The following is a 55,460-nucleotide window of genomic DNA, read 5'->3' on the forward strand; positions in this document are numbered from 1 at the left end:
CCGCTGCCGAGCTGAATATTGCCCAGCTGCAACTGCAGCAGATGGAGCAACAGCTGCAAACACTGAGTCAGTATCAGCGTCAGTATGTGCAGACGTTTCAGCAACGGGGGCAGAGCGGGCTGGAAGCACACCAGTTTGGCCACTTTCGCGGCTTTATCGACAAATTGGAAGTGGCCCAGCAGCAACAGCAGCAAGGCCTGCAACAGGCCCGGGAGCAATTAACCCAAAGTCGCGATGCCTGGCTGGCGGTGCGTGCCCGTAAGCAAGCCATTGCCAAACTGATGGAGCGCGAAGCCGGGCGCAAAAAGCAGGAAGCCGCCCGCCAGGAGCAGAAAATGCTCGATAACCTCGCCATCTACCGTTACCACCGCAAACCCATGTAATTCCCCTTTGGCTCATATATTGCATATTACCCGTATCAGCGGGTGCGCCCGGTGGCCACACTTTTAATCAGGTGACTCTGTATGACCACAATTATTCCTGCCTTTGCCAGCACTGTGAGTTCTGCCGGCTCCCTGTTGCAGCCCAAAGCCGATGGTGAAGGGGTTAACTTTGCCGAACTGCTGGAAAGCGCCGAAACCGGTGCAGGCCAGCAAGCACAGGCTGGCAATGAATCTGCAGACAAACAGGAAGTGGCCGGTTCAGAGCAGGGCGAGACGACGCCAAAAGAGGCTGATATCAAGGTGAAAGCCGAACCTGAAGAGGAAGCAGACAAGCCGGCCGGTGCGACGGCAGAGCAGAAGCATGACAAGCCCGAGGAAGAGCTGAGGGCCGATACGCTGCAGAGCGGCAATTTGGTGCCGGCAGCGGCAATACCGGTGGCGGTGCAGCAGCAAGCGTCAGCGTCATTACAGAGCAAGAGCGAGCCGGACGCTCAAGCAAGCAGTACGCGCTCGGAAAATACCAACATACAGAACGTAAAAGGTGAAGCTCCAGCCGCATCGGCAGAAAGCGATAACCAGCCGGCTGCAAAGAGTGAGTCGGCGGTTAAAGATGCACCCGTCAAAGCAGCTGTGGTGAACCAGGCTGACACCAAACCAGCCCGGGATAGCGTACCGGCAGCTGATAACATGCAAATAAAAAATGACGATATAAAATTGAGCGATGCCAAAGAGGCCGCCATTGAAGTGCACAAACTGAACTCTCAAGCCGCTGCCATCCAAACGGATGCCGCCGAACAAGCAAAAGCAGAACCCAAAGCACAAAAACAACTCAAAACACAACCAATAGCGACGGCTGTGCCTCAGGGTTCAGCACCCGCTGGGGAGCCGGCAGAGCCTGAAGCCCAGACGGCTCAGCGGCTGCCAGCGTCTCAGGCTTCAACCGCTCAATCTCAGCCGGCACAGCAACCTGCGTCACAAGTACAGGCCGTTCCGCCACAAGCCGCGCAACAGCAGCCGGCTGCCACACAATCGCTGTCAGTATCAGCAGCCGAGCCGGAGCTAAATGCGCCGCCGCAGCACGAACAGGAGCCGGACAGCGCTAATCAAACCGCGCCCCGGCAGGAAACTACTCAGGCACCGAAGGAGCCGGCGGGCACACCCAACTGGCTGGCACAAATTGAGCATGGCCGGCGCTGGTCGCAGCAGGGCAGCACCGAGAGCAAGGCCGACACCACAGTGGCAGAACAAAACACTGAGAGTCTGAGTTCACCAATCACCGAAAAAGCATCAGCCGATGCCGGAACTGATGGTGAAAGCCGCGATGAAGATGCCAGCCGTGGCGAGAAACTGGCTGACGCGCTGGCAGGGGCGGTGCAGTCAGGCGCTCACCAGGCCGAAAAAAACGAGATCCAGCCACTGCAGCAAACCGCTGCCATTACCGCCACCCGTGAAGCCGCGGCCCCCGAGCGCGCAGCTCAGCCTCAGCTGGAGCGGGCGCTCAATCTGCATCAGGCCGCGCCGGAGCAAAATGCCCGCCAGCTGAGCCAGCAGGTGCAGGTAATGGTGAATCAGGAGCTGCAGGAGGCAGATATTCGTCTTAACCCGTCCGAACTTGGCGGCATCCGCATTCAGCTCAAATTCGAGCAGGGCGAAGTGAGCATGCAGATCCAGGCTCAGCATGCGCAGGCCCGGGATATGCTGGAGCAGGCCATGCCGCGCCTGCGTGATATGCTTCAGCAACAAGGTATTCAGCTGGGACAGGGGCAGGTGGGCAGCTTTGCCGGTCAGCAACAGAATACAGCGCAAAATGGTAACCAGGGGCAGGGTGCAACCGGCCGGGAAAATGGGCATAATTCATCCTCGTTTGAGCAGGGCCCGAACGATGATGAAGCAGGCTTCACTCAATATTCAGCGGGCAGAACATTGCATGAAGGTGGTATCGACTTTTTTGCATAAGGACACTTAATGGCAGAGAACCTCACCATTCCCAAGGTGGCATGGTATAAACGCAAGCTGGTCTGGATTTTGCTTTTGCTCGTGCTGGCGGGAGCAGGCGGAGCGACCGCCTGGTTGCTGATATCGGGTGCAGAAGAAGCGCCGGTAGCAGAGCAGGATAATAATAGTGATCAGGCCATGTATGTCAGCCTGTCACAGCCCTTTACCTTCAGCGTGCCCGGTGGCCGGCGAGATCGGCTGGTGCAGATTGAAGCTCAATTAATGGTGCGTGGAGAAGCCAATGCCGAGCTGGCCCGACAGCATCTGCCACTGCTGGAAAGCACTCTGCTGGATGTATTCAGCCGTCAAACCGCCGACAATTATCTGACGGCCGCCAATAAAAAGGCACTGCGTGAAGAGGCGCTTAATGAGCTGAATTACGCCACTGCCGAAGTACTGGAAAAGCGGTTATTTGAAAAAGTGTTATTTACCAGCATAGTGATGCAATAGGTGAGCTGTGAGCGATCTGTTATCCCAGGATGAAATCGATGCTCTGTTACACGGAGCCGACGATGTCAAAGAAGAAGAAGTGAAAGAAGAAGGAGGCGTCGCCTCCTTTGACTTCTCTTCACAGGATCGCATTGTCCGGGGCCGAATGCCGACCCTGGAAATGGTGAATGAGCGTTTTGCCCGCCATATGCGCATCAGCCTGTTTAATATGATGCGCCGCACCGCTGAGGTCTCCATTAATGGCGTGCAGGTAATTAAATACGGCGAATATGTACATTCCTTGTTTCTGCCCACCAGCCTGAACATGGTGCGCTTTCGCCCGCTCAAGGGCATAGGTCTGGTCACCATGGAAGCCAGATTGGTGTTTATTCTGGTGGATAACTTTTTTGGTGGTGACGGTCGTCATGCCAAAATTGAAGGCCGGGAATTTACTCCCACCGAGCGCCGGGTCATTCAGCTGCTGCTCAAGCTGGTATTTGAAGACTACAAAGAGGCCTGGGCACCGGTGATGGACGTGGAGTTTGAATACCTCGACTCAGAGGTGAACCCCACCATGGCCAACATTGTCAGCCCCACCGAAGTGGTGGTGGTCAGCTCCTTTCATATCGACCTTGACGGCGGCGGCGGTGACTTTCACGTTACCCTGCCTTACGGCATGCTGGAGCCCATTCGTGAGTTGCTGGATGCCGGCGTGCAGAGCGACAAGGGCGAAAATGACCTGCGCTGGGGCAAAGCCCTGCGGGATGAAATTCTCGATGTGGAAGTGGAAATGTCCACCCGTCTGTTGGAGAAGGAAGTCACCCTGCGCAATATCATGGACTGGCAGGCGGGCGATATTATTCCCATTGAAATGCCCGAGCACTTGCTGGTGTCAGTGGAAGAGCTGCCCACCTTCAGAGCGCAGCTGGGCCGGTCGCAGGAAAAAATGGCCATTCGCATTACCGAAAAAATCAAACGGCCCGAAACCGTTAAAACTGAATTGCAAGAAGTCACCCGCCGCGGCGTGCGCATTGATGGCGAAGCCGAGCTGGAAGAACTGGAAAGAACCATTGAGGACGCATAATGAGCGAGCAGAACGATCAAGGTGACCAACTCGATCAAAGCGAGCTGGATGATATCTGGGGCGACGCCATAGCGGAGCAGGAGCAAAGTGAGGTTAAAAAAGCCGAGCTGGATGACTTCAGCAACGATGGCAAAGATCCCATCACTCAGGAAGAACGGCGCAAGCTCGACACCATTCTGGATATTCCGGTCACCATTTCCATGGAAGTGGGCCGCAGCCAGATCAGCATTCGTAACCTGCTGCAGCTTAACCAGGGATCTGTGGTAGAGCTGGACCGGCTGGCCGGTGAGCCGCTGGATGTGATGGTGAACGGCACCCTGATTGCTCACGGCGAAGTAGTGGTGGTGAACGACAAGTTCGGTATTCGCCTTACCGATGTGATCAGCCAGACCGAGCGGATTAAAAAGCTGAAATGAGAATTCTGCTGTTGTTATTGATGGCGGCACCGGCTTATGCCCAGGGCGGCCCTGAAATTGACTGGAGTTCCTGGGCGCTGTCATCGGCGCTGGTCATTGGCCTGCTGCTGGCGCTGGGGCAGTTGCTGCGCCGGCTCAAGCTGCCGGCGCTGGGCGGTAACCGCCAGCTGAAAGTGGTGTCCAGCCTGGCCCTGGGCCACAAGGAAAAACTGGTGGTAGTGCAGGTAGGCAAGGAGCAGGTGCTGCTGGGTATTACGCCGCAGAATATCAGCCACCTGGGCAAGCTGGAGCAGCCACTGGAAGTACCTGAAAAACAGGGCGTAGGGAATACCCCGTAGGAATAGGGAGCAGGGAATAGGGTTGTTGGGAATCGTCGGAGCAAATAAATGAATAAGGAACGCCTGTGAGCCGCATTCGCTATTTTTTGCCATTGTTACTGCTGCTGGCCACGCCGGCACTGGCTCAGCAGGGCATGTCAGCGGTGACGGTCACCACCAATGCCGACGGCAGTCAGGAATACAGCTTAACTCTGCAGGTGCTGGCATTAATGACGGCACTGTCGTTTTTGCCTGCCATCGTTATTATGATGACCTCCTTCACCCGTATTATTGTGGTGCTGTCCATTCTGCGGCAGGCCCTGGGCCTGCAGCAAAGCCCGTCCAATCAGGTGCTGATTGGCATCAGTCTGTTTCTGTCCTTTTTTATTATGTCGCCGGTGCTCGACCGGGTAAACGCCGAGGCGCTGCAGCCCTACCTGGCGGAAGAAATCGGCTCAAAGGAAGCGCTCACCCGCGCCGAGCAGCCCATTCGTGATTTTATGCTGACCCAGACCCGGGTAAAGGATCTCGACACCTTTTTGAATATTGCCAATGTGCAGGTAAACAACGAAGCAGAAGTGCCACTCAGAGTACTGATTCCGGCCTTTGTCACCAGCGAGCTGAAAACCGCCTTTCAAATCGGCTTTATGCTGTTTTTGCCCTTTCTGGTGATTGATCTGGTGGTGGCCAGTATTCTGATGGCCATGGGGATGATGATGCTGTCGCCCATGCTGATATCGCTGCCCTTTAAGCTGATGCTGTTTGTGCTGGTGGACGGCTGGAACCTGATTATGGGCACCCTGGCTACCAGCTTTGGACTGGGAGCAAACTGATGAGCCCGGAAACCTTCGTTGACCTGTTTCGCAGCGCCCTCTGGCTGGTGACCGTGCTGGTGTCGGCGGTGATCTTTCCCAGTCTGGCGATAGGGTTAATGGTTTCCATTTTTCAGGCGGCCACCTCCATTAATGAACAAACCTTAAGCTTTCTGCCCCGCCTGCTGGTCACTCTGGGGGCGCTGGCGGTAGGAGCGCACTGGGGCTTTGGCATGCTGATTGACTACTTTCATGAACTCACAGAGCTGATACCACAGGTCATCGGTTAACTTCAGCCATAAGCTTTAAGCCGTAAGCTGTAAGACAATCCCGATTGTTTGCGGGAACTGAGTTTTGCTCACAAATTGAGTTTATAACTGAAGGCTTACCAACGACTCGGGCTGCTTAAAGCTGACAGCTTACGGCTTATAGCTTTCTTTTCAGGAGTTTGTTTGAACTACACCACTGCCGAGCTGATGCAATGGCTGTCGTCCTACCTCTGGCCGCTGTTTCGCATTGCCGGGTTGATGATGACCATGGTGATGTTTGGTGCCAACCTCACGCCTGTGTATGTGCGCCTGCTGCTGGCGGTGGCCATCACCATTGCCGTGGCCCCTGTGCTGCCGGCCATGCCGGCGGTGGAGCTGTTTTCGGTGGAAGGGTTTCTGGTGAGCATACAGCAGGTACTGATTGGTGCCGTGATTGGTTTGTTATCGCAGTTTTTGCTGCAGACCTTTGTGACCGCCGGTCAGATCATCGCCATGCAAACCAGTCTGGGCTTTGCCTCCATGGTGGATCCACTCAATGGCCAGTCTGCGCCCGTGGTGGGCCAGCTTTATTTGATGCTGGGCACCTTGCTGTTTCTGGCGCTGGACGGTCATCTGGTGATGATAGAAGCCATCGTACTCAGTTTTACTTCTGTGCCGGTATCGGCAAGTGGCTTTAGCGTGGGTGACTGGCAAAACCTGGCGAGCCTGCTTACCCTGCTGTTTCAGGCAGCGGTGGCCATGGCTCTGTCGGCCATTGTGGCCATGCTGCTGATTAACTTCAGCTTTGGGGTCATGACCCGGGCGGCACCCCAGCTGAATATTTTCAGCGTGGGTTTTGCCATCAGCATGGTGTGCGGCTTGTTTATTATGTGGCTGACCCTGGGCGGCTTTATGGATCATTTCGAGAATCAGTGGTTACGCCTGCAACTGGTGATGTGCGACACCCTGAGACTGACCTGCGAAGGAGGCTGATATGGCAGAGTCGGACGGTCAGGAAAGAACAGAACAGCCCACGGAGCAACGGCTTCGGCAAGCCCGTGAAAAAGGCCAGATCCCCCGTTCCAAGGAGCTGGGCACGGCCGCGGTGCTGCTTAGTGCCGCGGCCGCACTGTTCATGCTGGGAGACGCACTGGGTACCGCCATGTCGGCGGTGTTTGCCGCCAGCTTTGAACTGGAGCGGGCCGCCATTTTCGATCCCGAAACCATGATGCCGGCGCTGGCCTCGGCCATTGGCGGCATCATGTGGCCGTTGCTGGGCATGTTTGCGGTAGTGCTGGTGGCCGCCCTGGTGGGTAACAGCCTGCTGGGGGGCTTTAACTTTAGTACCCAGGCCATGATGCCAAAATGGAACCGGCTCAGTCCCATGAGTGGTATCAAACGCATGTTTGGCGTGCAGGCACTGGTGGAGTTGTTAAAATCCATCGCCAAGGTGGTGTTCATTGCCACCATTGCCATCTGGTTGCTGTGGGGGCAATTCGACAATATTCTGCGTTTAAGCAGTGAAACCCTGAACCTGGCCATGAAAGACGCACTGGAGCTTTTGCTGTGGATGGGGCTGGGTTTGTGTCTGGCGCTGCTGCCCATTGTTGCCATTGATGTGCCGTTTCAGGTGTGGAACCACACCCGCCAGCTGAAAATGACCCTGCAGGAAATAAAAGATGAATACAAAAATACCGAGGGCAAGCCCGAGGTAAAAAGCCGTATTCGCCGTCTGCAGCAGGAAATGGCCAACCGCCGCATGATGGCGGAAGTGCCCACCGCCGATGTGGTGGTGGTCAACCCCACCCATTTCTCAGTGGCCCTGCGCTACGACAAGGATAAACCCGGCTCGGCTCCGGTAGTGGTGGCCAAGGGGCTGGATGAAGTGGCCCTTAAAATCCGGGAAATAGCCCGGGAATATAAGGTGCCGGTTATTTCTTCTCCGGCGCTGGCCCGGGCCGTGTACTTTTCCACCAAGCTGGATCGGGAAATTCCCGACGGTCTCTTTGTGGCGGTGGCCCAGATCCTGGCCTATGTGTTCCAGCTGAACGCCTGGCGCAAAGGGCAGGGCAATAAACCAGTGCCGCTGAAAGACGACTTGCCCATTCCCGATGAATACCGGGTGTGATTGACTTAAAGGGATTAGGGATTAGGGATTAGGGATTAGGGATTAGAATCGGCCCCAGTCCCTGTAAATTTATGGCGCACTTCTTGCATTCTCACCGCCACTATCAATAAACCGCAGCGAGTGTCATGGAGTTAAGGGCAAGGCTTTCTCAGGCTAAACAGTGGACCCGTTGGTTACATTCGGGCATGGGTACGCCTTTGCTGGTGCTGGCGGCACTGGCCATGGTGGTGCTGCCCATTCCGGCATTAATGCTGGATGTGCTGTTTTCGTTCAATATTGCTCTGGCACTGGTGGTTTTGCTGGTGGCGGTATATACCCAGCGCCCTCTCGACTTTGCCGCCTTTCCCACCGTTTTGCTGGTAGCCACTCTGCTGCGGCTGGCGCTGAACGTGGCCTCTACCCGGGTAGTACTGCTGGAAGGGCATCAGGGAGGCAACGCTGCCGGTAACGTGATTGAGGCCTTTGGCTCTGTGGTTATTGGCGGCAACTATGCCGTGGGCCTTATCGTCTTTCTGATTTTGATGATCATCAACTTTGTGGTGGTGACCAAGGGTGCCGGCCGTATTTCGGAAGTGAGCGCCCGCTTTACCCTGGATGCCATGCCCGGTAAACAGATGGCCATCGACGCCGACCTTAATGCCGGCATTATCAATCAGGATGAAGCCCGCACCCGGCGGGAAGAGGTCACACAGGAAGCCGACTTCTACGGTTCCATGGACGGTGCTTCCAAATTTGTAAAAGGCGATGCCATTGCCGGCATTATGATCCTGTTCATCAATATTATCGGCGGCTTTATTATCGGCATGGCTCAGCACGAGCTGAGCTTTGGTGAAGCAGGGCGTGTCTACACTCTGCTGACCATAGGTGACGGTCTGGTGGCGCAGATTCCGTCCTTGTTGCTGTCCATTGCCGCCGCCATAATTGTGACGCGGCAAAATACCCGGGAAGACATGGGGCAGGCCATGCTGGGTCAGCTTTTTGACAATCCGCGCTCCCTGTCCATTGCTGCCGGCATTCTTATTGCCATGGGACTGGTGCCGGGCATGCCCCATTTTGCCTTTTTGCTGCTGGGTGGCCTGGCGGCTGGCGGTGCCTGGTGGATGCACAAACGTCGCAAGGAGCAGGCCGAGCAGCAGCAGGAAAGCAATGCTCAGGCACCGGCGATAGCAGCCAACGAAAACCGCGAACTCAGCTGGGACGATGTAAACCAGGTAGACACCATAGGGCTGGAAGTGGGTTACCGGCTGATCAGTCTGGTGGATGTGTCTCAGGGCGGCGAGCTGCTCAGCCGCATCAAGGGCGTGCGCAAAAAGCTGTCTCAGGAGCTGGGCTTTCTTATTCCTGCCGTGCACATACGTGACAATCTGGAGTTAAGCCCCAATGAATATCAGATAACCCTGATGGGGGTCAGCTCCGGGGTGGCCGATATCTACCCAGAGCGGGAGCTGGCCATCAACCCCGGTCAGGTGTTCGGCCCGGTGCAGGGCATAGACACCCGGGATCCCGCCTTTGGGCTGGAAGCCACCTGGATTGGCCGGGATCAGATAGAAAACGCCCAAAGCCTGGGTTACACAGTGGTGGATGCCGCCACCGTGGTGGCCACTCACCTCAGCCAGCTGCTGACCAACAATGCCTCTCAGCTGCTGGGTCATGAAGAAGTACAGAACCTGATTGATCAGGTGGGCCGCACTCAGCCCAAGCTGGTGGAAGGGCTGGTACCCAATACGCTCAGTCTGGCGCTGGTCACCAAGGTGCTGCAGAGCCTGCTGAACGAAGGGGTGTCCATTCGGGACATGCGTACCATTTTGCAGACCCTCACCGAATACGCGCCCAAGAGTCAGGATCCGGAAGTACTGACCGCCGCCTGCCGTATTTCTCTGCGCCGCTTTCTGGTGCAGGAAATTGCCGGCACCGAGCGGGAGCTGCCGGTTATTACGCTGGCACCTGAGCTGGAACAGATCTTGCAGAACTCTTTGCAGGCGGGTGGTGCTCAGGGCAGTGGCATAGAGCCGGGGCTGGCAGAGCGCATGCAGCAGTCGCTGTCGCAGGCTGCTGCCAACCAGGAGCTGGAAGGCCAGCCGGCCATATTACTGACGTCAGGCATGCTGCGTACCACGCTGGCGCGCTTTGTAAAACATACCATTCCCAGTCTGCGGGTGCTGTCTTATCAGGAAGTGCCGGATGATCGCCAAATCCGCATCGTGGCTTCAGTTGGGCAGCAGTAGCGGGAGAGCCATAAATGAAGATTAAACGGTTTTTTGCCAAAGATATGCGTGCCGCCCTGGCCGAAGTAAAAGAAGAGCTGGGGGCCGATGCGGTGATCATGTCTAATAAAAAAGTGTCCGGGGGCATAGAAATTGTGGCCGCCGTGGACGATGACGACAATACACCGGTCGATAAGGGGCAGCGTCCGTTAACGGACGACAATGTCAGAATTTCGTCGCAGGCCCGTCAATTTATTCCGCCACTCAGCCAGCAGCAGCAGGCTGACTCCTTGCAGGCGCTGTTAAATCGTGGCAACACAGCACCGTCTCCCAAAACCCTGGCCGAGCAGGTGGACTGGGGCCAGCCGGAAGCGCGCCGGGAGCCGGTGATGCCATCGCCTGCACCGCTGTTTGCCGGTGGTGAAAAAAGCCGCAGCCGCCAGAAAGACAGCACCAAAGACAAAGAGCTGAACGCCATGCGTCAGGAAATTGCCAGTATTCGCCGGCTGCTGGAACATCAGGTATCCGGTCTGATGTGGCAGGAAGTAGAGCGCCGGGAGCCGGTGCGCGCCATGGTGATTAAACAACTGAACCAGCTTGGTTTCAGTGATGGTTTTGCCGATATGCTGGCCATGCGGGTACATGAGCGTGCAGCCCCTCATGAAGCCTGGGCCCAGATTGAAAACGCCCTGACCGAGCTGGTGCTGACCGGGGAAGATGAAATTATGCGCCAGGGCGGCGCTGTAGCGCTGCTCGGCCCCACCGGAGTGGGTAAAACCACCACCATTGCCAAACTGGCGGCCCGCTTTGCTGCCCGCCACGGTGCCGATCAGCTGGCGCTGATCACCACGGATCATTATCGCATCGGTGCCCATGAGCAGCTGCAGACCTACGGCCGCATTATGGGCGTGGCGGTCAAGCAGGCACGCACCTATGAAGAGCTGGCGCAGGCACTTTATCAGTTACGTCATCGCCGTCTGGTATTAATTGACACCGCCGGCATGGGCCAGCGTGATATGCGCCTGAACGAGCAGCTCGATACCCTGGTCGGTGATCGCCAGATCCGCATTCGTAATTATCTGGTATTGCCGGCTACCGCCCAGCGCAGAGTGCTGCAGGAGGCAGTAGAGCACTTTCGGCGCATTCCACTGGCCGGCTGCATCCTTACCAAGCTGGATGAAAGCCTGTCGCTGGGGGATGTGCTTGATATCAGTATTCAGAACAGTTTGCCCATCAGCTATGTCACCGATGGCCAGCGAGTACCGGAAGATCTGCGCCTGGCCAAGGCCGGTGAGCTGGTCAAGCAGGCAATGGGCGCGGTAGAGCAGCGTGAAGATCCCTATTATTGGGAAGCCGCCGACGATGAGGATGCGCGTTTCTATGACTAATTGGTTTCATGACCAGGCAAGCGGACTGCGGCTTATGCAAAAAATGAACAGAGTGCAGGTAATTGCCGTCACTGGCGGCAAAGGGGGCGTGGGCAAAACCAATATTACCCTGAACATGGCCTCGGCCATGGCAGCGCAGGGCAAGCGGGTATTGGTACTCGATGCCGATCTGGGGCTGGCCAACGTGGATGTGCTGCTGGGCATTCGGGTCCGGCGCAATCTGTCTCATGTATTGAGAGGCGAATGTACCCTGGATGAGGTAATGGTCGAAGGCCCGCAGGGCATTCGCATTATTCCGGCCACATCGGGCAATCAGTCCATGACCGAGCTGTCGCCGCTGGAGCATGTCAGTCTTATTCGTGCGTTCAGTGAAATGCAGACGCCCATTGATGTGTTGCTGGTAGATACCGCCGCCGGCATCTCCGACATGGTGCTAAGCTTTTCCCGGGCGTCTCAGGAAGTGCTGGTGGTGGTATGTGATGAGCCTACTTCTATTACCGATGCCTATGCCTTGATTAAGCTGCTGTCCCGGGAGCATGGCGTATTTCGTTTTAAAATTGTGGCCAACATGGTGCGTACCCAGCGTGAAGGTATGGAGCTGTTTGCCAAACTGACCCGGGTCACCGACAAGTTTCTGGATGCCTCCCTTGAGCTGGTTGCCTGCATTCCCTTTGACGGTAACTTGCGTCTGGCGGTGCGCCGTCAGGCGCTGGTAGTGAACCAGTATCCCAAGTCGCCTTCTGCCATCGCCATACGGGCGCTGGCCGCCAAAGCGCTGAACTGGCCCACTCCGCACCGGGCCGAAGGGCACCTGCAGTTCTTTGTGGAGCGCCTGCTGCGTAATCCCGCCATGAACCAGCAAGGAGTACGGAGTGAGTAGAGCACAGGCATACGCACAGCATCAAAGTCAAAGTCTGGTAGAGCGTCATGCCGGCCTGGTGCGGCGTATTGCTCAGCATCTGCTGGCCCGTCTGCCCGATAGTGTGTTGCTTGATGATCTTATTCAGTCCGGCATGGTCGGACTGCTGGAGGCGTCGAAAAACTTCGATGCCTCCAAAGGAGCCAGTTTTGAGACCTTTGCCGGTATTCGCATTCGCGGTGCCATGCTGGATGAAATCCGCCGGGGCGACTGGGTTCCCCGTTCGGTGCATCGCAACGGCCGGCACATTGCCGAGGCCATGCATACTATTCAGCGACGGGAAGGGCGACCGGCTCAGGATCGGGAAATTGCCGATGAACTGGGTGTCTCACTGACTCAGTATCACGCCATGCTGGCAGACGTCAATCATGGCAAATTGCTTGAAATGGATGAGTTTGAGCAAGGCGTCGAGCAACAGGCCGAGTTGCACAGTCATACCGGCAGCCCCTTTGACGGCATGGCCAAGGAACGCTTTCAGCGAGCGCTGGCAGAAGGCATTCGCAGACTGCCCGAGCGTGAGGCGCTGGTGTTGTCACTTTATTACGACGAAGAGCTGAATCTGAAAGAGATCGGCGGCATACTGTCGGTGTCGGAGTCTCGTGTGAGCCAGATCCACAGTCAGGCCATGCTGCGCCTTAAATCTCGTCTTAAAGAATGGCAGGCTTGATACAGAACAAGCAGTCAATGTGAAAAAATGTCATATTCCCGTTCAGAAACGGGAGCGATGGCCGACTTGTATTTGAGTAGGTATTTTACACCATGTTCAGTGGCTGCCGAGGCAGCAGAACAGGAGGAATGGGTTGGACAAGAACATGAAAATCCTGATTGTGGATGACTTTTCCACAATGCGCAGGATCATCAAAAATCTGCTCAGAGATCTGGGCTTCAACAACACGCACGAAGCCGACGACGGTCTCACTGCATTGCCGATGCTGAAAAACGGCGACTTCGACTTTGTGGTCACCGACTGGAATATGCCGGGCATGCAGGGCATTGATCTGCTCAAAGCCATTCGGGCTGATGACAAGCTCAAGCATCTGCCGGTATTAATGGTTACCGCAGAGGCCAAGCGCGAGCAGATCATTACAGCGGCTCAGGCGGGTGTAAACGGCTATGTGGTAAAACCCTTTACCGCCGGCACTCTCAAAGAAAAACTCGAAAAGGTATTCGAGCGCATCGGATAAAGGTCTTTCCATGACACAAGCACAAGGGTTGATCAACCTGGAACAGGCCCGTCAGCTGGTGGCACTGCTGGAGCAGGGTGACCAGGCCGGTGCCGATCGTTTTATGACTGACGTTTGCATGCCTCATGCCGACGCACTGCTGGAGCAGGTAGGTCAGCTTACCCGTCAGTTGCATGATTCGCTGCAAGAGTTTCGTAACGATCCCCGCCTGCCGGTGCTGGCCGAAACCGATATTCCCGACGCCCGCGAGCGGCTTAATCATGTCATTGACATGACCGACAAGGCCGCCAACCGCACTATGGACGCAGTGGAAGCCAGTCTGCCCATCGCAGACCGGCTCAGCGATCGTATACAGCAGGTAAAACCGGGCTGGCAGGGGCTGATGCAGCGCCAGCTTGAGCTGGGACAGTTCAAGGAGCTGTGTTATCAGCTCGACAACTTTCTGCAAAATTCCGAGCAGGATGCCGAGCAGCTGCGTCAGCTGCTGACCGAAATTCTGATGGCTCAGGACTACCAGGATCTTACCGGCCAGGTGATTCGCCGGGTGATCAAGCTGGTGCAGGAAGTGGAAGCCAAGCTGGTTGAAATTTTGTCGGTGTTTGGCCGCCTTACAGACGAAGCGCCCCGCCCGGAGCAGCAAGAGTCTAACGCTGAAAAGGCACAGAAGGCCATTGAAGCGGAAGGGCCCATCATCAACAAGGAACAACGTGATGACGTGGTCTCGGATCAGGATGAAGTGGACGATCTGCTGTCCAGTCTGGGATTTTAAGGAGCAAGCATGGGCTTTGAGGTAGACGAAGATATTCTGCAGGATTTTCTGGTGGAAGCATCGGAAATTCTGGAACAGCTGTCGGAGCAACTGGTCACCCTGGAGCGTCAGCCCGACGACAAGGACCTGTTAAATGCTATTTTTCGCGGCTTTCACACCGTAAAAGGCGGTGCCGGCTTTTTGTCGCTTACGGCACTGGTAGAGACCTGCCACAAGGCGGAAAATGTCTTTGATATTCTGCGCACCGGTCAGCGTCGTGTTACTTCAGAGCTGATGGACGTGATCTTGCGGGCGCTGGATACCGTAAACGCCATGTTTGCTGAAATTCAGAGCCGTCAGGAGCCCACACCTGCCGATCCGACCTTGCTGGAAGAGCTCAGTTTTTACTGTCAGCCGGAGCAGGAAAATGAAACAGCACCGTCAGCCGAGGCAGCGGCTCCTGCCGGCAACAGCATCGAGTCTCTGAACGAGCAGGAATATCAGCAAATGCTGGGTGAGCTGGCAGCTGAACCTGAGCAGGAACAAGCGGCCTCGGGCAGCGACAGCGACGATATTACCGACGACGAATTTGAAGCCCTGCTGGATCAGCTGCATGGTGCCGGCAAGCACGGTGGTGTGCCCGCAGAAACGCCGGCAGCCGACACCGCAGCCGACAAAAATACTGCCGGTGGTGACGACGAGCTGATTGACGATGGCGAATTTGAAGCCCTGCTGGATCAACTCCATGGTGCCGGCAAGGGGCCTACTGCCACGTCAGTACCGGAAAAATCCGTGCCGGCCAGCAGCCAGCCAGCCAAAGCCGCTCCTGATGCCAAACCAGCCGCACCTGCCAAGGCCGCTCCGCCGCCGGCCGACACCACGGTTCGGGTCGACACCAAAACCCTCGACAGCATCATGAACATGGTGGGCGAGCTGGTGCTGGTGCGTAACCGCCTGCTCAGCCTGCAGTCCGGCCACGAAAATGAAGAGATCACCAAAGCGGTGACCAACCTGGATGCGGTCACGGGTGATCTGCAGGGCGCTGTGATGAAAACCCGCATGCAGCCCATCAAAAAGGTATTTGGCCGTTTTCCTCGCGTGGTGCGTGATATTGCCCGCAACATGAAAAAGGAAATTGAGCTTGAGATGGTGGGAGAAGACACGGATCTCGACAAAAACCTGGTAGAAGCCCTGGCCGATCCGCTGGTGCACCTGGTGCGCAACTCCTGTGATCACGGCATTGAGCTGCCGGAAGAGCGCGAAGCCGCCGGCAAGCCCCGCAAGGGCGTGATCCGTCTTACCGCGTCCCAGGAAGGGGATCATATTTTGCTGGGCATCGAAGACGACGGTGCCGGCATGGATCCGGAAAAACTCAAGAACCTGGCCATCAAGCGAGGTATTCTCGACGCCGACGGTGCCGCCCGCATGAGCGACAACGAAGCCTATAACCTGATCTTTGCCCCGGGCTTTTCTACCAAGGTAGAAATCACCGACGTCTCCGGCAGGGGCGTGGGCATGGATGTGGTGAAAACCGGCATCAGCTCGGTAAATGGCTCCATTTTTATCGATTCGGAAAAAGGCAGAGGCACCAAACTGCAGATTAAGGTGCCGCTCACCCTGGCCATTTTGCCTACCCTGATGGTGGTAGTGGGAGAGCAGACCTTTGCTCTGCCGCTGACTAACGTGAACGAAATTTTCCATCTGGATCTCACCAAAACCAGCATGGTGGACGGTCAGCTCACCGTAGTGGTGCGTAACCGGGCCATACCGCTGTTCTATCTGCAGGACTGGTTGCTGCGTGGCGGCAAGCGGGATCGCAAGGCCCATGGTCATGTGGTGATTGTAATGATAGGCAATCAGCAGGTCGGCTTTGTGGTTGACGGCCTTATCGGCCAGGAAGAAGTGGTTATCAAACCGCTCGATCAGCTGTTGCATGGCACGCCGGGCATGGCGGGAGCCACCATTACCAGTGACGGCGGCATTGCCCTTATTCTTGATATTGCAGGCCTGATCAAGGCCTATGCGCGGCGTTACGCCTGACGCACCAACAGGGAGCACGATAACAATAATGACTATTCGGGTTCTGGTAGTTGATGACTCCAGTTTCTTTCGTCGCCGGCTGAGCGAGATCCTGCAACAGGATCCGCTGCTTGAGGTGATAGACACTGCCGCCAATGGTAAAGAGGCCATCGACAAGGCAAAAAGCCTGCGGCCGGATGTGATCACCATGGACATTGAAATGCCGGTGATGGACGGCATTACCGCCGTGCGTGAAATCATGAAAACCACGCCCACGCCGGTGCTGATGTTTTCATCGCTCACTCACGATGGTGCCCGGGCCACCCTGGAAGCCCTTGATGCCGGTGCCATGGATTTTCTGCCAAAACGCTTTGAAGACATAGCCCGCAGCAAGGAAGAAGCTATTTCCCAGCTGCAGCAGCGTGTGCGTGCCATTGCCCGCCGTCGTCCCAGGGCGGCCGTCAGCCGCACCACACCGGTTGCATCTTCCGTTGCACCGCGCACGCCCGTCTCATCCCGTTTCAGTCGTGAACCGGTTGCCGCTCCTGCTGCGTCCGCTCCCCCCGAGCGGCGCAGTCTGCCCCGGCGCAGTGGCAAAAGTTATCAGCTGCTGGCCATCGGCACCTCCACCGGCGGCCCGGTAGCCCTGCAGGCGGTGCTGACCAAGCTGCCCGCCAATTTTCCGCATCCTGTTGTGCTGGTGCAGCATATGCCAGGTACCTTTACCACTGCCTTTGCTGCCCGGCTTGACGGCCTGTGCCAGATTCGGGTGAAAGAGGCCGAAGACGGTGACATGCTGCGTCCGGGCCATGCCTATCTGGCACCCGGTGGCCGGCAAATGATGCTTGAAGGCCGGCCCGGTGCTGCCCGGTTGCGCATTCTCGACGGCAACGACAAGGTTAACTACAAGCCCTGTGTGGATATTACCTTTGCTTCCGCCGCTAATATTTACGGTGGCAAGGTGCTGGCCGTGGTGCTGACCGGTATGGGTGCCGATGGCCGTGACGGCTCGCGTCTGCTGAAAGAGCAGGGGGCCAGCATCTGGGCACAGGATGAAGAAACCTGTGTGGTCTATGGCATGCCTCAGGCGGTAGCCAAAGCGGGCATTGCGACTGAGTCATTGCCGCTGCCGCTGATTGGCGAGGCCATCGTTAACGAAATGGTGGGCTGATATGGCACTGGCCGGTCTGCTGCTTGCGCTGGTCTGCATCGTGCTGGCTCAGTGGTGGCACGGCGGCAGCCTGTCTGTGCTGCTTGATGGTCCGGCATTACTGATTGTGCTGGGCGGCAGCCTGGGTGCCGTCTGGCTGCAAACTCCCTGGTTTCAGTTTTGCGCCGCCTTACATGCCCTGCGCACTGTGCTGGTCCCTCCGCGGTGGCCTTTTCACGATCAATGCGCGCGCCTGCTGCGCTGGTCTCATGAGGCCCGTCAGTCCGGGTTTCTGGCGCTGGAAGGCCGGCTGCATTCCGATACCATCGATGGCTTTACCCGTCAGGGGCTGCAATGGCTGGTAGACGGTACCGAGCCGGCCATGATGGAGCAGCTGCTGGATAACGAGCTGGCCCGCATTGAAGAGCAAAAAGAGCTGGAAGCCGGCGTATTTGAAGCCATGGGCGGTTACAGCCCCACCATTGGCATTATCGGGGCCGTGCTGGGATTGATTCAGGCCATGTCTCATCTGGACGATCCCGCCAGACTGGGCAGCGGTATCGCCGTGGCCTTTGTGGCCACGCTTTATGGCGTGGGGCTGGCCAACCTGCTGCTGTTGCCTCTGGCCAACCGGCTGCGGGCGCTTTACCGGCTGGAGCTGCGCTACCGTGAACTCACCGCCATTGGCCTGCTGGCCATTGCCCGGGGCGAGGGCAGTCTGTCGGTAAGCCGGCAGCTCAATCAGTTTCAGGGAGGCCGGCATTGATGAAGCGCCGCTCTCTGGTATCAAAGCCGCGGGATCAGCACACGGAGCGCTGGCTGGTGTCCTATGCCGATTACATGACCCTGGCCTTTGCCCTGTTTGTGGTGCTCTATGCCGTGCATGCATCCCGCACCGAGCTCCGCCAGCCAGTCATGGAGGGGGTACAGCAGGCGCTGGGGCAACTGGGCTCCCGGCCCGAGCAAACCGGTGCCATGGAGCGTGAGGGCCAGCCGGCCCTGCCGGTGAGTGAACTGCCGGTGGCCAGCAGCAGCGCCAACAGTCTGCATCAGCTGAAACTGGAGCTGGGTAACACGCTTGCTCCGCTGACCGAGCGGCAGCTGGCCGGCATAGAGCAGGGGACGCATGAACTGGTGCTGACCCTGGATGGCAGCCTGCTGTTTGCCCAGGGCAGTGCGCTGCTCAGGGGCAACAGTGACGCGGTATTTTCCGCCCTGATGCCGGTGCTGGGTCAAGATACTCATTTTATTCATGTGCGTGGTTTTACCGACAGCATTGCTGTCAGCAACGAGCTTTATGACTCCAACTGGCAATTGTCCGCAGAGCGGGCCAGAGCCGTGCTGGAGCAGCTGCAGCAAAAGGGCATTGCACCTCAGCGGCTGCGTCTGGAGGCCTATGGCCAATACCGGCCGGCAGAGACTGCACAGCGCCGTGAGGCGGGCAGGGCACCCCAGCGACGGGTAGAAATTGCTATTGCTGCCGAACGCTGGCAGCCACCTTCGCCGCCACCGGCACGGCCGCCGGAGCCGGACCAAAAAGAAGGTATTCAGGTTTATGAGCTGCCGGGAGGCGGCATTCGCATTACCAACGACAGGATAACGCCGTGATAGTCTGGACCGTAGCAAACCAAAAAGGCGGTGTTGGCAAAACCACTTCAGTGGTGGCGCTGGCAGGCCTGCTGGCACAGCATAACAAGCGGGTGCTGCTGATCGACACGGATCCTCATGGCTCGCTTACCGCCTATCTGGATTACAACTCCGATGAACTGCCGGGCACTCTGTTTGATTTGTTTCAGGCCGGTGCCGGCCGGGCTGAATTTGATCGGGTGGCACTGAATACCCGTTTTGATGGCATCACACTGCTGCCGGCTTCCATTTCGCTGGCCACCCTGGAGCGAACCTCCAGCAGCCGGGAAGGTATGGGACTGGTGCTCAAACGGCTGCTGGCTGAAGTAAAAAATGACTTTGATGTGGCCATTATCGACTGTCCGCCGGTGCTGGGCGTGATGATGGTCAATGCCCTGGCCGCCTGTGACCGTATTCTGGTACCGGTGCAAACCGAATTTCTGGCGCTTAAGGGGCTTGAGCGCATGGTCAGCACCTTTAAACTGATGCACAAGGCCCGCAAAGACGGATTTAATTACACAGTGGTGCCAACCATGTATGATCAGCGCACCCGGGCGTCGGTGCAGAGCCTTGACAGTCTGAAAGCGCAATACGGTGACAGAGTCTGGCCGGCTGTGATACCGGTAGACACCAAGTTTCGCGATGCCAGCCTGCGCCATGAGCCACCGTCTTACTTTGCCAAGGGCAGCCGGGGTGTCTATGCCTATCAGACCCTGCTGCGCTTTTTGTGGCGTCTCGACGGAGGAGACCAGCCGTTATGAACCAACGCCAGTTTTCAGCTCTGGATGATTATTTTGATGCGCTGCTGGATGAGCGGGTAGTAAGTCCGCAGGTTTCTGCAGAAGCAGCAAACGCTGCTGCCAGACCGGTGGTTTATGTTGATCCAAAAGAAGAAGAGCGCCGCCGTGCACTGGAATCACTGCTGGCGACGGTTGCCGAGCTGAAAGAAGAAGAAGCCGCCAGCGCCGATCCGCAGTCGCGCCAGGCAGAACCGGTTATTGATGTGCCATCGCCTGCAGAGATAGAGATGCCGGTGGTCGCGCCCGAGGTACAGCCGGAGCCGGCCCCCTGGCGCAATATGGACACGGAAGCACAGTTTCAGGCCTTGTTCTTTGAGGTGGCAGGCATGACCTTTGCTGTGCCGCTTACTCATCTGGGTGGCATTTATCAGCTTGACAGGCTTACCAGTCTGTTTGGCAAGCCGGCCTGGTTTGCTGGCATTATGACGGAGCGGGAGCGTCAGCTCAGTGTGGTGGATACGGCGCGCTGGGCCATGCCAGGCCACACTCAGGATGAGCAATATCAATATGTGGTGACCCTGGGCGAAAGTAACTGGGGGCTGTCCTGCCATCAGCTCAAGGGAACGGCTCTGCTCAGCCGTGAGCAGGTAAAGTGGCGCACTACGCCCGGCACGCGGCCCTGGCTGGCAGGTATGGTAAAAGAAAAAATGTGTGCCTTGCTTCATGTTGATGCCTTGATTGCATTACTGGAGCAGGGCAAAAATATAGACGGACAACGGGTCTGAGAGAGATAAGGGTGAGTGTATGAGCAATCATCGTAATGTGGCGGAAAATCTGGCTGAAGGCGAAGTGTTGCAGTGGGTGACCTTTCGGCTTGATAACGAAACCTATGGCATTAACGTTATGCAGGTACAGGAAGTATTGCGCTACAGCGACATTGCTCCGGTACCGGGCGCGCCAGATTATGTGCTGGGTATTATCAACCTGCGCGGCAACGTGGTTACTGTGCTTGATACCCGGCTGCGTTTTGGCCTGCCCAGTGCGGAAGTAACCGACAATACTCGCATTGTGATCATTGAAGCGGAAAAGCAGGTCATTGGTATTCTGGTCGACAGTGTGGCTGAGGTGGTCTATCTCAAGTCGTCGGAAATTGAAACGGCGCCCAATGTGGGTACCAGCGAGAGTGCGCGCTTTATTCAGGGCGTATGTAACCGCGAGAGCGAGCTGCTTATTCTGGTGGATCTCGACAAATTGCTGTCCGATGACGAGTGGGAAGAGCTGAGTCAGCTTTAATGATCAGTGAACTGGCGCTTATTCTGGCGGTACTGGGGCTGGTGATGGCACTGGCCGCCATTGGCCTGGCCTGGATGATGTGGCGGCGCAGCCAGCGCAAGCTGGATGCCATGAGCACCCTGATGCGTGAGCTGGCCCGCAGCCGGGACAGCTACCGCAAACAGCTGGAAGAGCTGCAGACCGCCAATATTGGCATGGGCAAAAAGCTGAACGAGCTGGGGCGCTATATAGCGGCGCTGCGCGAGCAGCAGCAGGAGCTGGCATTAAAAGATCCCCAAAGCAAGCTCTACAGCCGCGCCGCGCGAATGGTGCAGCTGGGAGCCGGTATTGAAGAAATCATGGCCGAATGCGAAATGCCCAGAGCCGAAGCTGAACTGCTGCTGTCTTTGCACCGGCAAAAGTAGGCTGGCGATGATAGTCGCTTATCCCTGCAGGCCGTGCTTTACGCGCGGCAAACCATTTCGCATTTGGCAAACCATCTTATTAACCACAGAATATTAACTTATGCTTGAAGCCCACGCCCTGACCTGCGTTCGTGAAGAACGTACCCTGTTCAGTGATCTTTCCCTTGCGGTGGCTCCCGGTGAGCTGGTGCAGATTGCCGGCCCCAACGGTGCCGGCAAAACCAGCCTGCTGCGGTTGCTGGCAGGCTTGTCCCGGCCTTATGAGGGAGAAGTCAGCTGGCAAGGGCACAACATAGAGCAGTGCCGCGACAGCTTTCATCAGGATCTTTTCTACCTGGGCCATCAGGCCGGCATCAAGCACGAGCTGTCTGCCTACGAAAACCTGGCCTTTTTTCGCCGCATGCATCATAAGGGCAGCACGGCCAACCTGTGGGACGTGTTGGCACAGGTTGGGCTGGCGGGGCTGGAAGAGCAATATGCCGGCCAGCTATCTGCCGGGCAAAAGCGCAGGGTAGCACTGGCCCGGCTGTGGCTGGGCGGGCCCAAACTATGGATCCTCGACGAGCCCTTTACTGCCATCGACAAACACGGGGTAAAAGTGCTGGAAAGGCTGTTTCTGGAGCACACCGATGCTGGAGGCATGGTGCTGATCACCACCCACCAGGATCTTAATCTTTGCGCCGACCGCGCCCGCATTCTTCACCTTTCACCATCCCGTGAGGACGCCCAATGATGCACTCCTTTACCGGCGTGGTGCGCCGGGAGCTGGTCAGCGCCCTGCGCCGGCGAGCCGACATTCTTAACCCGCTGTGGTTTTTTGTAATTGTGATCACTCTGTTCCCCCTGGGCGTAGGTCCGGAGCCGGCGCTGCTGGCGCGCATTGCTCCCGGCATTGTCTGGGTAGCGGCGCTGCTGGCATCGTTGCTGGCACTGGAGCGACTGTTCCGGGACGATTATATCGACGGCACCCTGGAACAAATGATGCTGATGCCCTGTCCTTTAGGGGTGGTGGTGCTGGCCAAGGTGCTGGCGCACTGGTTGTTAACCGGCTTGCCGCTGCTGCTGCTGTCGCCGCTGGTGGCAGTGCTGCTGAGCATGGACATGAACGGCTTTCTCGGCATGTTCTGGACCCTGCTGCTGGGCACGCCCATTCTCAGCTTGCTGGGTGCCATAGGTGTGGCATTAACCGTGGGCATAGGCAAGGGCGGTGTGCTGCTCAGCCTGCTGACGCTGCCGCTGTATATTCCGGTGCTGATCTTTGCCACCTCGGCCATAGAAACCGCCGGTCTGGGGCTGCCTTACAGTGGTCAGCTGGCCATTCTGGGGGCCATGCTGGCGGGCAGTGTTACCCTGGCCCCGTTTGCCATTGCTGCGGCACTGCGGGTCAGTGTCAATTAGCTCCATTTCAACTGGATTTGGCGGTCAAAGGTTTCTAAACAGAGGGAATTTGGGGTATCTTAAGCGCGCCAAAATAACGCATTAGTACAAAAAAGGTCTGTGAGCAAAATGTGGAAATGGTTACACCCCTATGCCAAGTCGGAAACGGCTTATCGTATTGCCGGACTATGGCTGCCCTGGTTCGCCGTGTTCAGTGTGGTTTCCTTTGCCGTTGGTCTGGCCTGGGGCCTGGCCTTTGCGCCCGCCGATTATCAGCAGGGTGACGCCTTTCGTATTATCTATATTCATGTGCCGGCGGCCATCATGTCGATGGGTGCCTACTCCTCCATGGCCGTTGCCGCCTTTATTGGTCTGGTATGGCAAATCAAGGTCGCCAATATGGCGGTCTCGGCCATTGCGCCGGTGGGGGCCGTGTTCACCTTTATTGCGCTGTTTACCGGTGCCGCCTGGGGCAAACCCATGTGGGGCACCTGGTGGGTATGGGATGCCCGCCTGACCTCCGAGCTGATTCTGCTGTTTCTTTATCTGGGTGTCATTGCGCTCTATAACGCCATTTCCGACAAGGTACTGGCCGGTCGTGCCGCCGGCATTCTGGCCCTGGTAGGGGTCATCAACCTGCCCATCATTCACTACTCGGTGGAATGGTGGAACACCCTGCATCAGGGGGCCACCATCACCAAGTTTGCCAAGCCCTCCATTTCCAATGACATGCTCTGGCCGCTGCTTATCATGATTTTTGCCTTTATCTGCTTTTTGGGCGCCGTCACGCTCATGCGCCTGCGCAACGAGTTGATCCGGCGTGAGTCTCATCGTCCCTGGGTACTGAAAATGGCGGAGAAACACCATGAAATTTGATAGCTGGTCTGCCTTTCTGGCCATGGGCGGTTACGGCTTTTATGTCTGGCTGTCGTTTGCCGTTACCCTGCTGGCCCTGCTGGGGCTGGTGGTGGCCACCATTAACACCAAAAAACGTCTGCTGCGCGAAGTCAGCCAAAAACAGGCCCGGGCCGCCCGCCGTGAGGCCGCCCGCAAGTTGGAGAACACCCTATGAACCCTAGACGTAAAAAACGAATGACACTGCTGCTGGCGGTGATAGCCGGATTGTCGCTCATGGTGGGCCTGATGCTCTATGCGCTGCAGCAGAACATAGACCTTTTCTATACCCCCACCGAGCTGGTGGAAGGCAAAGGCAAAGACCATATCAAGCCGGAAGTGGGCCAGCGCCTGCGCATTGGTGGCCTGGTGGTGCCGGGCACGGTAGAGCGGGACCAACAAAGCCTGAACGTCAGTTTTGCCCTGGTGGATGCCGGCGGTGAGCAGGTCACGGTGCGCTTTGACGGCATTTTGCCGGATCTGTTCCGGGAAGGGCAGGGCATAGTGGCTCAGGGCACCCTGGCAGACGCCCGCACCATCGATGCTTTTGAAGTGCTGGCCAAGCACGACGAAGAATACATGCCACCTGAGGTGGCGGAAGCGCTCAAGGGAATGGAGCACTTTAAACCCGAATACACGGAGGCACAGCTGAAGGGCAGCAACCTATGATCCCCGAGCTTGGACAATTCACCCTGGTGCTGGCGCTGGCCAGTGCCCTGGTGCTGAGTATTTACCCGTTATTGGGCGCATCCCGCGGCAACACCTCCATGATGCTGCTGGCCCGGCCACTGGCCTATGCCCAGTTTGGCTTTCTGTTTATTTCCTTTCTGTGCTTAACCTGGGCCTTTGTGGAGCACGACTTTACCGTGCTCTATGTGGCCTCCAACTCCAACAGCCTGCTGCCGCTGGCTTACCGCATTTCGGCGGTATGGGGCGCGCACGAAGGCTCACTGCTGCTGTGGGTACTGATCTTGGCAGGCTGGACCGCCGCCGTGGCCCGCTTCAGCCGGGCGCTGCCGCTGGATGCGGTGGCCCGGGTGCTGAGCGTGATGGGCATGATCGCCATTGGCTTTCTGCTGTTTGTGCTGTTTACCTCCAACCCCTTTGAGCGCACCCTGCCGTTCTTTCCGGTAGATGGACGCGACCTGAACCCGCTGCTGCAGGATCCCGGGCTGATTTTTCACCCACCCATGCTTTATATGGGCTATGTGGGCTTCTCGGTGGCCTTTGCCTTTGCCATTGCATCTTTAATGACCGGCAAACTGGATGCGGCCTGGGCGCGCTGGTCCCGACCATGGACCATGGCCGCCTGGATTTTCCTGACGCTGGGCATTGCCCTTGGCTCCTGGTGGGCCTATTACGAGCTGGGCTGGGGCGGCTGGTGGTTCTGGGATCCGGTAGAAAACGCCTCCTTTATGCCCTGGCTGGCCGGCACCGCCCTTATTCACTCGCTGGCAGTCACCGAAAAGCGCGCCAGCTTCAAGGCCTGGACGGTACTGCTGGCCATTATGGCATTTTCCCTCAGCCTGCTGGGCACCTTCCTGGTGCGCTCCGGGGTGCTGGTGTCGGTGCATGCCTTTGCCTCCGATCCCACCCGCGGCCTGTTTATTCTGATCTTCCTGCTGCTGGTGGTGGGCTCGTCGCTGTTGCTGTATGCCGTTAAAGGTGCAGAAGTGCGCAGCCATGGCAAGCACGAGCTGGCCAGCCGCGAAAGTCTGCTGCTGGGCAACAACATTATTCTGATGGCCGGTCTGGTGGTGGTGCTGATCGGCACCTTGCTGCCGCTGGTGCATAAAGAGCTGGGCATGGGCAGCATCTCCATTGGTGCCCCCTTCTTCGACAGCCTCTATGCCTGGCTGATCATTCCCTTTGCCCTGTTGCTGGGAGCGGGGCCCTTGTTCCGCTGGCGTCGCCAGAAAATGCAGGAAATCAACGGCAAACTTCTGCTGGCGCTGGTGCTCAGTATTGTCACCGGGGTGGCGCTGCCGCTGCTGTTTTCCGCCAGCTTTGAACCCTGGGCTGCCGTGGGGATTGGCCTGGGTGCCTTTATTACCATTACCAGCCTGCAGGAAACCTGGGTGCGGGCCACGCACCGACACTCGTTCTTTACCGGTGTGCGCAAGCTGGGCAACAGCCACTGGGCCATGATCCTGGGTCACATTGGTCTGGCGGTGACCATTGTTGGCATCAGCTGTACCCAGCTTTACAGCATAGAGCGCGATGTGCGCATGGTGCCCGGTGATACCGTCACCTTTGCCGATTACACCTTTACCTTTGACGGCATTCGTGATGCTGACGGCCCTAACTACGAAGGCTTCAAAGGGGTGATCAGTGTGTCCAAAAACGGCAAACCGCTGACCGAGCTGAAAGCCGAAAAACGCATGTATGTGGTGCAGCGCATGTCCATGACCGAAGCGGCCATTGATGCCGGCATTACCCGCGATCTGTACGCGGCGCTGGGTGAAGAGCTGGATGACGGTGCCTGGGCGGTGCGGCTTTACTACAAGCCCTTTATACGCTGGATCTGGTTTGGAGCACTGTTGATGTCTATTGGCGGTGTGATTGCCATTATCGACAAGCGCTACCGTTTTGGCCGCAAACAACAAGCCGCGGAGGCCTGATGAACCGTCGTATTCTTATTCTGTCCATTCCGCTGCTGATGTTTCTCGGTGCCAGTGTATTTCTGTACAAGGGGTTGTTTTCCGACCCCACCAAACTGGAATCGGTACTGATTGATCAGCCTATTCCTGAGTTTACCCTGCAGGACTTGCATAACCCCGACAAACAGCATGACAAGTCCATTTTTACCGGCCAGCCCATGCTGCTCAATGTGTGGGCCACCTGGTGCCCCACCTGTTATGCCGAGCACGAATATCTCAACCAGCTCAAGGCCAATGAAGGCGTGCATATTATTGGCATGAACTACAAGGATGAGCGTGAAAAGGCGCTGCGCTGGCTCAGTAATCTGGGTAACCCCTATGCCATCGATCTGTATGATCCCCGCGGCATGCTGGGTCTGGATCTGGGCGTATACGGCGCGCCTGAAACCTTCCTTATCGACAGTAACGGCGTTATTCGCTACCGCCATGTGGGTGATGTGAACGATCAGGTATGGAAGCAGACCCTCAAGCCTATCTTTGAGCAAATGGAGTAATGTCCATGTTGATGCGAATACTTATGCTGGCGGCCATGCTCTGGCTGCCGGCAGCTCATGCTGCCATCGATGTATACAACTTTGACGACCCGAAAAAAGAAGAGTCCTTTCGTGAGTTGTTAAAAGAGCTGCGTTGCCCCAAATGTCAGAACCAGGACATTGCCGACTCCAACGCCGAGCTGGCCAAGGATCTGCGGGAAAAAACCTACCAAATGTTGCAGGACGGCAGCAGCAAAGACGAAGTAGTGGACTACATGGTGGCCCGCTACGGCAACTTTATTCTCTATAAGCCTCCTTTTATGGCGTCCACCCTTATTCTCTGGGCCGGCCCTGTGCTGGTGCTGTTAATTGGCCTGGTGGTGGTGCTGGTGCGCACGCGCAAAAAGCCGGCGGTGGCTGCCGACGAAACCCTGAGCGAAGAAGAAAAACAGCGCCTCAAGCGCCTGCTGAACAAGAACAAAGAGAGCTGACATGACCTTATTCTGGATCCTTTGTGCCGGCCTGACTCTGCTGTTGGCACTGATCATTATTTTTCCTCTTACCCGTGGGCGGGCTGAGTCCAGCCACAGTCGTAACGAGCTCAATACTCAGCTTTACCGCCAGCGGATAAAAGAGCTGGAGCAAGACAGTGAACTGGGCCTGCTGGAAGATGACGAGGCCCTGCAGCAGGAGCTGCAGAAAAGTCTGCTGGATGATGTGGTCACCAATGAAACCAAGGCCCGGGACGGCCGCAGCCCGCTCACCATTATCTCGGCGCTGGTGCTGATGATAGCGGTCAGTGCCGGGGTTTACTGGCAGGTGGGAGCACATGAGGAAGTGGCCGAGTGGCAGCGGGTATCCGGCAATCTTCAGGAGCTGTCGCGCAAGGTACTGATAGAGCCGGATGAAAGCGTGACCGAGCAGGACGTGCGCGAGCTTATTCTGGCGCTGCGTACCCGTCTGCATCAGGATGGCGACGACTATCGTGGCTGGCTGCTGCTGGGCCGGTTGTCACTGGAAATGCGTGACGGCGAAACCGCCCGGGAAGCACTGGAAAAAGCCATTAACCTCACCGACGAGCCCGACGCCGTATACGTGCCCTACGCCGAGGCCCTGGCCATGACCGGAGAAAGCCTGCGCGCCGAGCAAATAATTCGCAATGTGCTGGCCAGCCAGCCCGGCAACCTGGAAGCCTGGTCGGTGTTTGCCTTTATGGCAGTACAGCAAAACGACTTTGAACAGGCCAGAGCCCGCTGGCAGCAAATGCTGGAAATCATGTCTCCCGAGCATCCGCGCTATGCCATGATCCAGCGGTCCATTGCGTTTGCCGAGCAGCAAATGAGCAGCAATCAGCAGGCGCCGGTTACCGGCCCCCGCTATCAGGTAGAAATAAATACCGGCACCAGTGTGCCTTATCACCCCGGCGCTGTTTTGTTTGTGTTTGCGGTGGATGCCAATGGTGGCGAAATGCCGCTGGTGGCCCGGCGGATAGAGCAGCCGGCGTTTCCGCTCAGCGTCACCCTGTCCAATGCCGATGCCATGGTGCCTGACAATAACATGAGCAGTCGCGATGAGATTATTATTAAGGCGCGTATTGCTCCCAGCGGTAACGTTACCGATGTCACCAACGCCTGGGAAGGGCGCAGTGGTGTGCTCAGCACCAGTGAAGACAAGCAGCTGAGCGTGATTATCGACACGCCGTTATAATATGGCTTTCAGCCGGTGGTGATGACTGGCCGTGTTGGTCAGTCATGAGTAGACTTACTCTTTTATAACAACAAAAATGAGCGACCTAACCATGTGGTACAGAGCACTTATTCTCATGGCCGGCACTGTGCTTACCGGCTGTGCGGCGCACCAGGGGGTGCAGCAGGAGCGGGTGAATGATCCTTTCTCACCGGCTGTGCCGGCAGACTATGCCAAATCTACCGCGGATGATCCTCGTGATCCCTTTGAGCCGGTAAACCGGGCCAGCTGGGTCATTAACTATGATGTAGCCGAGCCCTATATTGTACGTCCTGCTGCCCACGCTTATGCCGACTATGTACCCCGTTCGGTGCGTACGGGCATTCAGAATGTAGTGCTGAACCTCGAAGAGCCTGCCAGCTTCGTCAACCATCTGGTTACCGGCGACTTATCCGGTGCCGGCACTAACCTGGTGCGTTTTGGCGTTAACAGTACTGTGGGCGTGCTGGGTTACTTTGATGTGGCCCAGAAGCTCTCATTTGAACCTAAAGCCAAAGATTTCAGTCAGGTTCTGGGACAAATGGGAGTTGGTAATGGCCCTTATATGATGATCCCGCTCTATGGTCCGGCCACTCTGCGTCAGTTGACCGGCGATGTGGTGGATACGCTGTACTTTCCTTATGACGTTATGTCTCTTGCCATGCGCACCGGCAAATGGGCGCTGGACGGGCTTTATCAGCGCAGTGAGCTGATAGAGCGCGAGGCCATTATTGATAACTCGCTTGATCCCTACGGTCTGACCAAGGATTTCTATCTGCAGTTTCAGGATGCCAAAGTCGGCAAACAGCGTGAAATGCCTGACGACGAAAACCTTGACGCCTTTATGGATGAGATTGACGGGTAAAATAAAGCTGGAAGTCGCGTTGGTGGATGAGGTCGGGGTTTATACCCGGCAAACGGGGCTGCTTCGTCGCATCATGCACGGGTTGCCCCAATAAATTGGGGCCTACCACTTTATCGCGTTGATAATCCGTCTGTACCAGGGCGGGGAAAACTGGCGGCTGTGCTCGGCGGCAAACAGGGCTTTTTGCAGCGTCATGGGGCTGGGGCGGTAACCGTAATGCTGCTCCCAGCTTGCTGCCACTTCATCCAGAATAAGCCGGCACTGATGGTCATAAACCGTATCATAATCATAAGACTCGGGGCTTTGCCGGTAGTCTACACCGTAGTGATCCAGAATGCGCCGCAGGGCCAGTACCAGCTCCTGCTGCTCGCGATTGCTTAATTGCATACAGGCTCCTCATTTTTTTCAATTATAAACAAAATAAACCGCATTTGATGCTCTCCCGGGCTTTGCAACCCCGGCCAGCCTTGATAAGGTTGAAGCCGGTTGCGTAGAAAAGAAGTTTCTATATGTCAAACGAGACTAACCTTTTCTTTCTCTTTGGTTGTATAAAAAAGTTTACAGTGAGGATGTCATCATGCAGAAAGACACATTAAACAATATCCATATTCAATCCGAGCAGGTGATGATCACTCCGGCCGAGCTGAAAGCCAAGCTGCCCATTTCTCAAAAAGCGCTCGATTACATCGGCCAGGCCCGGCAAACCATTTCTGATATTGTGCACCGCAAGGATCACCGCTTGCTGGTTATTTGTGGTCCTTGCTCCATTCACGATGTAGACGCAGCCAAAGAGTACGCAACCCGCCTCAAAAAACTGCATGATGAATATCGCGACAGCCTTTATATTGTAATGCGCGTCTATTTTGAAAAGCCGCGCACCACAGTAGGCTGGAAAGGCTTTATTAACGATCCTCACCTTGATGGCACCTTTGATATTGAGCTGGGCCTGCACAAAGCCCGGGAGCTGCTGTGCTGGCTGGCGGAGCTGGAGCTGCCTCTGGCGACAGAAGCACTGGACCCGATCAGTCCGCAATATCTTGCAGAGCTGTTCTCCTGGTCTGCCATTGGTGCCCGCACCACCGAATCCCAGACTCACAGAGAAATGGCCTCGGGCCTGTCCATGCCGGTGGGCTTTAAAAACGGCACTGACGGTAACCTGGGCACTGCCATCAACGCCATGAAGGCGGCTGCCGAATCCCACGCTTTTATGGGCATTAATCAGGAAGGTCAGGTAGCGCTGCTGGTGACTCAGGGCAACCCCGACGGCCATGTTATCCTGCGTGGCGGCAAGCAGCCCAACTACGACTCGGTCAATATTGCCCTGGCCGAAAAAGCCATGATCAGTGCCGGCCTGACGCCGCGGCTGGTAGTGGACTGCAGTCACGGCAACTCCAACAAGGATTACAGCCTGCAGCCGCTGGTGACCGACAATGTGGTGCGCCAGATCCAGGAAGGCAATGAGTCTATTCTCGGTATTATGCTGGAATCACATCTGTTTGAGGGCAACCAGCCCAGCGAGCAGCCGGTGAGTGAGATGCAGTACGGTGTGTCCATTACCGATGCCTGCATCGGCTGGGACACCACCGCCGAACTGCTGGCACGTTGCCATCAGCAGCTGTCTGCCTCACTCAAGGCACGCGTTGCCTGACATTGTCAGCTCAAGCAATAAACAGGCATAATGCAACGCCGGACTCAGGTCCGGCGTGTTAATTCCGGGATGGATAAAATGGTAGATGAACTCAAGGTCCTGCGGGATCAAATCGACGAAGTGGATCAGCAGCTGGTCAAGCTGTTTGCGCAGCGGCTTAAGCTGGTAGCGGGGGTAGGGGAAGTAAAAAGCCGGCATGGCCTGCCTATTTATGCGCCCGACCGGGAAGCCGCCATGCTCGCCAGCCGCCGGGCCGAAGCCGAAGCACAGGGTGTGCCGCCCGACCTGATAGAAGACGTGCTGCGCCGCTTTATGCGCGAATCTTATGCCAGTGAAAAAGACACCGGCTTCAAATGTGTGAATCCGGATTTGGGCAAGGCGGTGGTGATTGGCGGTGGCGGCCAGCTGGGTGGTCTGTTTGCCCACCTGCTGAGCCTGTCTGGTTACCACACCGAGATCCTTGAAAAGGACGACTGGCACAAGGCCGATACGCTGCTGGCCGATGCGGGTCTGGTAATAATTGCCGTGCCCATCGATCAAACCGTGGCGGTAATAGAGCGTCTGCCCAAGCTGCCCGAGCACTGCCTGCTGGTAGATCTGACCAGCGTCAAGAGCGAGCCGGTGGCCGCCATGCTGAACGCGCATTCAGGCCCTGTGCTGGGGCTGCACCCCATGTTCGGACCGGATATTCCCAGCCTGGCCAAGCAGGTGATTATTCACTGCCATGGCCGCGGCGAAGCAGACTATGAATGGCTGCTGGCGCAAATGCGTATCTGGGGGGCCCGCCTGCAGGAGGTGCCGGCGGCCGAGCACGACGAGGCCATGAGCCTGGTACAGGCGCTGCGTCACTTTACCAGCTTTGCCTATGGTGCTCATTTGTGTGCTGAAGGAGCAGATTTGTCTCGTCTGCTGCGGTTAAGCTCGCCCATCTACCGGCTGGAGCTGGCCATGGTAGGCCGTTTGTTTGCCCAGGATCCGGCGCTGTATGCCGACATTATTCTGTCGTCACCCCGCAATCTGGCGATGATACGACGTTATCACGGGCGCTTTGGCGAGTTACTGGAAGAGCTGGAGAATGGACAGCGCGACGCCTTTGTAAAGCAGTTCAGCGCTGTCAGTGATTATTTCGGCGACTATGCCGACACTTTCCTTAAAGAAAGCCGCATGTTGCTGGCCCAGGCCAACGACAGCCGCCATCATTCGGATTAATCCCCTTCGGGGGCTGTAAGCCGTAAGCTGCCAGCTGTAAGTAGAGCAGCGGGGTCACTCCGGTACTGAATCAAGTTCAGCATGACGGACCCAGAGACTATTGTATAAAGCACGGCTGTTCGAATACAGACTCAGTCGCCTGCAGAATGGATTCCGGCTCAAAGGCCGGAATGACTTTTAAACCGGTGCTATCTGTAAGCACCGGTTGTTTTTCTTAAAGCTTAAGGCTGATCGCTTATAGCTCTCCCGAAGGGAGTTAGCCAATCAACGCCTGAATCTTGGCAATCACATCATCGATGGCCACTTCCTGCTTGTCGCCGCCGCGGCGGTGCTTGTATTCCACCACGCCGTTGTCCAGGCCGCGCTCACCAATAATAATGCTGTGAGGCACACCCAGCAGCTCCATATCGGCAAACATCACGCCCGGGCGCTCCTTGCGATCGTCAAACAGCACTTCAATGCCGGCGGCGGTCAGCTCGGCATAAAGTTTCTCGGCCACTTCCTGAACGCGATGAGACTTGTGCATGTTCATGGGAATAATGGCTACCTGGAAGGGGGCCAGGGCATCGGGCCAGATAATGCCGCGGTCGTCGTGGTTCTGCTCAATGGCCGCGGCCACAATGCGTGACACGCCAATGCCGTAGCAGCCCATTTCCAGCACTGTGGCCTTGCCGCCTTCGTTCAGCACGGTGGCGTTCATCTTCTCGGAGTAGTTATTACCCAGCTGGAAGATATGGCCCACTTCAATGCCGCGTTTGATTTGCAGCACGCCCTTGCCACAGGGGCTGGGGTCGCCTTCACGCACATTGCGCAGGTCGGCCACCTCGGGCAGGGGCAGATCACGGCCCCAGTTCATGCCGAAATAGTGCTTGTCGTCGATGTTGGCACCGGCACCAAAGTCACTCATGACCGCCACGGCTCTGTCTACAATTACCGGCACCGGCATGTTCAGCGGCCCCAGCGAGCCCGGGCCGGCACCCACGGCGGCACGCACTTCTTCTTCGGTGGCAAAGGTCAGGGGGCTTGCCACCTGGGGCAGCTTTTCGGCTTTTACCTCGTTCAGCTCGTGATCGCCGCGCACCAGCAGCGCCACCAGCGGGGCATCCATATCGTCGGCGGCTTTTACCAGCAGGGTTTTCACGGTCTGCTCAATGTTCAGGCCGAATTTTTCTACCAGATCCGCAATGGTCTTGGTATCGGGCGTGTCGGTCAGCACCATCTCCTGGGTAGGAGCATCGGCGGCTGCTTTCGGGGCCAGTGCTTCGGCCATTTCAATGTTGGCGGCGTAATCGGACTCGGTGGAGAAAGCGATATCGTCTTCACCGCTTTGAGCCAGCACATGAAACTCGTGCGAAGCACTGCCGCCAATGGCACCGGTGTCGGCCAGCACAGCGCGGAAGTCCAGACCCATGCGTTCAAAAATGCGGCTGTAGGCGGCATACATGTCGTCGTAGGTCTGCTGCAGGCTGTCCTGAGTGGTGTGGAAAGAATAAGCATCTTTCATTACAAATTCGCGGGAGCGCATCACGCCAAAACGCGGGCGTACCTCGTCACGGAATTTGGTCTGGATCTGATACAGATTCAGAGGCAGCTGCTTGTAAGAGGCGACCTCGTTGCGCACCATGGCGGTGATCACTTCTTCATGGGTGGGGCCCAGCACAAAGGGACGATCGTGGCGGTCTTTAATGCGCAGCAGCTCGGGGCCGAACTTGTCCCAGCGGCCGGTTTCCTGCCACAAATCGGCGGGCTGCACTACCGGCATCAGCATTTCAATGGCACCGGCGCGGTTCATTTCTTCCCGCACTATGGCCGCCACCTTGTTCAGCACCCGCAAACCGCTGGGCAGCCAGGTATACAGGCCCGAGGCCAGCTTGCGGATCATGCCCGCCCGCAGCATCAGCTGGTGGCTGATCACTTCGGCATCGCTCGGAGTTTCTTTAAGAGTGGAAAGCAGGTATTGACTGGTACGCATGAACGGGAACCTTGTAAGCTTAAAATCCGTGAAAGCCTGAATTGTAGCAGGGGGGCGGAGCGGGAAGAAGTGCCTTGCTCTGGCTAAATGTTGTTCAGCTGAGCCCCCGCCTGGCCATTCTGTGTCGCTGCTGTGCTACCCTAGAGTGGTTCAAGCAAGCCAACCCCTTAAAAAAGGAAGCATCTTCATGGCAGAAAAAGATAACCATGATGTTATCGCCCCCGAGGGCAAAGTGACGCCCATTGATACCGATTATCAGATAGGGCAAGACAATATCGCCCTGCAAATTGGTCCGTTCGGGCTCGACATTCATAACCGTGTATTCATGATCTCCGGTCTGGCTATTGTGGCCTTTGTGTTTCTCACCCTGGCGTTTCAGAACCAGGTAGGGCCCATGTTCAGCGATCTGCGCGGCTGGCTCACGTCCACCCTTGACTGGTTCTTTCTTTCCGCCGGTAACATTTTTGTGCTGGTGTGTCTGGGGCTGATTATTTCCCCCCTGGGCAAAGTCCGCATCGGCGGCACCGAAGCCAGCCCGGATTTCACCTATATCGGCTGGTTCTCCATGCTGTTTGCCGCCGGCATGGGCATAGGTCTGATGTTTTTCGGTGTGTCCGAGCCGCTGACTCACTTCGGTACCTCGTTTGCCGGCACCACGGTAGAAAACGGCGTGCGCACTGACTGGGCTCCGCTGGGCGGAGCTGCCGGAAATGCCGCCGAGGCCAGCCGTCTTGGCATGGCCGCCACCCTGTATCACTGGGCACTGCACCCCTGGGCCATTTATGCGGTGCTGGCACTGGGTCTGGCCATTTTCTCCTTTAACAAGGGGCTGCCGCTGACCATGCGCTCTGTGCTCTATCCGCTGCTGGGTGAGCGGGTATGGGGCTGGCCTGGTCATATTATTGATATTCTGGCGGTGGTCGCCACTCTGTTTGGTCTGGCTACGTCGCTGGGTTACGGTGCCTCTCAGGCCTCGGCCGGCCTTAACTTTCTGTTTGATATTCCGGATACGGTCACCACTCAGGTAGTGCTGGTGATCCTCATTACTCTGGTGGCACTGGTGTCGGTGCTGGCCGGGCTGGATGCGGGGGTAAAACGCCTGTCTGAAATCAACATGGGGCTGGCGGCACTGCTGCTGGGCTTTGTGCTGATAGTGGGGCCGACCCTGCTTATCTTTACCGGTCTGTTCAACAATATTGTTGCGTACTTTGAGTATTTCCCGGCGCTGTCCATGCCCTTTGGCCGGGAAGATGCCAATTACTCCCAGGGCTGGACTGCCTTCTACTGGGCCTGGTGGATTTCCTGGTCACCCTTTGTAGGCATGTTTATTGCCCGGGTATCCCGTGGCCGTTCGGTGCGTGAGTTCCTGATTGCCGTACTGGTGGTGCCAACTTCTGCCTGTATGCTGTGGTTCAGCGCCTTTGGCGGTACCGCCATCGATCTGGTGGTGAGTGACGGCATCAAGGCTGTCAGTGAAGCCGCACTGCCGCTGCAGCTGTTTGTGATGCTGGAGCAGCTGCCGCTCACCGCCATTACTTCCTTTATCGGTATTGTGCTGGTAGTGGTGTTCTTTGTTACCTCGTCCGACTCCGGCTCGCTGGTCATCGACACCATTGCCGCCGGCGGCAAGGTCAACGCGCCCAAGCCGCAGCGGGTGTTCTGGTGTACCTTTGAGGGTCTGGTGGCCATTGCCCTGATGCTGGGCGGCGGTCTGGCCGGTTTGCAGGCCATGGCGGTATCTACCGGCTTTCCCTTTACCATAGTGCTGCTTATTTCCTGTGTAGCGCTGATCAAAGGGCTGATGTCGGAGCCAAGAGGCTAAGCGCCTGCGGCACCGTTAATCAATTTAAAGGCAGCCGGGTGCTGCCTTTTTCACGTTTTGCAGGAGTGAACCATGGAAGCAGAGCAGCTGGAGGTACTCGCTTTTATACGCCAGTGCTACCCCTTCAAGGCGCTGCCCGACCAGGAGCTGGAGCACATAGCCACTCAGGTGGAGGTCAGCTACTTTCGGGCCGGTACCGTTATTTTTAAATATGGCGATGCGGTGCACCATCTCTATCTTATTCGCAGCGGGGCGGTAGAAATACACCGCCGTAACGGTGAGCTGTATAACCGCCTGAGTGAAGGCAGCCTGTTTGGTCAGATGGGGCTGCTGATGAATAATAAAAACCGCTTGCCTGCCACTACGCTGGAAGACACCCTGGTCTATTGCCTGCCCGAAGCCGTGTTTCATGATTTGTATGAACGCTTTGAAGTCTTTGCCGATTTTGTGGAAGTGGGAGACAGTGCCCGGCTGCGCCATGCGGTGTCCCGTCATCAGGAGGCCAACGAACTGATGACGTCCAGCATTCGTGAACTGATTTCCCGCGAGCCGGTATCTATCGGCCGCGCTGCCAGCGTATTTGATGCCGCCCGTAAAATGACCGAAGAGGCCGTTTCCTCCATTCTGGTGCTGAACGAAGAAGGGGAAGAGGTAGAAGTGGCCGGCATTATTACCGACCGGGATCTGCGTACCCGGGTGCTGGCCGAAGAGCTGCCTTCCAGTACGCCGGTAGCCGAGATCATGTCGGTGGATCTGGTGGCGGCAGAAAGTGATCAATATGTGTTTGAAGCCATGCTGACCATGCTGCGCTATAACCTGCACCATTTGCCGGTACTGCACAGAGGCAAGCCCATCGGTGTGGTGGCGCTGTCGGATGTTATGCGTCATGAATCCCGCAACAGCCTGTTTGTGGTGCGGCATATTTTTCGCGCCCAGGATGCCGGCGAGCTGGCCACCATTGCCGACGATGCCAGAGCCTGCTTTGTGCGCATGGTTAACGAAGACGCCAACTCTCACATGATTGGCTCCGCCATGGCGGTGATTGGCCGCAGCTTCAAGCAGCGGCTGCTGGAGCTGGCCGAAGAAAAACTGGGGCCGCCGCCGGTGCCGTACTGCTTTCTGGCGCTGGGCTCCATGGCCCGGGACGAACAACTGGTGGTGACCGACCAGGATAACGCCATTATTCTCGATAACAGCTATGATGCCGAACGGCACAATGACTATTTTGCTGAGCTGGCCAACTTTGTGTGTGATGGCCTGGCCGCCTGTGGCTACAGCTACTGCACCGGCAACATTATGGCCACCAACCCGGAATGGCGCAAAACCCGCACAGAGTGGGAGCAGTGCTTTATTGACTGGATAGACAACCCCAGCGCCCGTTCTTTGCTGAACAGTAATATCTTCTTTGATCTTGACGGCGTATACGGCCACCTGGAATGGGCCGAACAGCTTAATCGCTTAATTGTGCGCCGCGCCCGCCGCAGTCCGCGTTTTCTGGCCAGCATGGCCCGCAATGCGCTGCTGCGCACGCCACCGCTCGGGTTCTTTAAAGAGTTTGTCATGGAGCAGGACGGCAAACATAACAACTCCATTAACCTTAAGCGCCGCGGCACGGCACCGCTGGCAGATTTAATTCGTGTGCATGCCCTGGCGGTAGGTTCCAAGGCACAGAATTCCTTTGAGCGGCTGAACGATGTGATTGAGGCCGATATACTGCCCAGAGGCAGAGGGCCGGATCTGCGGGACGCCATGGAGTTTATTGCCATGGTGCGCATTCGTCATCAGGCCATGGACGTAGAAGCGGGCAGAGAGCCTGATAACAATATAGAGCCGGAAAACCTGTCCGACTTTGAACGGCGCAACCTTAAAGAGGCGTTTCAGATCCTGAGTCAGGCACAGAAATTTCTGAAGTTCCGTTATCAGCCCGGACGAGCCTCGTAAGGAGCCTATGATGTATCTCAGACCGTCATCATTGGTCGACACCGCCAGTGCACCCGACTGGCCGGCGTTGTTTGAAGAGCGTGCCCGCAGCGCCCGTGACTACCGGCTGCAGCGCTTTTACCGGGCTGGCCTGCCGGGTCCGGACACGCCGCTGGCAGACGTGCCTTTTGTGGCGCTGGACTTTGAAACCACCGGGCTGGATGCCAGAAAAGACGCCATTGTCAGCATAGGGCTGGTGCCTTTCGATCTGCAGCGCATTTACTGTCGCGCATCTGCTCACTGGATTGTCAACCCGCACCGGCCAATGGCGGGTAATACCGTGGCCATTCACGGTATTACCCATTCGGAAATAGAGGAAGCGCCGGACTTGTTACAGGTGCTGGATGAACTGCTCAACGCTCTGGCCGGGCGTATTGTGGTGGTGCACTACCGGCGCATAGAGCAGATTTTCTTTGCCGCTGCCTTGAAGGCGAGGCTATATGAGGATATTCGCTTTCCGGTGATCGATACCATGGAGCTGGAAACCCGCTTTCACCCTCGTCAGCTCAGCCTGTGGAGCCGGTTGCGGGGGCGCAAGCCGGTATCCATTCGTCTGGCCAACAGCCGTGAGCGCTATAATCTGCCCCATTATTCGCCCCACCATGCTTTAACCGATGCCCTGGCCACCGCCGAACTGTTGCTGGCACAAATTGCCCATCACTATACGCCGGAGACGCCGTTAAGTGAGTTATGGCTTTAACCTGCTCCCTTCGGGAGAGCCGTAAGCCATAAGCTTTCAGCTGTAAGTGGGTGCCGGCTGTGAGTTGTGAGCAGTGCTTGTAGAGGGCGATATCCTTTGCAGGATGGATTCAGGGTCAAGCCCGGTATGACAAAGGTTGTCGGCTGACCAAAAAGCGTTTTGGCATGGGTTAAGCTGGCTTACCATTTTATTTCCGGCTCGTCGTCGGGTTCATCGTCGGGCAGGCTGAGGGTAGGCTCACGGCGGCCGTTAACGGCAAACGGCTGAATGGTATCGGGCTGCAGCAGAGCGGCTATTTCTTCCCACAACATGCCGGGCTCGGGCCAGTCTTTGGGCGACAAGTGCACTACCGGCAGGCCGGCGGTCTCAATCTGCTCCAGCAGCCGGTGCCGGTGGCGGCCGTCGGTGCAGCTCAGGCTGTCGTCGGTCAGTGCGACGACCACCCGGGGCATCAGCTCCCCGGGAGAGCACAACACAAAATCCAGTGTCTCGCCCAGCATCATCTGAGCGGCCTGCTCCCGTTGTGCCTTACCAAGTGCCGCAGAGACTGACAGAACCTCGCTCATCTGCACCGCTGCAAACACCCGCAGCCGGTGATTTACCGCCTGTTCCAGCAATGCATAGGCAGTGGCGGCTTCCGGGCTGAACATCACGGCGGGCTCAAACAGTACTTTCGGCTTGCCCCGCCACAGCCGGCGCAGCAGACTATAGAGCATCAGCAACACCAGCAAACCCACAAAGGTCAGCATCAGCCAGTCGAGCAGTGACACAGGTAACCAATCCATCAATCTTCAGTCCGCCATAGATAAAGAATACCAGTGTACTCAGCCCGTCATTAAAAATGAACCAGAGCCATGCTGGTATGCGCAGCCACAGACCCCTATAATTCACAGCCACTTAAACGCTGTCAGAGATGAGCATGTCCCGGCGATTACCTCCGCTTAACGCGCTGAAAGCCTTTGAAGCCGCTGCCCGTAACCTGAGCTTTACCCGGGCAGCTGAAGAGCTGTTTGTGACTCAGGCCGCCATCAGCCATCAAATCAAGGCGCTGGAAGAATTTCTGGGTATCAAGCTGTTTCGGCGGCGTAACCGCTCGCTGCTGCTCACTGAAGAAGGGCAGAGTTACTTTCTGGAAATAAAGGATATTTTTACCGGTATTTCCGATGCCACCGAACGCCTGCTGGCGCGCAGTGCCAAAGGAGCCCTTACCGTCAGCCTGCAGCCCAGTTTTGCCATTCAGTGGCTGGTGCCCAGGCTGGTGCGCTTCAGTGAGGCACATCCGGACATAGACGTGCGCATCAAGGCGGTGGATCTGGACGAAGGCTCGCTCACCGACGACGTGGATGTGGCTATTTATTATGGTAAGGGGCACTGGCCAGGTCTGCGCGCCGACAAGCTGCATGCGGAATACCTGATCCCGGTATGCTCGCCCATGCTGCTGATGGGCACCCGGCCGCTGAAAACCCCGGAAGATTTAACCCGGCATACTCTGCTGCACGATACCTCGCGGCGTGACTGGAAGGCCTGGTTCAAGCAGCTGGATATTCAGGCCGCCAACGTCAATCAGGGGCCGATTTTCAGTCATTCCTCCATGGTGATCCAGGCGGCCATTCATGGCCAGGGGGTGGCCCTTGGCCACAGCGTGCTCACTCAGCCGGAAATCGATGCCGGCCGGCTGGTCTGCCCCTTTGAGCAGGTGTTAATGTCAAAAAATGCGTATTACCTGGTCAGTCATGAGGCTCAGGCAAACCTTGGCAAAATTGCTGCCTTTCGTGACTGGATGCTAGCGCTGGTCAGTAAAGAAGAAAAACAAAAAGGGGTAAACGGTTGAACGTATTAAAAGATGGCCCCGACCATGCTGCAGCAAGAGTACTGCTGGCCCATGGTGCCGGTGCCGGTATGGAGCACGATGTCATGCACACACTGGCCCGGGGACTGGCAGACGAGCATATTCAGGTGGTGCGCTTTGAGTTCCCTTATATGCAAAAAACCCGAAGTGATGGCCGCCGCCGGCCGCCGGATCGTGAGCCGGTATTACTGAACTGCTGGCGCGAGCTGGCGGCGGAGTTTACTCATCCGCGGTTGTTTCTGGCAGGCAAGTCCATGGGCGGGCGCATGGCCTCACTGGTGGCCGATGAGTTGGCCCCTGCCGGACTGATATTGCTGGGCTTTCCGTTTCATCCGCCGGGCAAACCCGAACGTTTTCGCGGGCAGCACCTGGCCTCCATTGCCACGCCCACCCTGTTGTTGCAAGGGGAGCGCGACACTTTTGGCAACCGGGAAGCCGTGGCCGGTTACGATCTGGCTGATACGGTACAAACCGGCTGGATTACCGACGGCGATCATGGCTTCAAGCCGCGCAAGTCTTCGGGTGCAACCCTTGAGGGCAATCTGGCTCAGGTGATTGAACGCATGAGGAGCTTTATTCATGATCATTAATCTTGCCTTTTATGCTGCGGCTTTGGCCGGCCTCAGTGCCACTGCGCTGGGGGCCTATGGTGCCCATGGCCTGGTGGCAGCCCCGGCGCTGATATCGGCGTTTAATACCGGTGTGCAATATCAGTTTCTGCACGCCCTGGCACTGCTGTTGCTGGCCATTATGCTCCGGCAGCGGGCCAGTGTGCTGATCAACGCCGCGGTCGTTTGTTTTGTGCTGGGCATGGTGATGTTCAGCGGCAGTATTTATGCCCTGGTGTTGTTTGGCACCAAAGGGATTGGTTTTATTACCCCGCTCGGGGGGTTGAGTTTTATGGTGGGTTGGTTATGCCTGTTGCTGGCCGGCCGCACCTGGTTGAGGTTTAAATGAAACAGTTGTTGATCTATTGCCGTCCCGGATTTGAAAAAGAAGCGGCGGCCGAAATTCAGGACAGGGCAGGGCAAATGGGTTGCCCGGGCTTTGCCCGCACCAAAGATAACAGCGGTTATGTGGTGTATGAGTGCTTTCAGCCGGAAGACGGCGATCTGCTGGGCCGTAAGCTGCCATTTCGTGAGCTGATTTTTGCCCGTCAGATGCTGGTGGTATGGGCCGAGCTGAATGATCTGCCGCTGGACGATCGCATCAGCCCTATTATTGATGCCGCCGAGGGCATGCCTCTGTGCGGTGATATTCGGGTAGAAACTGCCGACACCAATGATGGCAAGGAGCTGTCAAAGTTTTGCCGCAAATTTACCGTGCCGGCGCGTCAGGCTTTGCGCGGCAAGGGGGTATTAACCCGCGCCGAAGCCCGCAACCGGCCCACACTGCATCTGTTCTTTACCGCCAACAATAAGGTCATGCTGGGTTATTCCTATTCCTATAACCAGTCACCCTTTCATATGGGCATTCCCCGGCTGCGGTTTCCTGCCGATGCGCCCAGTCGCTCCAGCCTCAAGCTGGAAGAGGCTTTTCATGTGTTTATTCCCCGTGAAGAGTGGGATACCCGGCTGACGTCGGGCATGCGTGGTGTCGATTTGGGGGCCGCTCCCGGTGGCTGGACTTATCAGCTGGTCGCCCGTGGCATGATGGTCACCGCTATTGATAACGGCCCCATGGCAGACAGCCTGATGGAAACCGGCCAGGTAAAACACTATCGGGAAGATGGTTTTAAATGGCGGCCCAGCCGCAAAAATACTTATTGGCTGGTGTGCGACATGGTAGACAAACCCGCCCGGGTAGTGGCGCTCATGGCCGACTGGCTGCTGGCAGAAGACTGCCAGGAGGCCATTTTTAACCTCAAGCTGCCGATGAAAAAGCGCTACGCTGAAGCCGTGCACAACCTGCAGCAATTGCAGGAAAAGCTCGATCAGCTGGGAGGGTTTCAGGTGCAGGCCAAGCAGCTCTATCACGACCGGGAAGAAATTACGGTGCATGTGTGTCAGCCACGTAAAGTCGCCAAGCTTCAGCCCAAGGACTGACCCCTTCGGGGAGCCGTCAGCTTTATGCGGTCAGCTGTAAGTGATGTTGTCTGGATGTACCGATAAACCAGGTCTGCTTTCGCTGGCCCTGCCGGCTGAGGCGGCACAAAACCAGACAGAAAAACGGCGCTGTGAGAACAGCGCCGTTTTTTACTTACAGCTTATAGCTGACCGCTGTTTTCAGAGGTTGGCAATTATCGCGTCGGTAAACTCGGTGGTGCTGGCGTTGCCGCCCAGATCCCGGGTCACGGCTTTTCCTTCGGCAATGGTCTTGCGCACGGCGTTGCGGATTTGTGCGGCCTTGTCGGCCATGCCAAGGTGTTCCAGCATCTGAATGGATGCCAGAATCACCGAGCAGGGGTTGGCAATATTCTGGCCGGCAATATCCGGGGCAGAGCCGTGCACCGCTTCAAAAATGGCCACGTCTTTGCCGATATTGGCACCCGGTGCCATGCCAAGGCCACCTACCAGACCGGCACACAAGTCCGACAAAATATCACCAAACAGGTTGGTGGTAATGATGACGTCAAAACGCTCGGGATACATCACCAGGTTCATACAGGCGGCATCCACTATCATTTCCTGAGTTTCAATATCAGGGTAGCGGGGAGCGATTTCACGGGCCACTTCCAGAAACAGTCCGGAAGTTGACTTCAGAATATTGGCCTTGTGCACCACTGTCACTTTTTTGCGGCCTTCCTTGCGGGCCAGCTCATAGCCAAAGGTCACAATGCGCTCGGCACCTTCCCGGGTAATAATGCTCATGGCTTCGGCGCTGCTGTTGTCGTCGGAGCGCTTCTGCCCGGCACCGGAATACATGCCTTCGGTATTTTCCCGAATAGTAATAATGTCGATATTGTTATAGCGGCTTTGCGTGCCTTCAAACGACACCACAGGGCGCACGTTGGCGTAGAGGTTAAACAGTTTGCGCAAAGACACGTTAATGGAGGTAAAGCCGCCACCTACAGGGGTCGTGAGCGGACCTTTCAGGGCAATTTTGTTCTGGGTTATTTGGTCCAGGGTAACCTGAGGAAGGAGTTCGCCGTGTTTTTCCAGGGCCATCAGGCCTGCATCGGCATAATCGTAGTGAAAATTACAACCTGCGTGATCCATAATGCGCAGGGCGGCATCGATAATGCTGGGACCAATGCCATCGCCCGGGATCACGGTAATACTGCGTTTGTTCATGGGCAGCTTCCGTTATCAGTGGTTGGTTTATACTCTGTTTTGCAGCGACTTTATAACATTTTGTTCCCATTTTGCCTATGGCCCTTTGGTCGGATTGTGATATCGAAGCTGCTGCAAATTAACGCCAAGCTCAATATCATCCACCAGTTTCACCAGTTGCCTGGCCAGCAGGGCCTCATCTCTGTGTTGCTGCACGATATTTTGTTCTTTGCTGGTTGCCGGTGCAGTCAGCAGAGTGTCGAGGTTGTCAAATTGTTGCAATAATCCACAGGCGCGTTTGGGGCCAATACCTGGCACCCCTTTTACATTGCTGCCCGAGACCCCGGTCAGCGCCCAGTAGTCCACCAGCTGGGCCGGCGCTATGCCAAACTTCTGCTGCACATGCTGTTCATCAAGCCAGCGCTGGCCAAAGTGATCCCACTGCTGAATATGTGGCCCCAGCAGCTGACAAAAGCCCTTGTCGGTAGACACAATCACGCTGTTCTTGCCATGGCGGGCCAGCTGGCAGGCCAGTGTGGCCACCAGATCGTCTGCCTCTTCACTGTCCGACAGCAGGGCATCAATGCCCTGTTGCCACAGCGCCTGCTGCAATTCACCCAGATAGCCGGCCAGCGCATCGGGCATGGGTTGGCGGTTGGCCTTATAGTCGGGGTATAAACGATGGCGAAACCCCACCGGCGCACCATCGAACACCGCCACCACATGGCTGGGCCTAAACCGCGCCAGCAGCTTGCCGGCAGCCTGCTCCAGCGCAGCACGAGTGGCCATCAGCTGTGCATCAGCGTCGGCATTTTGCTGCTGTTGCACCGCAAACAGGCGGCGCACCAGGTTCATGGCATCCAGGATCAGCAGCATATCAGCGATTAATGCGATAGCAGGGCACATAGGTGGAGCCCGGCAGCTTCATGCGCTGCTGCTCCACAAACTGACGCAGCAGCTTGTCCATCATCTTCATCAGTTTAGGATCACCGTTAATCAGAAAGGGGCCTTTCTTCTCAATGGCATGCAAGCCGCTTTCTTTGACGTTGCCCGCCACAATGCCGGAAAACGCCCGGCGCAAATTGGCCGCCAGTTGTTGCGGTGCCTGATCCCAGTTCAAATTAAGATCGGCCATGCTCTCATGATCGGGCTCAAAGGGCAGCTGAAACTCGGGCTCAATTTTCAGTGACCAGTTAAAGGAATAAGCATCGCCCACCGATTTGCGATAATCCCGCACCAGCGGCATGGTGGTTTTCATGCGGCGGGCCACTTCTGCCGGATCATCAATAATAATTTCATACAGCGCCTGAGCATCGGGGCCAAGGGTATTGCCGATAAACTCATCCACACTGCGGAAATAATCAGCGCTTTCTTTTGGTCCGGTCAAAATAATGGGCAGCGGCTGATTACGGTTTTCCGGGTGCATCATAATGCCCAGAATGTACAAAATTTCTTCTGCGGTGCCCACGCCACCAGGAAAAATAACAATGCCATGGCCCAGACGCACAAAGGCTTCAAGGCGCTTTTCAATATCTGGCAAAATCACCAGTTCATTCACAATGGGGTTGGGCGGCTCGGCGGCAATAATGGACGGCTCGGTCAGGCCAATATAGCGGCTGCCGGTCACGCGTTGTTTGGCATGGCCCACAGCGGCACCCTTCATCGGGCCTTCCATGGCACCCGGGCCACAGCCGGTGCAGATGTTCAGCTCACGCAGGCCCAGCTCGTTGCCTACCTCGCGGGTATACTGATATTCCACCGGGCTGATGGAATGTCCGCCCCAGCACACCACTATGCTTGGATCTGCACCCGGATTAATGGTTTTGGCATGGCGCAAAATGGAAAATACCAGGTCGGTAATGTGGGTAGATGCGGTTAAATTAAACAGAGAAGTGGCCTGCAAATGACTGTTCACGTAAATAATATCCCGCAATACCGAAAACAGATGATCCTGAATGCTGCGTATTATTTCACCATCTACAAAGGCATGCTCAGGGGGATTAAACAGCTCCAGCTTAATGCCGCGTTCACGGCGAATCACATTAATATCAAAATCTTTATAACGCTCCAGAATTTCCTTGGAGCTGTCGGTTTTACTGCCGGAATTCAGTACCGCCAGTGCACAATTTCTGAACAAATGATAAAGGCTGCCAGAAGCCGACTGCTTAAGACGATCGACTTCCATTTGCGACAGCATATTCATGCTGCCGACCGGGTTGATATGAGTAATCATAATTTATCCCTGAATTTTGTGTAAGCGACCTACGCAATCACCAATTGATTGCGGCCGGCATTTTTTGCCCGATAAAGGGCCTGATCGGCACGATCCAGAGCGGAGGTAGTGGTATCACCGGCCTGCAGCAGGGTAGCTCCAACAGATGCAGTGATGGTAACGCGCTCTTTTTTAAAACGAAATGGTATGCTTTCAATTTTCTTGAGTAGTTGCTGCAAAGGCCGGTGCAGTAATTTTGGATCTACATTCAGCATTAAAATAACAAATTCTTCTCCGCCAAAGCGGGCAACAAAGTCGCTTTCTCTCATGCTTTCCCGCAATGTGCGGGCAATCAGCCGCAGGGCCTTGTCGCCGGCTAGGTGACCATATCTGTCGTTAATGTGTTTGAAGTGATCAATATCCAGTAAAACAATGGCCAGCGGACGTTGTGTTTGTTTCCAGCGTTCAAAATCAATGCTCAGCCGCTCGTCCAGCGCCGCACGGTTATAAATTTGGGTCAGACTGTCTATCATCAGTTTTTCATTCTGGCTGAGCAGTCGTTGCTGATAATCACAGGCTTGTTTTTTAAGTTCACTCACCTGACTTTCCAGCGAGCTCAGCCGGGCCACCAGAGCAGACTCCCGCTGCTGCAGTTGCTGATGCTGACCGATAATATTCTTCAGGCCCTGAATACGACTGACAATAGATAAAGCCAGCTGTGCCTGAGGCTCGTTGGATAAATGAACATTAATGGCATTCAGCTCACTGGCCAGGGCGGCATCCTGAGACTGACGATCCTGAATCAGTGCCTTGCCTTCGGTCACCGAGTCACTGCACTGATTATGTATATTTTGCAGATCGTCATTCAGCAGTGCCAAAAACCGGGCGGAGTGCCGGCGTTCGTTACGGTTGCCCTCAATAATCAGTTCAATCAGGCGCAGGCACTGGGCTGGCAGGGCTTTGTGATCATGCTGTGTCAGCAGCTGCTGCTGAATGGCGTGAATCTCGTTGCCTATCTCACCGTGGTAATCCAGCTCATCAATCAGTTGCAGCAGACGCTGGCACAGCTCATGCTGCGTACTTTGCTGCTCCCGGGAAAGGGTCAGGGCCTGCTGATAACACTCCAGCAAAGGCTGAAGGTAATATAGCGGACTGCCTTTATTTTCCAGCTGATGAATAATGCCGGTCAGTTGTTCACTGATAAACGGGCTGTCCTGCAGATAACATGCCGCCTGCAACAACTGCTCCCGGGTTGTTTGCTGTTGTTGGCGCTGTTGCTGAGCATGCCGTTTCAGCCGGGCCAGCTGCTGGCGCAGCATATCTGCCAGATCGTCTGAAGGCTCGGCCGCAGGCTTATTGATATCGGCATGATTGCCAAACAGCTTTTGCCACTGCAGCAGCAAGCCGAGACCGGAATCCTGGGCGGCCAGTGCTTCAGCATCCGGGGCTTCTTGCTGCAGACTGTTGCACAGGGTTTCCAGCGCGGTAATGGCAGAGGTCAGATCCTGCAATATGCTGTGGTCATTATTTCTCATCATAAGCCTATACAGCGCCCCTTGAATCTTCTGATGGTAATGCGGGTTGCAGTGCTTGCCAGTTAATTTGTTGCTTTTTATGTGAGCTGTTCACTTTTACCAGCCCTTTCATAATACCCTGAATGCAGCAGCTGCGTATGTCTCCGGTGAAAAAAGCCGCCTGCTGACAGTCTACCGCTACCAGCTCCACCCAGGCCGGCTCACCGGTGCTGTGAGCCAGTTCACGGGCGGCGGCCAGGGCCAGATAAAGCACATCACCCAGGCGTAAGTCGTCCAGTGCATTGGGGGCCTTGGGTAAAAACGGATGGCCGATAATGCCGGTATAAATCTGTCTGTCCAGCTCAAACTCACAGGGAAACTCGGCAAACATGCGTTCCAGGGCCGTGAGAATAGGAGCCAGCTCGGCGACTTCTTTTTGTGGAATGGCATAAATAAACTGGCCGTCACGCAAGTCATACAGCCGGGCTCTGGGGTGCAGCCGGCCTCGCAGATATTCCCCCAGCTGCAGCTGGATCTGACTGGCGGCAGCCAGTCCCACCCGTTCCCGCAGATTGCTCATAAAGGGCACCTGCAGCAGCATGTAGTAAATTTTGTCATCAAAGGGGCGAGCCTGCTCTTCACTTAGATACCACTGCTCCGAACGTTGCTGCTGGCGTGCCATTTCCTGAGGCAGGCGCTGCATCAGTTGCCGCCAGTTAGGCAGGCCGGTCGCGGGCTCAACCAGCAGTAACTGTTGCAAATCCTGGTTTTGCTGCCACAGCCGGCGGCTGCGAATATGGTTTCTCAGCAAACCATAAAGCAGCAGTGGTGACAGCAAACTCAGCCCGGCGGCCAGCAGCGCAAAGCGCTCTCTGTCCTGCTGCAGTTTTTCACTCCTGCGGCCCAGCTCACTCAGCTCACGTTCTTGTTGCAGCTGTTGTTCGTTATCCTGCACCAGGCTCTGGGTCAGCAGCCGGTTAACCGTGGTGGCCCGTTTAAAATAGGCATGCAGGGCTTTTTGATGGGTAAGGGCGGCAGCCATATTGCCGCTTTGCTCAAACAACCTGGACAGCCAGCGGTGGCTTTCCATCAGCCGCAGCACATCATCCAGCTGTTCGGCTGTCGCTTTGGCCCGTTCCAGGTGCAGCAAGGCAACGCCATATTCATGTTGTGCCAGATACATTTTGCCCAGTTGTATCAGTGTATCTGTCTGGCGGGGCAAATCGTCGGTATGCTCAAAACCACTGCGGGCCAGATTAAGGTAATGCCGTGCTTCCTTAGTATTGCCCAGGTCGGAATAAGACTGGCCCAGTTCCAGATAAAGCTGCGCCATCAGCTTGGCGTCACCCTGAATTTTCACCAAATCCAGTGCATTAAAAAAATACACCAGTGCCAGGTTGGCATCATCTCCGGCCCGGGTTACGCGGCCCAGATTAATGAGTGAGCTTATCAGCAGCGGGCTGTTGCCCAGCTGTTCAAACTCGGTGGTAGACTGGTTGGCAAACTGCAGCGCCTTGTCATTCTGGCCAAGAGCAGCATAAATGGCGGCCGTTTTTTTGGCAGCCAGCGCCTTAACGTAAAACTGGCGACGATCGCCCAGCACATCCAGTGTTTCCAGAAAGTGAGACAGGGCCAGCTCATCCTGTTGCAGCTGCAGATAATAATCACCGAGCAAAAAGTTGGCCCAGGACTGGCGCAGCATATCGTCCTGCTGCAGGGCCTGCAGCCGCACCTGCTCATACAGCTGGCGGGCTTCATCGTAGCGGTGCCGGTGCATCAGCACAGTGGCCTGCAGTAATTGCAGATCGCCAATAAGGCCGTCACCGGCCGGCAGGCTGACACTTTTCGCTTCATCCAGCAGTGACTGAGCCTGCGCAGTATGATCCGTGGCCAGCGCCAGCTTGGTTTTGATCAGCAGCGCCGTTACCAGCGCATCGGGCTGACGCTGCTGCCGGGCCAGCGCAATGGCCTTGTTGATGCTGGCATCGGCGGTCAGCAGTTGACCATCATTGGCCTGACACAAGGCCTGCAGCTGCCAGGCAGTAAAGGTCTGGCCGCGGGTACGGTAGCGCTTGGCCTGCTCCAGCTTGTCCAGCTCCTGGCGTGAGTTGAACATGGATGCGGGCCTGGCTTCTTTTCGCTGCAAAAAGAAATGGGTGAGTGCCACACATTCGCCGGGGCGGCTCAGCATCAGTCGCCGGGCCCGCTGCAGTTCAGCGGGCTCGGGCTGGTAAGAAGACAGTGGCGGAGCACCCGCCAGATGTGACACCAGAACGGCGACAGACAGAATCACAATAATCGTACCGAAAAAACCGGGCCAGTGGCGCAGTTTACGAAGCCCGCCGGCCCGCGTCCAGCATTCCGGACTCAATGCTTACTGGCGCAGCAGGCGCACATTGGCTGCCTTGCCGGCCACATTACTGCGATAGGGGTTAATATCCAGACCACCCCGGCGGGTATAACGCGCATATACCGTCAGCTCGGAGGGTTTGCAGTGCGTCATAATGTCCATAAAAATACGTTCCACACACTGCTCGTGAAATTCATTATGCTGGCGAAAACCCACCAGATAGCGCAGCAGGGCATCTTCGCGAATGCGTGGGCCCTGATAGCGGATCATCACGCTGCCCCAGTCCGGCTGGCCGGTGACCAGGCAGTTGGACTTAAGTAAATGAGAGTGCAGCGTCTCGCAGGTTTCTTCCGTGTCGGTGGCATTGGCCAGCAGCTCGGGCACCGGCTGATAGTGCTGTATGTCTATATCGAGCTGATCAATGCAGTGGCCGGGTAAACGGCCAAACTGGGCCGGAGCGACATGAAGCTCGTAGAGTTTGACCGTGACCTTGCCATCAGCACAGGCCGACAGATCACGGGCCAGCGTCTCTTCCACTGCTGTCATGCTTTCAAAGCGGCTCTGATTAAAGCTGTTCAGATACAGCTTGAACGACTTGGACTCAATCAGGTTGGTACTGGTGGCCGGTACCCGCACCTCTCCCATGGCGACTACCGGCTTGCCTCTGGCATTCAGCCACGACAGCTCATACAAATTCCATAAATCTTCACCGGAAAAAGGCAGAGCACCAGCCTGCAGCTGCAAGTCATCCCGGTTCAGGCTGCGCGGCACCGCCTGCAGCTGAGCAGGATCATACTCGCTTACATAGCTGCTCTGCTTGCCCAGGGCCAGATCCGCCAAAGATTCACTCTGTTGATATTTTTGCTCAGGTGTCATTTCAATTTCCGGTTGGTAATATGGGGCTTTAAATTTGTATACATTGTTCACCGCATTGTGAGGGTTTGCCATGCAGAATCAAGTGGTGCCGGCGCTGGCCGCTCTGTTTGAACATTATCAGCGTTGTTATGGTCAGCCGCTGGCTGAGCATGATGCCAGCGAACCCTCTCCGGCCGAGCAGTTGCCCGCGCATCAGGGTAAGGTAGCCTGGCACCCTTATGTCCGGCCCGAACCCGGTCATTTTAATAATGTTGGCCATGCACTTAACCTTACCGTGCATCCGTCATTAGCCGCCTTGTTCGGCCATTATTACGCCGGACATTTACCCTTGTGTTACAAGGGGCTGTTTATCACCCTGCTGCAGCCCTGGAATGAAGCTGATTTTGAGCGCCTGCAGCAAAACCAGATTGGCCATCAGCTTATGCAGCAAAAATTAACGCTGCCCGCCACTTGGTTTATTGCCACCTGCCGCGACGAACACCGGCTGGTTACCCTCGACAACACCACCGGAGCTGTGTTGCTGGAACGCCTTGGCAAGGGCACCATCGGCACCCTGGCCCCGAATCTCGCCACTTTCTTGCAACGGGCTGAGCCGGTGGGTCCTACGATTTAAAATCCCACGATAAATTCGATACCAGCCGGCAGGGCTCGCAGAAGAAATCAAAAATATCGTGCAGCGGGGTGTCAAGGTGCCAGTCACCGCCGCAGCCGGGGCAAGGGCGGGTTTGCTCGCTGGCCAGGCTGTCGCCGCCCACGCGATACAAATAATAAAACGTGGGCACCCTGGTTAAAAACTCAATGCGCTTGGCCAGATCCCGGCCACGGCGGCTGAGCAGGCTGGCGGGGGATGAAATTTCTTCCACCGCACCGTGCTCCAGAATGGAGCCGTTCATCTGCAGCTGATCACAGGCTTCCCAGTCTTCCTGCCATTTCAGCACCTGCTTGAAATCGCCATTGGCCACCGGCGGAATACGATAAAGCGGAATGGGCGCAAAATGCTCACCACAGCGCAGCGGTGAGCAGGTATGTAAATAACTGGTATACAGCACTTGCCACTCGGGGGAGTGGATCTCATCGGTGGTGTCCGAGTTTAAATCCGGCCCCCGTGACGTGACCTTGGGGCTGGTAAGACCGGCCCGGTGCAGCTGCTCAATGGCAAGCTCCACCTGGCGGCTGTAATTATCCGGGTGCAGGCTGTTTTGCTCCGGGCATACTACCCGGCTGGTCAGCCAGCCCTGATGAATAACAGTGGGAAATTCCCGGCCAATGATCTGGCCGTTGTAACGCAGGGCGTCCAGCAGCTGGCGAATGGCCTGCTCGGCGTCGGCCAGTTGGGTGTCCTGGTAGCAGTCAAACTGCAGCTCACATACCCACATCAGGTATTACCCTCAAGCCTGGCCAGCCGGGCTTCAAGCTGGCGCACTTTTTCTTCCAGAGCTGTCAGCCTGTCGGGCTCACTGGTAATGGGCTCCGGTGCGGTTTCCGGCAACGACTCCGGTGCCGTGCGATAGCGGTTTACCAGGCTAATGAGTTCCGCCATATTAACCGGGCCCGACAAGCGGGCCCGCACTGTGGCAGTGGTGACCGCCTTGCCTTCAGTGGCCAGGCGGTGAATAACTTCTATGATGTCTTGCGACATGACAACTCCGCTTATTACCTCAGACTTACATTCAGCTGATCAATCACTTCAGCCCAGTCGGAGTCTTGCTGCAGGCCTTCTTTTAAAAATGCCGCCTGAGCCGGACTCCAGAAAGGCGCATTCACCAGCTCAATCTCGTCCGGTAACTTATGTTGCTGCAAAAAATGCTCAATGCCCTGATGAGAGGCATCCAGCCCCAGCTGTTCAAACAACTCACTGAACGGATGAATCATATGTTCCATATTTTTCTCCTTTTTTGGCTGTCAGTTTTTCAATGACCACCACATTATCAGGCACCAGACTGAGTCTCCAATCAACACCGCTGAAAGCTGACAGCTTACAGCTCTCCAAAGGAGTCTTCTCTTAGCACCGGCACCGAGACGTCAACCACCTGCACGCCGGCAAGCCACACATCACCTTCATTATGCTGCACACCATCGTGGCTGAATTCAAAACGAAAATGAGCCAGCAACCGGCCCTTGCGCATACAAAACCGATAGCGATACACGCTCAGCAGCTGAAACTGCTGGCGCTTGCAGTAATGCACCAGCCAGCGGTTGGCAAACTCGCTCTGGCGGCGCATTTGCCACACCACGGCACCCAGCACAAACAGTGCCAGCAGGCCAAGCAGCTCAACCACGGCTGGCTGCAAACAAATTGCCAAACGCCTGTTTTAGTGGAGCAGGCAACTCCGGATTATGCAAATTGGCCAGGATCAGCGGGCGCAGGGCGGGCACCGACACCAGCTCGGCAAACAGACCGTTAAATAAATCGCCATGGTGCTCTGCCAGCAAAGTCAAATACTGCAAGAGCAGTGTTTCGTCGGTCAGCTCCTGCCACAGGCGGGCGGCCAGCGCAAGCAACACCGGCTGGCCAGGATTTAGCGACATCAGGCTGGACAGCTTGGCACTGCGCGCCCTGAACGGCGCACAGCCGGCGGTGGCCCGCAGCAGCAGTGCAATGCGCTCTTCATCGGGCTCGCCACGCTCCTGCTCGGCACTGATGGCGGTAATAATGTTATTGGCCAGCGCCGCCGGCAGCGGATGATGCTCGCACTGGGTCAGCAGCGCCTGCTGCACCGGAGCCGGCAATTGCCACAGCTGCTGTTGCACCCGCCGGGCCAGCGCATCGTCCTTATGCAGCCGCGCTGCCACATCGGCCAGGCCCTGCAGGCCAAGCTGTTGCCAGTTGTGCCTGGCGGGCGCATTCAAATAATCTACCGCACCCTGATAAAACGCCGACGGCGCATGCTCCAGAGCCAAGCTCAGACGGGCATGAAACGCCGCCAGTTTGTCTTGTGGCGGCTGAAAGGTAAACGGCGTGTCAGCCAGGTTTTGCTGCTGCTCCTCGGTCAGCGGCGCATGAATGTCGCCGCCCAGCTGCTCCACCAGTGCGGCCAGAAAATGCTTCACTGCGGCATTGTTAAACAGGCCACGTTCATCCAGCGGAATTTTTAAAAACCACACATAAGGCTGGCCGCCCTGCTGCTGCCAATAGCACACCGCCAGCCAGGCATGGCGCTGCAGCGGCCAGGGATAAGGGCGCTGGCCGGCCTCAATGGCGGCAAAGTCACTGTGCGCCAACGGCTGCAGGCGGCGTCCCAGGTCAAACAATCTGAATTCGGTGCCGGCCTGGGTTAAAAAATCGCTGAGAGTGTCTATTTGCATCTGAATTCTCCTGTCTGCAGCGGCGAATTATAGGGAGTGGCAGCACAGGATGGTATAATAGCGGGCTGTTTTAAAGAAGGAGTTACCCCATGTCGGCTGCGGTTCATCAGTTGTTGCTCAGCATAGAAGACGAGCTGAAAGCCCTTGAATGGTGGCAGTGTGAGCCGCCTGCGGTCTCGGCACTGCAAAGCACCCAGCCCTTTTGCCTGGATACCTTAAGCCTGCCCCAATGGCTGCAATTTGTGCTGCTGCCCAGGTTGCATCAGATGCTGCAAGCCGGCCAGCCGTTGCCCAACCGCATTGCGGTGTATCCCATGGCCACCGAATGTTTTAAGGGAGTAGATGAAAACCCGGCCCGGCTGCTGGAGGTGATTGCTCAGCTCGACGAAGCCTTAACCGGCTTGCCGGTGGAGCGCGAGGCATGAGCATTGAGCTGATTTATGAAGACGACTGGCTGGTGGCGGTAAACAAAGAGCCGGGCCTGCTGGTGCACCGCAGCTGGCTGGATCGCCATGAAACCCGCTTTGCCATGCAGCTTACCCGTGATGCCGTGGGCTGCCATGTGTTTCCGGTGCACCGGCTGGACAGGCCTACTTCTGGCGTGCTGCTGTTTGCCAAAAACGCCGAAGTGGCGCGCACGCTTACCGAGGCCTTTGGCAGCCGGGCAATCAGCAAAACCTATCTGGCAGTGGTGCGCGGCTACCTGGAAGGCGAAGGCCGGCTCGACTATGCCCTTACCCGGGAGCTGGACGACATCGCCGACAAATTTGCCGATGCCGACAAGCCGCCACAAGACGCCATTACCCACTGGCAGGGCCTGGCCAAAGTGGAGCTGCCCTTTGCCGTATCCAAAAAACACCCCACCAGTCGCTACAGCCTGATGCAGCTCAGCCCCGAAACCGGCCGCAAACATCAGCTGCGTCGGCACATGGCCCATTTGCGCCACCCCATCGTCGGTGACACCAGTCATGGCGACGGCCGCCACAACCGCTTTTTTCGGGAGCAATATCAGTGCGACCGGCTCATGCTGCACGCCGCCGGTTTACGCCTTAGCCACCCGGTAACCGGCAAACCATTACACATTACCGCCGCCCCCGACCAGCACTGGCAGCGCCTGGCCACCGAGTTTGGCTGGAGCCTGTAGGCCCGAATTTTTCGGGCGAACCGTGCCGCATGTTGTGCCATTTGCCCAATGAATTGGGGCCTACAAATAAACCCATGGCCGTGGCATAGTGCACTGATAACTAACAACAAGGAGTGCGCTCATGGCAACAGTGGATATTATTATCGGAACGGTTTACGGCTCGGCGGTGTTGGTGGCAGAAACCC

61 protein-coding genes (2 of these 61 cut by a window edge) are annotated in these 55,460 nt (G+C 56.6%); 47 read left to right on the plus strand and 14 right to left on the minus strand.

Annotated elements, in window-relative coordinates; genetic code table 11:
- The 34 genes from fliJ to R0I78_RS01315 all read left to right on the plus strand — a co-directional run.
- Window positions 1-383, plus strand: the 3' portion of a protein-coding gene (gene fliJ, locus R0I78_RS01150; protein WP_019933558.1) for a flagellar export protein FliJ. It extends 55 nt beyond the left edge of the window; only the last 383 of its 438 coding nucleotides appear in the window; its start codon lies off the left edge, out of view; its stop codon occupies window positions 381-383.
- Between the two features lie 81 nt (window positions 384-464).
- The gene (locus tag R0I78_RS01155) at window positions 465-2,339 is read left to right on the plus strand and encodes a flagellar hook-length control protein FliK (protein ID WP_317074007.1); all 1,875 of its coding nucleotides are present in this window, start codon (window positions 465-467) and stop codon (window positions 2,337-2,339) included.
- 9 nt (window positions 2,340-2,348) lie between these two features.
- Window positions 2,349-2,828, plus strand: a complete 480-nt coding sequence (locus R0I78_RS01160; protein WP_019933560.1) for a flagellar basal body-associated FliL family protein — start codon at window positions 2,349-2,351, stop codon at window positions 2,826-2,828.
- 7 nt (window positions 2,829-2,835) lie between these two features.
- The gene (gene fliM, locus R0I78_RS01165) at window positions 2,836-3,891 is read left to right on the plus strand and encodes a flagellar motor switch protein FliM (protein WP_019933561.1); all 1,056 of its coding nucleotides are present in this window, start codon (window positions 2,836-2,838) and stop codon (window positions 3,889-3,891) included.
- Window positions 3,891-4,307 (plus strand): flagellar motor switch protein FliN, encoded by a 417-nt coding sequence (fliN, locus tag R0I78_RS01170; RefSeq protein ID WP_317074008.1) that lies wholly within the window; start codon window positions 3,891-3,893, stop codon window positions 4,305-4,307. Before fliM ends, fliN begins: the two co-directional genes overlap by 1 nt.
- Entirely contained in the window at window positions 4,304-4,645 is a 342-nt protein-coding gene (gene fliO / locus R0I78_RS01175; RefSeq protein WP_317074009.1) for a flagellar biosynthetic protein FliO, read from the plus strand. Before fliN ends, fliO begins: the two co-directional genes overlap by 4 nt.
- 134 nt (window positions 4,646-4,779) lie before the next feature.
- Entirely contained in the window at window positions 4,780-5,457 is a 678-nt protein-coding gene (gene fliP, locus R0I78_RS01180; protein WP_245541363.1) for a flagellar type III secretion system pore protein FliP, read from the plus strand.
- Entirely contained in the window at window positions 5,457-5,726 is a 270-nt protein-coding gene (gene fliQ, locus R0I78_RS01185; protein ID WP_019933565.1) for a flagellar biosynthesis protein FliQ, read from the plus strand. Before fliP ends, fliQ begins: the two co-directional genes overlap by 1 nt.
- A 162-nt stretch (window positions 5,727-5,888) precedes the next feature.
- Window positions 5,889-6,677, plus strand: coding sequence for a flagellar biosynthetic protein FliR (gene fliR / locus R0I78_RS01190; protein WP_019933566.1), 789 nt, complete (start codon window positions 5,889-5,891; stop codon window positions 6,675-6,677).
- Between the two features lies 1 nt (window position 6,678).
- Entirely contained in the window at window positions 6,679-7,812 is a 1,134-nt protein-coding gene (gene flhB, locus R0I78_RS01195) for a flagellar biosynthesis protein FlhB (RefSeq protein WP_317074010.1), read from the plus strand.
- Between the two features lie 125 nt (window positions 7,813-7,937).
- Entirely contained in the window at window positions 7,938-10,037 is a 2,100-nt protein-coding gene (gene flhA, locus R0I78_RS01200) for a flagellar biosynthesis protein FlhA (protein ID WP_026344627.1), read from the plus strand.
- Between the two features lie 14 nt (window positions 10,038-10,051).
- Window positions 10,052-11,404, plus strand: a complete 1,353-nt coding sequence (gene flhF / locus R0I78_RS01205) for a flagellar biosynthesis protein FlhF (RefSeq protein WP_019933569.1) — start codon at window positions 10,052-10,054, stop codon at window positions 11,402-11,404.
- A 34-nt stretch (window positions 11,405-11,438) separates the two neighbouring features.
- A complete protein-coding gene (locus tag R0I78_RS01210) occupies window positions 11,439-12,284 on the plus strand; it encodes a MinD/ParA family protein (RefSeq protein WP_156816403.1) in 846 nt (281 codons plus the stop codon).
- Window positions 12,277-12,990, plus strand: a complete 714-nt coding sequence (locus tag R0I78_RS01215) for an RNA polymerase sigma factor FliA (protein WP_019933571.1) — start codon at window positions 12,277-12,279, stop codon at window positions 12,988-12,990. The genes R0I78_RS01210 and R0I78_RS01215 overlap by 8 nt, the downstream gene beginning before the upstream one ends.
- A gap of 133 nt (window positions 12,991-13,123) precedes the next feature.
- Window positions 13,124-13,507, plus strand: coding sequence for a chemotaxis response regulator CheY (cheY, locus tag R0I78_RS01220; RefSeq protein ID WP_014293118.1), 384 nt, complete (start codon window positions 13,124-13,126; stop codon window positions 13,505-13,507).
- Between the two features lie 10 nt (window positions 13,508-13,517).
- Window positions 13,518-14,276 carry a protein phosphatase CheZ gene (locus R0I78_RS01225; RefSeq protein ID WP_317074011.1) on the plus strand — a complete coding sequence of 253 codons (759 nt, stop codon included), beginning with the start codon at window positions 13,518-13,520 and terminating at the stop codon, window positions 14,274-14,276.
- Window positions 14,277-14,285: 9 nt separating this feature from the next.
- Window positions 14,286-16,295 (plus strand): chemotaxis protein CheA, encoded by a 2,010-nt coding sequence (locus R0I78_RS01230; protein WP_317074012.1) that lies wholly within the window; start codon window positions 14,286-14,288, stop codon window positions 16,293-16,295.
- 28 nt (window positions 16,296-16,323) lie between these two features.
- On the plus strand, window positions 16,324-17,445 hold the full coding sequence (locus tag R0I78_RS01235; RefSeq protein ID WP_317074013.1) for a chemotaxis response regulator protein-glutamate methylesterase: 1,122 nt from the start codon (window positions 16,324-16,326) through the stop codon (window positions 17,443-17,445).
- Window position 17,446: 1 nt separating this feature from the next.
- Entirely contained in the window at window positions 17,447-18,190 is a 744-nt protein-coding gene (locus R0I78_RS01240) for a flagellar motor protein (RefSeq protein ID WP_019933575.1), read from the plus strand.
- Window positions 18,190-19,032 (plus strand): OmpA family protein, encoded by an 843-nt coding sequence (locus R0I78_RS01245; protein ID WP_019933576.1) that lies wholly within the window; start codon window positions 18,190-18,192, stop codon window positions 19,030-19,032. Before R0I78_RS01240 ends, R0I78_RS01245 begins: the two co-directional genes overlap by 1 nt.
- Window positions 19,029-19,811 (plus strand): ParA family protein, encoded by a 783-nt coding sequence (locus R0I78_RS01250; RefSeq protein ID WP_019933577.1) that lies wholly within the window; start codon window positions 19,029-19,031, stop codon window positions 19,809-19,811. Before R0I78_RS01245 ends, R0I78_RS01250 begins: the two co-directional genes overlap by 4 nt.
- Window positions 19,808-20,575 carry a chemotaxis protein CheW gene (locus R0I78_RS01255; RefSeq protein ID WP_317074014.1) on the plus strand — a complete coding sequence of 256 codons (768 nt, stop codon included), beginning with the start codon at window positions 19,808-19,810 and terminating at the stop codon, window positions 20,573-20,575. The genes R0I78_RS01250 and R0I78_RS01255 overlap by 4 nt, the downstream gene beginning before the upstream one ends.
- A 19-nt stretch (window positions 20,576-20,594) precedes the next feature.
- Window positions 20,595-21,083, plus strand: a complete 489-nt coding sequence (locus R0I78_RS01260) for a chemotaxis protein CheW (protein WP_019933579.1) — start codon at window positions 20,595-20,597, stop codon at window positions 21,081-21,083.
- Window positions 21,083-21,487 (plus strand): DUF2802 domain-containing protein, encoded by a 405-nt coding sequence (locus tag R0I78_RS01265; protein ID WP_019933580.1) that lies wholly within the window; start codon window positions 21,083-21,085, stop codon window positions 21,485-21,487. Before R0I78_RS01260 ends, R0I78_RS01265 begins: the two co-directional genes overlap by 1 nt.
- Window positions 21,488-21,587: 100 nt before the next feature.
- Window positions 21,588-22,220 (plus strand): cytochrome c biogenesis heme-transporting ATPase CcmA, encoded by a 633-nt coding sequence (gene ccmA, locus R0I78_RS01270; protein ID WP_317074015.1) that lies wholly within the window; start codon window positions 21,588-21,590, stop codon window positions 22,218-22,220.
- Window positions 22,220-22,885, plus strand: coding sequence for a heme exporter protein CcmB (gene ccmB, locus R0I78_RS01275; RefSeq protein WP_410506562.1), 666 nt, complete (start codon window positions 22,220-22,222; stop codon window positions 22,883-22,885). The genes ccmA and ccmB overlap by 1 nt, the downstream gene beginning before the upstream one ends.
- A gap of 108 nt (window positions 22,886-22,993) precedes the next feature.
- A complete protein-coding gene (locus R0I78_RS01280) occupies window positions 22,994-23,740 on the plus strand; it encodes a heme ABC transporter permease (RefSeq protein WP_317074017.1) in 747 nt (248 codons plus the stop codon).
- Window positions 23,730-23,936 (plus strand): heme exporter protein CcmD, encoded by a 207-nt coding sequence (gene ccmD, locus R0I78_RS01285; RefSeq protein ID WP_019933584.1) that lies wholly within the window; start codon window positions 23,730-23,732, stop codon window positions 23,934-23,936. Before R0I78_RS01280 ends, ccmD begins: the two co-directional genes overlap by 11 nt.
- A complete protein-coding gene (gene ccmE / locus R0I78_RS01290) occupies window positions 23,933-24,427 on the plus strand; it encodes a cytochrome c maturation protein CcmE (protein WP_317074018.1) in 495 nt (164 codons plus the stop codon). The genes ccmD and ccmE overlap by 4 nt, the downstream gene beginning before the upstream one ends.
- Entirely contained in the window at window positions 24,424-26,379 is a 1,956-nt protein-coding gene (locus R0I78_RS01295) for a heme lyase CcmF/NrfE family subunit (RefSeq protein WP_317074019.1), read from the plus strand. Before ccmE ends, R0I78_RS01295 begins: the two co-directional genes overlap by 4 nt.
- The gene (locus tag R0I78_RS01300; protein WP_317074020.1) at window positions 26,379-26,912 is read left to right on the plus strand and encodes a DsbE family thiol:disulfide interchange protein; all 534 of its coding nucleotides are present in this window, start codon (window positions 26,379-26,381) and stop codon (window positions 26,910-26,912) included. The genes R0I78_RS01295 and R0I78_RS01300 overlap by 1 nt, the downstream gene beginning before the upstream one ends.
- A complete protein-coding gene (locus tag R0I78_RS01305; protein ID WP_410506560.1) occupies window positions 26,912-27,382 on the plus strand; it encodes a cytochrome c-type biogenesis protein in 471 nt (156 codons plus the stop codon). The genes R0I78_RS01300 and R0I78_RS01305 overlap by 1 nt, the downstream gene beginning before the upstream one ends.
- 1 nt (window position 27,383) lies before the next feature.
- Window positions 27,384-28,598, plus strand: coding sequence for a c-type cytochrome biogenesis protein CcmI (ccmI, locus tag R0I78_RS01310; protein ID WP_317074021.1), 1,215 nt, complete (start codon window positions 27,384-27,386; stop codon window positions 28,596-28,598).
- 91 nt (window positions 28,599-28,689) lie between these two features.
- Window positions 28,690-29,481 (plus strand): VacJ family lipoprotein, encoded by a 792-nt coding sequence (locus R0I78_RS01315; protein ID WP_026344632.1) that lies wholly within the window; start codon window positions 28,690-28,692, stop codon window positions 29,479-29,481.
- Between the two features lie 102 nt (window positions 29,482-29,583).
- Here the strand turns inward: R0I78_RS01315 and R0I78_RS01320 are convergent, their stop codons facing one another.
- Window positions 29,584-29,868: a hypothetical protein gene (locus tag R0I78_RS01320; protein WP_019933591.1), complete on the minus strand. Its 285-nt coding sequence runs from the start codon at window positions 29,866-29,868 to the stop codon at window positions 29,584-29,586.
- Window positions 29,869-30,058: 190 nt separating this feature from the next.
- Between R0I78_RS01320 and R0I78_RS01325 the strand changes: the two genes are divergently transcribed.
- Together R0I78_RS01325 and tyrA are read left to right on the plus strand one after the other, a co-directional pair.
- Window positions 30,059-31,129 carry a 3-deoxy-7-phosphoheptulonate synthase gene (locus R0I78_RS01325; RefSeq protein ID WP_019933592.1) on the plus strand — a complete coding sequence of 357 codons (1,071 nt, stop codon included), beginning with the start codon at window positions 30,059-30,061 and terminating at the stop codon, window positions 31,127-31,129.
- Between the two features lie 78 nt (window positions 31,130-31,207).
- Complete coding sequence (gene tyrA / locus R0I78_RS01330) at window positions 31,208-32,338, plus strand: bifunctional chorismate mutase/prephenate dehydrogenase (RefSeq protein WP_317074049.1); 1,131 nt, start codon at window positions 31,208-31,210, stop codon at window positions 32,336-32,338.
- Window positions 32,339-32,594: 256 nt separating this feature from the next.
- On the opposite strand, the gene R0I78_RS01335 is transcribed toward tyrA, so the two are convergent.
- Window positions 32,595-34,310 carry a proline--tRNA ligase gene (locus R0I78_RS01335; RefSeq protein ID WP_317074022.1) on the minus strand — a complete coding sequence of 572 codons (1,716 nt, stop codon included), beginning with the start codon at window positions 34,308-34,310 and terminating at the stop codon, window positions 32,595-32,597.
- Window positions 34,311-34,497: 187 nt separating this feature from the next.
- Here R0I78_RS01335 and R0I78_RS01340 point away from each other — a divergent pair, with 187 nt between their 5' ends.
- From R0I78_RS01340 to R0I78_RS01350, 3 genes are all read left to right on the plus strand, one after another.
- Window positions 34,498-36,132: a BCCT family transporter gene (locus tag R0I78_RS01340; protein ID WP_019933595.1), complete on the plus strand. Its 1,635-nt coding sequence runs from the start codon at window positions 34,498-34,500 to the stop codon at window positions 36,130-36,132.
- A 72-nt stretch (window positions 36,133-36,204) separates the two neighbouring features.
- Window positions 36,205-38,073, plus strand: coding sequence for a DUF294 nucleotidyltransferase-like domain-containing protein (locus tag R0I78_RS01345; protein WP_317074023.1), 1,869 nt, complete (start codon window positions 36,205-36,207; stop codon window positions 38,071-38,073).
- Between the two features lie 7 nt (window positions 38,074-38,080).
- Window positions 38,081-38,812: a 3'-5' exonuclease gene (locus R0I78_RS01350; RefSeq protein WP_317074024.1), complete on the plus strand. Its 732-nt coding sequence runs from the start codon at window positions 38,081-38,083 to the stop codon at window positions 38,810-38,812.
- A gap of 179 nt (window positions 38,813-38,991) precedes the next feature.
- Here R0I78_RS01350 and R0I78_RS01355 read toward each other — a convergent pair whose 3' ends face one another.
- The gene (locus R0I78_RS01355; RefSeq protein ID WP_317074025.1) at window positions 38,992-39,597 is read right to left on the minus strand and encodes a DUF2726 domain-containing protein; all 606 of its coding nucleotides are present in this window, start codon (window positions 39,595-39,597) and stop codon (window positions 38,992-38,994) included.
- 134 nt (window positions 39,598-39,731) lie between these two features.
- Here R0I78_RS01355 and R0I78_RS01360 point away from each other — a divergent pair, with 134 nt between their 5' ends.
- Genes R0I78_RS01360 through rlmM form a run of 4 tightly spaced genes read left to right on the plus strand, consistent with a single transcriptional unit; the run spans window position 39,732 to window position 42,706 of the window.
- Window positions 39,732-40,643, plus strand: coding sequence for a transcriptional regulator GcvA (locus R0I78_RS01360; RefSeq protein WP_317074026.1), 912 nt, complete (start codon window positions 39,732-39,734; stop codon window positions 40,641-40,643).
- The gene (locus R0I78_RS01365) at window positions 40,640-41,251 is read left to right on the plus strand and encodes an alpha/beta fold hydrolase (protein WP_317074027.1); all 612 of its coding nucleotides are present in this window, start codon (window positions 40,640-40,642) and stop codon (window positions 41,249-41,251) included. Before R0I78_RS01360 ends, R0I78_RS01365 begins: the two co-directional genes overlap by 4 nt.
- Entirely contained in the window at window positions 41,241-41,618 is a 378-nt protein-coding gene (locus tag R0I78_RS01370; protein ID WP_317074028.1) for a DUF423 domain-containing protein, read from the plus strand. Before R0I78_RS01365 ends, R0I78_RS01370 begins: the two co-directional genes overlap by 11 nt.
- Window positions 41,615-42,706: a 23S rRNA (cytidine(2498)-2'-O)-methyltransferase RlmM gene (gene rlmM / locus R0I78_RS01375; protein ID WP_019933602.1), complete on the plus strand. Its 1,092-nt coding sequence runs from the start codon at window positions 41,615-41,617 to the stop codon at window positions 42,704-42,706. Before R0I78_RS01370 ends, rlmM begins: the two co-directional genes overlap by 4 nt.
- A 180-nt stretch (window positions 42,707-42,886) precedes the next feature.
- On the opposite strand, the gene R0I78_RS01380 is transcribed toward rlmM, so the two are convergent.
- From R0I78_RS01380 to queF, 6 genes are all read right to left on the minus strand, one after another.
- Window positions 42,887-43,894 carry an isocitrate dehydrogenase gene (locus R0I78_RS01380; RefSeq protein WP_317074029.1) on the minus strand — a complete coding sequence of 336 codons (1,008 nt, stop codon included), beginning with the start codon at window positions 43,892-43,894 and terminating at the stop codon, window positions 42,887-42,889.
- Between the two features lie 75 nt (window positions 43,895-43,969).
- On the minus strand, window positions 43,970-44,779 hold the full coding sequence (gene xni / locus R0I78_RS01385; protein WP_317074030.1) for a flap endonuclease Xni: 810 nt from the start codon (window positions 44,777-44,779) through the stop codon (window positions 43,970-43,972).
- Window positions 44,751-46,106: a nucleotide 5'-monophosphate nucleosidase PpnN gene (gene ppnN, locus R0I78_RS01390; protein ID WP_317074031.1), complete on the minus strand. Its 1,356-nt coding sequence runs from the start codon at window positions 46,104-46,106 to the stop codon at window positions 44,751-44,753. The genes xni and ppnN overlap by 29 nt, the downstream gene beginning before the upstream one ends.
- 29 nt (window positions 46,107-46,135) lie before the next feature.
- Window positions 46,136-47,623: a GGDEF domain-containing protein gene (locus R0I78_RS01395; RefSeq protein WP_317074032.1), complete on the minus strand. Its 1,488-nt coding sequence runs from the start codon at window positions 47,621-47,623 to the stop codon at window positions 46,136-46,138.
- A gap of 4 nt (window positions 47,624-47,627) precedes the next feature.
- Window positions 47,628-49,892 (minus strand): tetratricopeptide repeat protein, encoded by a 2,265-nt coding sequence (locus R0I78_RS01400; RefSeq protein ID WP_317074033.1) that lies wholly within the window; start codon window positions 49,890-49,892, stop codon window positions 47,628-47,630.
- Window positions 49,893-49,973: 81 nt separating this feature from the next.
- Complete coding sequence (gene queF / locus R0I78_RS01405) at window positions 49,974-50,825, minus strand: NADPH-dependent 7-cyano-7-deazaguanine reductase QueF (RefSeq protein WP_317074034.1); 852 nt, start codon at window positions 50,823-50,825, stop codon at window positions 49,974-49,976.
- Window positions 50,826-50,895: 70 nt separating this feature from the next.
- Between queF and syd the strand changes: the two genes are divergently transcribed.
- The gene (syd, locus tag R0I78_RS01410; protein WP_317074035.1) at window positions 50,896-51,438 is read left to right on the plus strand and encodes a SecY-interacting protein; all 543 of its coding nucleotides are present in this window, start codon (window positions 50,896-50,898) and stop codon (window positions 51,436-51,438) included.
- Here the strand turns inward: syd and R0I78_RS01415 are convergent.
- The 5 genes from R0I78_RS01415 to R0I78_RS01435 form a co-directional block, all read right to left on the minus strand.
- Window positions 51,428-52,201, minus strand: a complete 774-nt coding sequence (locus R0I78_RS01415) for a Zn-ribbon-containing protein (RefSeq protein ID WP_019933610.1) — start codon at window positions 52,199-52,201, stop codon at window positions 51,428-51,430. The genes syd and R0I78_RS01415 overlap by 11 nt on opposite strands.
- On the minus strand, window positions 52,201-52,464 hold the full coding sequence (locus tag R0I78_RS01420) for a hypothetical protein (protein ID WP_019933611.1): 264 nt from the start codon (window positions 52,462-52,464) through the stop codon (window positions 52,201-52,203). The genes R0I78_RS01415 and R0I78_RS01420 overlap by 1 nt, the downstream gene beginning before the upstream one ends.
- A 14-nt stretch (window positions 52,465-52,478) precedes the next feature.
- Complete coding sequence (locus R0I78_RS01425; protein ID WP_019933612.1) at window positions 52,479-52,706, minus strand: DUF2789 domain-containing protein; 228 nt, start codon at window positions 52,704-52,706, stop codon at window positions 52,479-52,481.
- A 95-nt stretch (window positions 52,707-52,801) separates the two neighbouring features.
- Entirely contained in the window at window positions 52,802-53,104 is a 303-nt protein-coding gene (locus tag R0I78_RS01430; protein ID WP_317074036.1) for a DUF3301 domain-containing protein, read from the minus strand.
- Entirely contained in the window at window positions 53,097-54,131 is a 1,035-nt protein-coding gene (locus tag R0I78_RS01435) for a DUF3549 family protein (RefSeq protein ID WP_019933614.1), read from the minus strand. Before R0I78_RS01435 ends, R0I78_RS01430 begins: the two co-directional genes overlap by 8 nt.
- Window positions 54,132-54,220: 89 nt before the next feature.
- Here R0I78_RS01435 and R0I78_RS01440 point away from each other — a divergent pair, with 89 nt between their 5' ends.
- The 3 genes from R0I78_RS01440 to R0I78_RS01450 form a co-directional block, all read left to right on the plus strand.
- Window positions 54,221-54,556 (plus strand): YqcC family protein, encoded by a 336-nt coding sequence (locus R0I78_RS01440; protein WP_019933615.1) that lies wholly within the window; start codon window positions 54,221-54,223, stop codon window positions 54,554-54,556.
- Window positions 54,553-55,275 (plus strand): tRNA pseudouridine(65) synthase TruC, encoded by a 723-nt coding sequence (gene truC / locus R0I78_RS01445; RefSeq protein ID WP_317074037.1) that lies wholly within the window; start codon window positions 54,553-54,555, stop codon window positions 55,273-55,275. The genes R0I78_RS01440 and truC overlap by 4 nt, the downstream gene beginning before the upstream one ends.
- Before the next feature lie 121 nt (window positions 55,276-55,396).
- Window positions 55,397-55,460 carry the 5' end (the start) of a flavodoxin gene (locus tag R0I78_RS01450; protein WP_317074038.1) on the plus strand. 383 nt of this gene lie beyond the right edge of the window, so the window shows 64 of its 447 coding nt (coding positions 1-64); it begins with the start codon at window positions 55,397-55,399; its stop codon lies off the right edge, out of view.

Origin of the sequence: Oceanimonas sp. CAM02, assembly GCF_032842915.1 — a bacterium.
Lineage (GTDB): Bacteria > Pseudomonadota > Gammaproteobacteria > Enterobacterales > Aeromonadaceae > Oceanimonas > Oceanimonas smirnovii.

Bases quoted from the DNA above. Each gene is read 5' to 3' on its own strand.
- R0I78_RS01370 (WP_317074028.1), top strand. From the start codon at position 41,241: ATGATCATTAATCTTGCCTTTTATGCTGCGGCTTTGGCCGGCCTCAGT.
- R0I78_RS01320 (WP_019933591.1), bottom strand. From the start codon at position 29,868: ATGCAATTAAGCAATCGCGAGCAGCAGGAGCTGGTACTGGCCCTGCGG.
- R0I78_RS01300 (WP_317074020.1), top strand. From the start codon at position 26,379: ATGAACCGTCGTATTCTTATTCTGTCCATTCCGCTGCTGATGTTTCTC.
- flhB (WP_317074010.1), top strand. From the start codon at position 6,679: ATGGCAGAGTCGGACGGTCAGGAAAGAACAGAACAGCCCACGGAGCAA.
- ccmA (WP_317074015.1), top strand. From the start codon at position 21,588: ATGCTTGAAGCCCACGCCCTGACCTGCGTTCGTGAAGAACGTACCCTG.
- syd (WP_317074035.1), top strand. From the start codon at position 50,896: ATGCAGAATCAAGTGGTGCCGGCGCTGGCCGCTCTGTTTGAACATTAT.
- R0I78_RS01155 (WP_317074007.1), top strand. From the start codon at position 465: ATGACCACAATTATTCCTGCCTTTGCCAGCACTGTGAGTTCTGCCGGC.
- queF (WP_317074034.1), bottom strand. From the start codon at position 50,825: ATGACACCTGAGCAAAAATATCAACAGAGTGAATCTTTGGCGGATCTG.
- fliN (WP_317074008.1), top strand. From the start codon at position 3,891: ATGAGCGAGCAGAACGATCAAGGTGACCAACTCGATCAAAGCGAGCTG.
- R0I78_RS01435 (WP_019933614.1), bottom strand. From the start codon at position 54,131: ATGCAAATAGACACTCTCAGCGATTTTTTAACCCAGGCCGGCACCGAA.
- R0I78_RS01280 (WP_317074017.1), top strand. From the start codon at position 22,994: ATGTGGAAATGGTTACACCCCTATGCCAAGTCGGAAACGGCTTATCGT.
- R0I78_RS01350 (WP_317074024.1), top strand. From the start codon at position 38,081: ATGATGTATCTCAGACCGTCATCATTGGTCGACACCGCCAGTGCACCC.
- R0I78_RS01210 (WP_156816403.1), top strand. From the start codon at position 11,439: ATGCAAAAAATGAACAGAGTGCAGGTAATTGCCGTCACTGGCGGCAAA.
- fliP (WP_245541363.1), top strand. From the start codon at position 4,780: ATGTCAGCGGTGACGGTCACCACCAATGCCGACGGCAGTCAGGAATAC.
- ppnN (WP_317074031.1), bottom strand. From the start codon at position 46,106: ATGATTACTCATATCAACCCGGTCGGCAGCATGAATATGCTGTCGCAA.
- R0I78_RS01240 (WP_019933575.1), top strand. From the start codon at position 17,447: ATGGCACTGGCCGGTCTGCTGCTTGCGCTGGTCTGCATCGTGCTGGCT.
- R0I78_RS01395 (WP_317074032.1), bottom strand. From the start codon at position 47,623: ATGATGAGAAATAATGACCACAGCATATTGCAGGATCTGACCTCTGCC.
- flhF (WP_019933569.1), top strand. From the start codon at position 10,052: ATGAAGATTAAACGGTTTTTTGCCAAAGATATGCGTGCCGCCCTGGCC.
- R0I78_RS01345 (WP_317074023.1), top strand. From the start codon at position 36,205: ATGGAAGCAGAGCAGCTGGAGGTACTCGCTTTTATACGCCAGTGCTAC.
- R0I78_RS01380 (WP_317074029.1), bottom strand. From the start codon at position 43,894: ATGAACAAACGCAGTATTACCGTGATCCCGGGCGATGGCATTGGTCCC.
- R0I78_RS01260 (WP_019933579.1), top strand. From the start codon at position 20,595: ATGAGCAATCATCGTAATGTGGCGGAAAATCTGGCTGAAGGCGAAGTG.
- ccmD (WP_019933584.1), top strand. From the start codon at position 23,730: ATGAAATTTGATAGCTGGTCTGCCTTTCTGGCCATGGGCGGTTACGGC.
- R0I78_RS01295 (WP_317074019.1), top strand. From the start codon at position 24,424: ATGATCCCCGAGCTTGGACAATTCACCCTGGTGCTGGCGCTGGCCAGT.
- rlmM (WP_019933602.1), top strand. From the start codon at position 41,615: ATGAAACAGTTGTTGATCTATTGCCGTCCCGGATTTGAAAAAGAAGCG.
- xni (WP_317074030.1), bottom strand. From the start codon at position 44,779: ATGTGCCCTGCTATCGCATTAATCGCTGATATGCTGCTGATCCTGGAT.
- R0I78_RS01340 (WP_019933595.1), top strand. From the start codon at position 34,498: ATGGCAGAAAAAGATAACCATGATGTTATCGCCCCCGAGGGCAAAGTG.
- R0I78_RS01230 (WP_317074012.1), top strand. From the start codon at position 14,286: ATGGGCTTTGAGGTAGACGAAGATATTCTGCAGGATTTTCTGGTGGAA.
- R0I78_RS01415 (WP_019933610.1), bottom strand. From the start codon at position 52,201: ATGTGGGTATGTGAGCTGCAGTTTGACTGCTACCAGGACACCCAACTG.
- fliO (WP_317074009.1), top strand. From the start codon at position 4,304: ATGAGAATTCTGCTGTTGTTATTGATGGCGGCACCGGCTTATGCCCAG.
- ccmE (WP_317074018.1), top strand. From the start codon at position 23,933: ATGAACCCTAGACGTAAAAAACGAATGACACTGCTGCTGGCGGTGATA.
- flhA (WP_026344627.1), top strand. From the start codon at position 7,938: ATGGAGTTAAGGGCAAGGCTTTCTCAGGCTAAACAGTGGACCCGTTGG.
- R0I78_RS01160 (WP_019933560.1), top strand. From the start codon at position 2,349: ATGGCAGAGAACCTCACCATTCCCAAGGTGGCATGGTATAAACGCAAG.
- truC (WP_317074037.1), top strand. From the start codon at position 54,553: ATGAGCATTGAGCTGATTTATGAAGACGACTGGCTGGTGGCGGTAAAC.
- R0I78_RS01420 (WP_019933611.1), bottom strand. From the start codon at position 52,464: ATGTCGCAAGACATCATAGAAGTTATTCACCGCCTGGCCACTGAAGGC.
- fliQ (WP_019933565.1), top strand. From the start codon at position 5,457: ATGAGCCCGGAAACCTTCGTTGACCTGTTTCGCAGCGCCCTCTGGCTG.
- R0I78_RS01255 (WP_317074014.1), top strand. From the start codon at position 19,808: ATGAACCAACGCCAGTTTTCAGCTCTGGATGATTATTTTGATGCGCTG.
- ccmB (WP_410506562.1), top strand. From the start codon at position 22,220: ATGCACTCCTTTACCGGCGTGGTGCGCCGGGAGCTGGTCAGCGCCCTG.
- R0I78_RS01355 (WP_317074025.1), bottom strand. From the start codon at position 39,597: ATGGATTGGTTACCTGTGTCACTGCTCGACTGGCTGATGCTGACCTTT.
- tyrA (WP_317074049.1), top strand. From the start codon at position 31,208: ATGGTAGATGAACTCAAGGTCCTGCGGGATCAAATCGACGAAGTGGAT.
- R0I78_RS01440 (WP_019933615.1), top strand. From the start codon at position 54,221: ATGTCGGCTGCGGTTCATCAGTTGTTGCTCAGCATAGAAGACGAGCTG.
- R0I78_RS01265 (WP_019933580.1), top strand. From the start codon at position 21,083: ATGATCAGTGAACTGGCGCTTATTCTGGCGGTACTGGGGCTGGTGATG.
- ccmI (WP_317074021.1), top strand. From the start codon at position 27,384: ATGACCTTATTCTGGATCCTTTGTGCCGGCCTGACTCTGCTGTTGGCA.
- R0I78_RS01335 (WP_317074022.1), bottom strand. From the start codon at position 34,310: ATGCGTACCAGTCAATACCTGCTTTCCACTCTTAAAGAAACTCCGAGC.
- R0I78_RS01315 (WP_026344632.1), top strand. From the start codon at position 28,690: ATGTGGTACAGAGCACTTATTCTCATGGCCGGCACTGTGCTTACCGGC.
- R0I78_RS01225 (WP_317074011.1), top strand. From the start codon at position 13,518: ATGACACAAGCACAAGGGTTGATCAACCTGGAACAGGCCCGTCAGCTG.
- R0I78_RS01325 (WP_019933592.1), top strand. From the start codon at position 30,059: ATGCAGAAAGACACATTAAACAATATCCATATTCAATCCGAGCAGGTG.
- R0I78_RS01245 (WP_019933576.1), top strand. From the start codon at position 18,190: ATGAAGCGCCGCTCTCTGGTATCAAAGCCGCGGGATCAGCACACGGAG.
- R0I78_RS01305 (WP_410506560.1), top strand. From the start codon at position 26,912: ATGTCCATGTTGATGCGAATACTTATGCTGGCGGCCATGCTCTGGCTG.
- R0I78_RS01235 (WP_317074013.1), top strand. From the start codon at position 16,324: ATGACTATTCGGGTTCTGGTAGTTGATGACTCCAGTTTCTTTCGTCGC.
- R0I78_RS01425 (WP_019933612.1), bottom strand. From the start codon at position 52,706: ATGGAACATATGATTCATCCGTTCAGTGAGTTGTTTGAACAGCTGGGG.
- R0I78_RS01360 (WP_317074026.1), top strand. From the start codon at position 39,732: ATGTCCCGGCGATTACCTCCGCTTAACGCGCTGAAAGCCTTTGAAGCC.